This is a genomic window from Yoonia vestfoldensis (assembly GCF_002158905.1).
Classification (GTDB): Bacteria; Pseudomonadota; Alphaproteobacteria; order Rhodobacterales; family Rhodobacteraceae; genus Yoonia; species Yoonia vestfoldensis_B.
In genome coordinates, this window is record NZ_CP021431.1 from 3,464,116 (window position 1) to 3,520,830 (window position 56,715).

52 protein-coding genes and 3 pseudogenes (2 of these 55 cut by a window edge) are annotated in these 56,715 nt (G+C 57.8%); 19 read left to right on the forward strand and 36 right to left on the reverse strand.

All coding sequences use genetic code 11. The features are described 5' to 3' along the window. The 3 genes and pseudogenes from lptB to LOKVESSMR4R_RS17400 form a co-directional block, all read left to right on the forward strand. Window positions 1-261 (forward strand): annotated as a pseudogene (lptB, locus tag LOKVESSMR4R_RS17390) (LPS export ABC transporter ATP-binding protein); it begins 500 nt to the left of the window's first position. A 238-nt stretch (window positions 262-499) separates the two neighbouring features. Then, window positions 500-1,075: a ribosome hibernation-promoting factor, HPF/YfiA family gene (hpf, locus tag LOKVESSMR4R_RS17395; protein ID WP_087213516.1), complete on the forward strand. Its 576-nt coding sequence runs from the start codon at window positions 500-502 to the stop codon at window positions 1,073-1,075. A 27-nt stretch (window positions 1,076-1,102) separates the two neighbouring features. Further along, window positions 1,103-1,567 (forward strand): PTS sugar transporter subunit IIA, encoded by a 465-nt coding sequence (locus tag LOKVESSMR4R_RS17400; RefSeq protein ID WP_087211323.1) that lies wholly within the window; start codon window positions 1,103-1,105, stop codon window positions 1,565-1,567. Here LOKVESSMR4R_RS17400 and LOKVESSMR4R_RS17405 read toward each other — a convergent pair. From LOKVESSMR4R_RS17405 to cysQ, 7 genes are all read right to left on the reverse strand, one after another. Further along, entirely contained in the window at window positions 1,564-2,988 is a 1,425-nt protein-coding gene (locus LOKVESSMR4R_RS17405) for a sulfotransferase family 2 domain-containing protein (protein WP_087211326.1), read from the reverse strand. The genes LOKVESSMR4R_RS17400 and LOKVESSMR4R_RS17405 overlap by 4 nt on opposite strands. Beyond that, window positions 2,985-4,688, reverse strand: a complete 1,704-nt coding sequence (locus LOKVESSMR4R_RS17410) for a beta-1,6-N-acetylglucosaminyltransferase (protein WP_087211329.1) — start codon at window positions 4,686-4,688, stop codon at window positions 2,985-2,987. The genes LOKVESSMR4R_RS17405 and LOKVESSMR4R_RS17410 overlap by 4 nt, the downstream gene beginning before the upstream one ends. After that, complete coding sequence (locus LOKVESSMR4R_RS17415) at window positions 4,685-5,695, reverse strand: glycosyltransferase family 2 protein (RefSeq protein ID WP_204248695.1); 1,011 nt, start codon at window positions 5,693-5,695, stop codon at window positions 4,685-4,687. Before LOKVESSMR4R_RS17415 ends, LOKVESSMR4R_RS17410 begins: the two co-directional genes overlap by 4 nt. Before the next feature lie 24 nt (window positions 5,696-5,719). After that, window positions 5,720-6,754 carry a glycosyltransferase family 2 protein gene (locus tag LOKVESSMR4R_RS17420; protein WP_087211333.1) on the reverse strand — a complete coding sequence of 345 codons (1,035 nt, stop codon included), beginning with the start codon at window positions 6,752-6,754 and terminating at the stop codon, window positions 5,720-5,722. Window positions 6,755-6,771: 17 nt separating this feature from the next. Next, entirely contained in the window at window positions 6,772-7,665 is an 894-nt protein-coding gene (galU, locus tag LOKVESSMR4R_RS17425) for a UTP--glucose-1-phosphate uridylyltransferase GalU (protein ID WP_087211337.1), read from the reverse strand. Between the two features lie 91 nt (window positions 7,666-7,756). Further along, a complete protein-coding gene (locus tag LOKVESSMR4R_RS17430; protein WP_087211341.1) occupies window positions 7,757-8,557 on the reverse strand; it encodes a 3-deoxy-manno-octulosonate cytidylyltransferase in 801 nt (266 codons plus the stop codon). Continuing rightward, on the reverse strand, window positions 8,557-9,354 hold the full coding sequence (gene cysQ, locus LOKVESSMR4R_RS17435) for a 3'(2'),5'-bisphosphate nucleotidase CysQ (RefSeq protein ID WP_087211344.1): 798 nt from the start codon (window positions 9,352-9,354) through the stop codon (window positions 8,557-8,559). The genes LOKVESSMR4R_RS17430 and cysQ overlap by 1 nt, the downstream gene beginning before the upstream one ends. A 109-nt stretch (window positions 9,355-9,463) precedes the next feature. Here cysQ and LOKVESSMR4R_RS17440 point away from each other — a divergent pair, with 109 nt between their 5' ends. The 4 genes from LOKVESSMR4R_RS17440 (at window position 9,464) to radC (ending at window position 14,495) form a co-directional block, all read left to right on the forward strand. Beyond that, window positions 9,464-10,285 (forward strand): ABC transporter permease, encoded by an 822-nt coding sequence (locus tag LOKVESSMR4R_RS17440; RefSeq protein WP_087211347.1) that lies wholly within the window; start codon window positions 9,464-9,466, stop codon window positions 10,283-10,285. Window positions 10,286-10,597: 312 nt separating this feature from the next. Next, on the forward strand, window positions 10,598-12,502 hold the full coding sequence (dnaK, locus tag LOKVESSMR4R_RS17445; protein WP_087211350.1) for a molecular chaperone DnaK: 1,905 nt from the start codon (window positions 10,598-10,600) through the stop codon (window positions 12,500-12,502). 72 nt (window positions 12,503-12,574) lie between these two features. After that, window positions 12,575-13,723 carry a molecular chaperone DnaJ gene (gene dnaJ, locus LOKVESSMR4R_RS17450; RefSeq protein ID WP_087211354.1) on the forward strand — a complete coding sequence of 383 codons (1,149 nt, stop codon included), beginning with the start codon at window positions 12,575-12,577 and terminating at the stop codon, window positions 13,721-13,723. A gap of 34 nt (window positions 13,724-13,757) precedes the next feature. Beyond that, window positions 13,758-14,495 (forward strand): RadC family protein, encoded by a 738-nt coding sequence (radC, locus tag LOKVESSMR4R_RS17455; protein ID WP_087211357.1) that lies wholly within the window; start codon window positions 13,758-13,760, stop codon window positions 14,493-14,495. 251 nt (window positions 14,496-14,746) lie between these two features. Here radC and LOKVESSMR4R_RS17460 read toward each other — a convergent pair whose 3' ends face one another. The 5 genes from LOKVESSMR4R_RS17460 to LOKVESSMR4R_RS17475 form a co-directional block, all read right to left on the reverse strand. Next, a complete protein-coding gene (locus LOKVESSMR4R_RS17460; RefSeq protein ID WP_087211360.1) occupies window positions 14,747-15,169 on the reverse strand; it encodes a DUF6641 family protein in 423 nt (140 codons plus the stop codon). A 62-nt stretch (window positions 15,170-15,231) separates the two neighbouring features. Next, on the reverse strand, window positions 15,232-16,029 hold the full coding sequence (locus LOKVESSMR4R_RS20320) for a hypothetical protein (protein WP_157898267.1): 798 nt from the start codon (window positions 16,027-16,029) through the stop codon (window positions 15,232-15,234). Window positions 16,030-16,066: 37 nt separating this feature from the next. Continuing rightward, a complete protein-coding gene (locus tag LOKVESSMR4R_RS17465; protein WP_087211362.1) occupies window positions 16,067-16,258 on the reverse strand; it encodes an H-NS family nucleoid-associated regulatory protein in 192 nt (63 codons plus the stop codon). 129 nt (window positions 16,259-16,387) lie between these two features. Then, window positions 16,388-17,083 carry an AAA family ATPase gene (locus LOKVESSMR4R_RS17470; RefSeq protein ID WP_087211365.1) on the reverse strand — a complete coding sequence of 232 codons (696 nt, stop codon included), beginning with the start codon at window positions 17,081-17,083 and terminating at the stop codon, window positions 16,388-16,390. Window positions 17,084-17,149: 66 nt separating this feature from the next. Next, window positions 17,150-17,902: a hypothetical protein gene (locus LOKVESSMR4R_RS17475; RefSeq protein WP_157898268.1), complete on the reverse strand. Its 753-nt coding sequence runs from the start codon at window positions 17,900-17,902 to the stop codon at window positions 17,150-17,152. Between the two features lie 116 nt (window positions 17,903-18,018). On the opposite strand from LOKVESSMR4R_RS17475, the gene LOKVESSMR4R_RS17480 reads away from it, so the two are divergent. Next, window positions 18,019-18,843: a hypothetical protein gene (locus tag LOKVESSMR4R_RS17480; protein WP_157898269.1), complete on the forward strand. Its 825-nt coding sequence runs from the start codon at window positions 18,019-18,021 to the stop codon at window positions 18,841-18,843. A gap of 106 nt (window positions 18,844-18,949) precedes the next feature. Then, complete coding sequence (locus LOKVESSMR4R_RS17485; RefSeq protein WP_087211375.1) at window positions 18,950-20,371, forward strand: FG-GAP repeat domain-containing protein; 1,422 nt, start codon at window positions 18,950-18,952, stop codon at window positions 20,369-20,371. Between the two features lie 390 nt (window positions 20,372-20,761). On the opposite strand, the gene LOKVESSMR4R_RS17490 is transcribed toward LOKVESSMR4R_RS17485, so the two are convergent. From LOKVESSMR4R_RS17490 to tnpA, 4 genes are all read right to left on the reverse strand, one after another. Next, complete coding sequence (locus LOKVESSMR4R_RS17490; RefSeq protein WP_087211378.1) at window positions 20,762-21,061, reverse strand: DUF6626 family protein; 300 nt, start codon at window positions 21,059-21,061, stop codon at window positions 20,762-20,764. Between the two features lie 513 nt (window positions 21,062-21,574). Continuing rightward, on the reverse strand, window positions 21,575-23,065 hold the full coding sequence (gene tnpC, locus LOKVESSMR4R_RS17495; RefSeq protein WP_420645907.1) for an IS66 family transposase: 1,491 nt from the start codon (window positions 23,063-23,065) through the stop codon (window positions 21,575-21,577). Window positions 23,066-23,188: 123 nt separating this feature from the next. Further along, a complete protein-coding gene (gene tnpB / locus LOKVESSMR4R_RS17500) occupies window positions 23,189-23,542 on the reverse strand; it encodes an IS66 family insertion sequence element accessory protein TnpB (RefSeq protein WP_087206430.1) in 354 nt (117 codons plus the stop codon). Then, a complete protein-coding gene (tnpA, locus tag LOKVESSMR4R_RS17505; RefSeq protein WP_087206431.1) occupies window positions 23,539-23,970 on the reverse strand; it encodes an IS66-like element accessory protein TnpA in 432 nt (143 codons plus the stop codon). Before tnpA ends, tnpB begins: the two co-directional genes overlap by 4 nt. Window positions 23,971-24,321: 351 nt before the next feature. Here tnpA and LOKVESSMR4R_RS17515 point away from each other — a divergent pair, with 351 nt between their 5' ends. Then, the gene (locus LOKVESSMR4R_RS17515) at window positions 24,322-24,894 is read left to right on the forward strand and encodes a tyrosine-type recombinase/integrase (protein WP_087213522.1); all 573 of its coding nucleotides are present in this window, start codon (window positions 24,322-24,324) and stop codon (window positions 24,892-24,894) included. 194 nt (window positions 24,895-25,088) lie between these two features. On the opposite strand, the gene LOKVESSMR4R_RS17520 is transcribed toward LOKVESSMR4R_RS17515, so the two are convergent. Continuing rightward, complete coding sequence (locus LOKVESSMR4R_RS17520; protein ID WP_087211381.1) at window positions 25,089-26,378, reverse strand: tyrosine-type recombinase/integrase; 1,290 nt, start codon at window positions 26,376-26,378, stop codon at window positions 25,089-25,091. Window positions 26,379-26,474: 96 nt separating this feature from the next. Further along, on the reverse strand, window positions 26,475-29,165 hold the full coding sequence (gene secA / locus LOKVESSMR4R_RS17525; RefSeq protein WP_087211384.1) for a preprotein translocase subunit SecA: 2,691 nt from the start codon (window positions 29,163-29,165) through the stop codon (window positions 26,475-26,477). 194 nt (window positions 29,166-29,359) lie between these two features. Here secA and LOKVESSMR4R_RS17530 point away from each other — a divergent pair, with 194 nt between their 5' ends. Genes LOKVESSMR4R_RS17530 through LOKVESSMR4R_RS17540 form a run of 3 tightly spaced genes read left to right on the forward strand, consistent with a single transcriptional unit; the run spans window position 29,360 to window position 31,818 of the window. Next, window positions 29,360-30,202, forward strand: coding sequence for a peptidylprolyl isomerase (locus LOKVESSMR4R_RS17530; RefSeq protein ID WP_087211389.1), 843 nt, complete (start codon window positions 29,360-29,362; stop codon window positions 30,200-30,202). A gap of 6 nt (window positions 30,203-30,208) precedes the next feature. Next, on the forward strand, window positions 30,209-31,423 hold the full coding sequence (gene argJ / locus LOKVESSMR4R_RS17535) for a bifunctional glutamate N-acetyltransferase/amino-acid acetyltransferase ArgJ (protein ID WP_087211392.1): 1,215 nt from the start codon (window positions 30,209-30,211) through the stop codon (window positions 31,421-31,423). Next, a complete protein-coding gene (locus tag LOKVESSMR4R_RS17540; protein WP_087211394.1) occupies window positions 31,420-31,818 on the forward strand; it encodes a (deoxy)nucleoside triphosphate pyrophosphohydrolase in 399 nt (132 codons plus the stop codon). The genes argJ and LOKVESSMR4R_RS17540 overlap by 4 nt, the downstream gene beginning before the upstream one ends. Before the next feature lie 46 nt (window positions 31,819-31,864). Here LOKVESSMR4R_RS17540 and infB read toward each other — a convergent pair whose 3' ends face one another. From infB to LOKVESSMR4R_RS17570, 6 genes and pseudogenes are all read right to left on the reverse strand, one after another. Continuing rightward, complete coding sequence (gene infB / locus LOKVESSMR4R_RS17545; RefSeq protein WP_087211397.1) at window positions 31,865-34,357, reverse strand: translation initiation factor IF-2; 2,493 nt, start codon at window positions 34,355-34,357, stop codon at window positions 31,865-31,867. Continuing rightward, window positions 34,354-34,986: an RNA-binding protein gene (locus LOKVESSMR4R_RS17550; protein WP_087211399.1), complete on the reverse strand. Its 633-nt coding sequence runs from the start codon at window positions 34,984-34,986 to the stop codon at window positions 34,354-34,356. The genes infB and LOKVESSMR4R_RS17550 overlap by 4 nt, the downstream gene beginning before the upstream one ends. 21 nt (window positions 34,987-35,007) lie before the next feature. Then, window positions 35,008-36,612 (reverse strand): transcription termination factor NusA, encoded by a 1,605-nt coding sequence (gene nusA / locus LOKVESSMR4R_RS17555; protein ID WP_087211402.1) that lies wholly within the window; start codon window positions 36,610-36,612, stop codon window positions 35,008-35,010. Beyond that, window positions 36,612-37,190, reverse strand: coding sequence for a ribosome maturation factor RimP (gene rimP, locus LOKVESSMR4R_RS17560; RefSeq protein WP_087211406.1), 579 nt, complete (start codon window positions 37,188-37,190; stop codon window positions 36,612-36,614). The genes nusA and rimP overlap by 1 nt, the downstream gene beginning before the upstream one ends. A 181-nt stretch (window positions 37,191-37,371) precedes the next feature. Further along, window positions 37,372-38,913: an ABC transporter substrate-binding protein gene (locus LOKVESSMR4R_RS17565; protein WP_087211410.1), complete on the reverse strand. Its 1,542-nt coding sequence runs from the start codon at window positions 38,911-38,913 to the stop codon at window positions 37,372-37,374. Window positions 38,914-38,962: 49 nt separating this feature from the next. Continuing rightward, a pseudogene (locus tag LOKVESSMR4R_RS17570) lies at window positions 38,963-39,898 on the reverse strand (ABC transporter ATP-binding protein); the annotation flags it as partial. A 78-nt stretch (window positions 39,899-39,976) separates the two neighbouring features. On the opposite strand from LOKVESSMR4R_RS17570, the gene LOKVESSMR4R_RS17575 reads away from it, so the two are divergent. Then, complete coding sequence (locus LOKVESSMR4R_RS17575; protein WP_087209052.1) at window positions 39,977-41,362, forward strand: IS1182 family transposase; 1,386 nt, start codon at window positions 39,977-39,979, stop codon at window positions 41,360-41,362. A gap of 66 nt (window positions 41,363-41,428) precedes the next feature. Here LOKVESSMR4R_RS17575 and LOKVESSMR4R_RS17580 read toward each other — a convergent pair. From LOKVESSMR4R_RS17580 to pip, 4 genes and pseudogenes are all read right to left on the reverse strand, one after another. After that, a pseudogene (locus LOKVESSMR4R_RS17580) lies at window positions 41,429-42,163 on the reverse strand (ATP-binding cassette domain-containing protein); the annotation flags it as partial. Window position 42,164: 1 nt separating this feature from the next. After that, window positions 42,165-43,361, reverse strand: a complete 1,197-nt coding sequence (locus LOKVESSMR4R_RS17585; protein WP_087211413.1) for an ABC transporter permease — start codon at window positions 43,359-43,361, stop codon at window positions 42,165-42,167. After that, complete coding sequence (locus tag LOKVESSMR4R_RS17590) at window positions 43,358-44,350, reverse strand: ABC transporter permease (RefSeq protein WP_087211416.1); 993 nt, start codon at window positions 44,348-44,350, stop codon at window positions 43,358-43,360. The genes LOKVESSMR4R_RS17585 and LOKVESSMR4R_RS17590 overlap by 4 nt, the downstream gene beginning before the upstream one ends. 58 nt (window positions 44,351-44,408) lie before the next feature. Then, window positions 44,409-45,404 carry a prolyl aminopeptidase gene (gene pip, locus LOKVESSMR4R_RS17595; RefSeq protein ID WP_087211420.1) on the reverse strand — a complete coding sequence of 332 codons (996 nt, stop codon included), beginning with the start codon at window positions 45,402-45,404 and terminating at the stop codon, window positions 44,409-44,411. 19 nt (window positions 45,405-45,423) lie between these two features. On the opposite strand from pip, the gene ubiG reads away from it, so the two are divergent. Continuing rightward, window positions 45,424-46,209, forward strand: coding sequence for a bifunctional 2-polyprenyl-6-hydroxyphenol methylase/3-demethylubiquinol 3-O-methyltransferase UbiG (gene ubiG / locus LOKVESSMR4R_RS17600; protein WP_087211423.1), 786 nt, complete (start codon window positions 45,424-45,426; stop codon window positions 46,207-46,209). An 87-nt stretch (window positions 46,210-46,296) separates the two neighbouring features. Here the strand turns inward: ubiG and LOKVESSMR4R_RS17605 are convergent, their stop codons facing one another. From LOKVESSMR4R_RS17605 to LOKVESSMR4R_RS17620, 4 genes are read right to left on the reverse strand one after another with little or no spacing between them, the layout of a single operon-like run. After that, a complete protein-coding gene (locus LOKVESSMR4R_RS17605) occupies window positions 46,297-46,740 on the reverse strand; it encodes a MarR family winged helix-turn-helix transcriptional regulator (protein ID WP_087211426.1) in 444 nt (147 codons plus the stop codon). Then, window positions 46,740-47,570, reverse strand: coding sequence for a carbon-nitrogen hydrolase family protein (locus tag LOKVESSMR4R_RS17610; RefSeq protein WP_087211429.1), 831 nt, complete (start codon window positions 47,568-47,570; stop codon window positions 46,740-46,742). Before LOKVESSMR4R_RS17610 ends, LOKVESSMR4R_RS17605 begins: the two co-directional genes overlap by 1 nt. Continuing rightward, entirely contained in the window at window positions 47,567-47,824 is a 258-nt protein-coding gene (grxC, locus tag LOKVESSMR4R_RS17615) for a glutaredoxin 3 (RefSeq protein ID WP_087211432.1), read from the reverse strand. Before grxC ends, LOKVESSMR4R_RS17610 begins: the two co-directional genes overlap by 4 nt. Before the next feature lie 32 nt (window positions 47,825-47,856). Then, window positions 47,857-48,582: a ComF family protein gene (locus LOKVESSMR4R_RS17620; RefSeq protein WP_087211435.1), complete on the reverse strand. Its 726-nt coding sequence runs from the start codon at window positions 48,580-48,582 to the stop codon at window positions 47,857-47,859. 10 nt (window positions 48,583-48,592) lie between these two features. On the opposite strand from LOKVESSMR4R_RS17620, the gene LOKVESSMR4R_RS17625 reads away from it, so the two are divergent. The 4 genes from LOKVESSMR4R_RS17625 to LOKVESSMR4R_RS17640 all read left to right on the forward strand — a co-directional run bounded on the left by LOKVESSMR4R_RS17625 (window position 48,593) and on the right by LOKVESSMR4R_RS17640 (window position 51,465). Further along, window positions 48,593-49,429 (forward strand): SAM-dependent methyltransferase, encoded by an 837-nt coding sequence (locus tag LOKVESSMR4R_RS17625; RefSeq protein ID WP_087211438.1) that lies wholly within the window; start codon window positions 48,593-48,595, stop codon window positions 49,427-49,429. A gap of 52 nt (window positions 49,430-49,481) precedes the next feature. Continuing rightward, entirely contained in the window at window positions 49,482-50,570 is a 1,089-nt protein-coding gene (hemH, locus tag LOKVESSMR4R_RS17630) for a ferrochelatase (protein WP_087211441.1), read from the forward strand. Window positions 50,571-50,585: 15 nt separating this feature from the next. Then, window positions 50,586-50,861 carry a DUF6522 family protein gene (locus tag LOKVESSMR4R_RS17635; RefSeq protein WP_087211444.1) on the forward strand — a complete coding sequence of 92 codons (276 nt, stop codon included), beginning with the start codon at window positions 50,586-50,588 and terminating at the stop codon, window positions 50,859-50,861. Between the two features lie 67 nt (window positions 50,862-50,928). Next, window positions 50,929-51,465 carry a CAP domain-containing protein gene (locus tag LOKVESSMR4R_RS17640; protein ID WP_087211448.1) on the forward strand — a complete coding sequence of 179 codons (537 nt, stop codon included), beginning with the start codon at window positions 50,929-50,931 and terminating at the stop codon, window positions 51,463-51,465. A gap of 19 nt (window positions 51,466-51,484) precedes the next feature. On the opposite strand, the gene LOKVESSMR4R_RS17645 is transcribed toward LOKVESSMR4R_RS17640, so the two are convergent. The 4 genes from LOKVESSMR4R_RS17645 to LOKVESSMR4R_RS17660 form a co-directional block, all read right to left on the reverse strand. Then, window positions 51,485-51,967 carry a L,D-transpeptidase family protein gene (locus tag LOKVESSMR4R_RS17645; protein WP_087211451.1) on the reverse strand — a complete coding sequence of 161 codons (483 nt, stop codon included), beginning with the start codon at window positions 51,965-51,967 and terminating at the stop codon, window positions 51,485-51,487. Between the two features lie 110 nt (window positions 51,968-52,077). Beyond that, complete coding sequence (locus LOKVESSMR4R_RS17650; RefSeq protein WP_087211453.1) at window positions 52,078-53,280, reverse strand: class I SAM-dependent RNA methyltransferase; 1,203 nt, start codon at window positions 53,278-53,280, stop codon at window positions 52,078-52,080. After that, the gene (locus LOKVESSMR4R_RS17655; RefSeq protein ID WP_087211456.1) at window positions 53,281-55,113 is read right to left on the reverse strand and encodes an ABC transporter ATP-binding protein; all 1,833 of its coding nucleotides are present in this window, start codon (window positions 55,111-55,113) and stop codon (window positions 53,281-53,283) included. Further along, window positions 55,110-56,715, reverse strand: partial view of an ABC transporter ATP-binding protein gene (locus LOKVESSMR4R_RS17660; RefSeq protein ID WP_087211459.1) — the 3' portion only. 230 nt of this gene lie beyond the right edge of the window; only the last 1,606 of its 1,836 coding nucleotides appear in the window; its start codon lies beyond the right edge, outside the window; its stop codon occupies window positions 55,110-55,112. The genes LOKVESSMR4R_RS17655 and LOKVESSMR4R_RS17660 overlap by 4 nt, the downstream gene beginning before the upstream one ends.

Genomic DNA, 56,715 nt, shown 5'->3' on the forward strand with positions numbered 1-56,715 from the left:
AAATATGTGCTGCTGGACGAACCTTTCGCCGGGGTCGATCCGATTGCCGTGGCCGAGATCCGGCATCTTGTTGCCGATCTGAAAAACCGCGGAATCGGCGTATTGATCACCGACCACAATGTGCAGGAAACGCTGCAGATCGTGGACCGCGCCTATATCTTGCATGATGGCAAGGTCTTGATGAGCGGGACAACACAAGACGTGGTGCAGGATGAAAACGTCCGGCGCGTCTATCTGGGGAACAACTTTCGGGTGAACTGATTCTTTTGATCGCCAGCCGACAGTATCATTGACAAGAGCTTCTGTTTTGCCGCCAAATATAGGGGATGACAGGCCATTGTTCATGCCCCGCAGACGTGCTGACACAGCGGTCAGCCTGTTGGGAAACATTGTTCTTACGCAATGGTTTAACATCATCCACTGACAGCGTGCGAAGCGGTCGATGCAGGCATGGCAACGCCATGATCCGGCATCTGACCCCCAGACCCTAGGAGAAAAGATGCGGTATCAAATCAGCGGAAAACAGATCGATATTGGTGAAGCCCTGCAAACGCATGTCCGCACGGAATTGGATGCTATCCTAAGCAAATACGCCGGACGGCCCACCGAGGCCTATGTCGTCTTTTCCAAGTCTGGCCATGAACATGTCTGCGAAGCGGTCGTGCATCTGTCCACCGGGTTGACGGCGCAGGCGACTGGAAAGGCGACTGAAATCTACGCCGCCTTCGACAGCAGCGCAGAGAAAATGGACAAGCAATTGCGCCGCTATAAACGTCGCCTGAAAGACCATCATGCCGGCCGTTCGACCCCGGTTGAACTTTCGGATGCCGGGTCCTATATCATCGCTCCAAGTGACGAGTCTGAAGAAGCCAGCAACGATACCGTCAACGCGATGATCATCGCCGAGATGGAAACCAAGATTCCGTCTTTGTCCGTGGGCGAGGCTGTGATGCAGATGGAAATCGCGAATGCGCCTGTTCTGGTTTTCAGGAACGAAAAACATAGCGGCGTGAATGTCGTTTACCGAAGAGACGATGGCAACATCGGATGGATCGATCCGCGCGCGGCCGGGTGATCCAAGGCAAAACAAGAAAGACGCATCATGCAACTGAGCGAGATATTGCAATCGAACGCCGTCAAGTCGATTGCATCCTGCACCAGCAAGAAGCGGCTTTTTCACGATATCGGCGAGATGGCGGAAACCTGTTACGGGTTGAAACTATCCGCCGTGATCGACGCATTGATCGAGCGTGAAAACCTTGGCCCGACCGGTGTCGGCCATGGCGTGGCCCTGCCGCATGCGCGGCTGGCCGGTGTGGACGAGGTCAAAGGCATCTTTCTGCGCCTGGAAAAGCCGCTGAATTTTGATGCTGTGGATCGCCAGCCGGTCGATCTGGTCTTTGCATTGATCGCGCCGGAAAATGCGGGCGTTGACCATCTTAAGGCGCTGGCGCTGGTGTCGCGGACCTTTCGCAGCCCGTCGATCTGCGCCAAATTGCGCGCCAACAGCGATCCGGTGACATTGTTCACGATCCTGACCTCTGTCGGGTCCAGCCAGGCTGCCTAACGCCAGTCGGTGAACCCGAAACTGTCATAATCGCGGGCATAGGCGATGCGGGCTGCCGCCTCGATCACGGGATCATAGACCGCCATCAGCCAATCCGCATGCCGATGCGCAATCTGGCGTGGCAAGGGCGCGTCCTCCCTGCCAAGCTGCGCCGCAAGCAGCGGCAGGTCGCGCTGCATAGCCTCTTCGCGCAGGATCACATCGGGCAGCGCGACCGGCGCCATCCCTTGCAAAAGCGTCAACTGGCTGGCCCAGGCCGTATCCACCCTGACGCTGGTCTGGCCCGCCAGATTGATGGACAAGAAATGCAGAAAGGCCAGAAACCCTTTGCGATGCGCCGCTTGATCGTAATCACCGGGATGGTCAAGGTCGGGGCCATCCTCGGGGATGGGCAATTGATGGACCTTGCGCAGCGTCGCGCGCAGACGCGGATAATGCCCCTGCCCGGTGGTCAGGATATGGTCGCAGAACGCCGCATGCGCGCGCGCCACCGGATGCCGCAGCACAGTGAAGCGGCGAAACGCGGCGTGATCATTCTGCCATTGGCGCAAGGATTTTTGCGAAAAATCCGTGATCGGCGGCGCATTGTCCAAAGCGGTCAACCAGGCGGCCACCGCATCCTGCGGCCCAGAGCGCAAAGGCATGTATAGCAGCCCGGTCCGCGCCGCCGCCAGATAGGTCGGGATCGCCGGCCCTTTGCGCGGCTCGAAATTCGGGCTGCGGCCAAGGCCGAACGGGTCCATCCCGCCCAGCGCGGTTTCCATCTCGGTCATATTGCTGATCTTCTCGGCCAGCGGGGCGGGATTTTGCTTTTTCAATTTGCGGTCAAGATGCGTCAACCGCGCAGGCGACCCCAGAAAGGCCGCAAGCCCATTCAGCACCGCGATATCATGCAAATCATCATAGCCGACAAAGAACGCCGTCTGCCCACTGGTCTGCAGCCGGTGCAGCAGCAGCATCTGGAAATCCTGCATCGCGCGCAGATGGTGGGCGAATTCATCGCCATCAAAAGTCACCCGCTGGGTCCGCGCATGGGTTGCATTGGTCAGTTTCCATTGCCCGGTCGCCTGCGCGATCTTCAGGCCGACATAGGTATCCAGTGGGTTGCGCGTCAGCACGATCTTGGCGCAGCGCGGATCGGCAAGGCAGATATCCAGCACGCGGGGGTCGTGGTTATGGAAAAACCGGAACCCGCAGACACCATCCGCCGCCTTGATCGCATCCAGCAAGCCGCGCGGATCGGCTTCGCGCTGGGCCAGCGAGATGCCCAATAGGGTCTCTTGCTGGGGATAGCCGATAAAGCCGGGGTTGAACGCCTCGCCCAGACAGGACAGCCCGTCCAGCGCATTAAGGTTCGATTCAAGGAAATTCGACCCTGTCCGCATATCTGCAAGAATGATGAAATAGTCGAAACCTGTCATTTTCTGTCGATCACATAGGCTTTGCGCGGCGGCGGCCGCGTCGATTTCACAGCATCGCCGGGGGCGAATTCGCCTGCAAGATAGGGATGCATCCCCTGGTTCTTGAGATCCTGAAGAAACGCGGCAAACCCGTCCAGATCCACCATCACCGGCGGTCTGGACAAGGCCTTGGCCCGGTGCCCGACCATGTCACCGGTGATGGCTTGCAGCACATCAACCGGCGATCCAAGAAATTCCGCCAGCGTCATGATATGCCTGCGCGAGCGTGCATCCGATGACCGCAGCGCGTTGATAAAGCCGCTTTCGACCTGTTGCAGGCGCGCGGCCTCGGCCCGCACGGCGCTTGCGGATCGGCCCGACCGGAACAGCGGCACCGCCCAGGCCCCCGTGACGACCCAGACGCTGGCTTGCGGGTCCTTGGCCAACATCCATTTGATCGCCTGGCTGTCGGCGGGTCCGAACTGAAAGCATTGGTGCTGATCGCGGCCGTTCCAGACCAGGTTGGTCAGAAACATCTTGGCATTGTAATCGCGCAGACGGGCGTTCGCTGACAGACCACCGCGATAGACCGCAGCGCCACCCGCAAAATGCGCCTTGTCGGTGGCAAACAGATGGCCATGGGCGATGACCCCCGTCTGCGCCGTCAACCAACCGGCCAGATCGGGAATGATGTCATCAAAACCCTGCAAGACCGTATAGGGCACAGCCGTAAACCCGTTTTCACGATCCATAAAGGGAAACCGGCTTTGCATGTAAAGGCCACGCCGCCCAATGGTGCGCCGGTCAACGGCCTGCGCGAAAATGCGGTCAATCGTGCCGGTATGCGGTTCTTGCGCGCAATGTTCCGGCTGCGCCTCGCCCGGAAACCGGTGATAAAGCGCCTTGGCCTGCGGCCATATCTTGCGCGCGACAAAACAGCCTGACCGGGCCAAAAGCTCGGCATGGTCATCATAGAAAATATGCGGCTTGCCCTGAAAATCGAACTTGGCCAGCGTCAATGACCTGCTTTCAAGCCGCCTTGTGTGCAGGCGGGCAAGGGTCTGGTAATAGCATTCATCCGGAATCCAGACCTGCCGGAAATAGCTGTCAAAGGCGGCGCGGCGCGGATCATCCAGGATCGCGGTCAGCGTCTGGCGCGTCAGGCACCACCATTGCGACCCCAGATGCGGCGTGATCCCCGCAGGTATCCGCCGCCGCATCCGCAACAGCCGCTGCAACCGCACATAGCCGTCGAACAGGCGGCGCTGCCGTTTCCACGAAAACGGGAACCGCAGGGTGAACCTTTCGCGGTCCAGCCCGCCCACTGTCCATTTTACATCGCTGGTGGTGACGCTTTCGATGAAATCGGTCTCGGGCCTTGTCGCAAGATAGGCTTTCAACGCGGCGACCGGGCGCAGCGGCAGGCAGGCGCCAGAGGCCAGATAGACATGCTGGATATCGGGGTGCCGGTCCAGCAATTGGCGCGACGCAGCCTGCGATGCCGCAATCAGCCCCCACATCCCCCATTCGCCGCGATACCGGCGGCTGAAACTGACATCCGCCAGATCGGCAAGCGCCGCGACAAAGGCATCATGGGTTGCCTGCCCGACATTTTTGTCCACATGCACCACGACCGGACAGCCCGCCGCAGCCCAATGCCGGATCATCTGTTCGGCCCGGTCAAAGGCGGTATGCACCAGCATCACGACACCCAGCGTCATGCCCAATTCCCCTTGGACATCAGCCCCAGACCTTCAAGCTGGCGCCAGTTGATGTAGCGCTCGCTCCATTCGCACCAGAAATCGGGGTCCGCACCTTCGCGGGTTTCATAGGATTTATATTCGCGGCCACTGGCATAATGTTCGGCGCGCCGGGCCTCTTCGGCGGCGCGGGTATTGAACGTGTCGATGAATTTCGCATGCAGCAGCACGCCCGAGGTCTTTTCGCCGCCATGCTGATCATAGACAAGGTTCAGCCCACGCGGCAGCATCATATGGGTCGAGCTGACATAGGCATAGGGGCGCTGCCATTTCACAAAGGGGATCTTGTTCAGCGCAGGGGCCTGTCGCGGTTTATCGGCAAAGAACATGCGCGCGCGCGGGCCACCCTGAATCCACAGATTGCGCAGCATCGCATTGCGCGACATGACGTAATTGCCCGCATCAAACCAACAGGCGATCTGGAACGGGTCATCGCCGCGCCGGTAAGGCTGGGCGCTGATCGGGCCTTTGGGATACATATCCAACAATAGCGCCCCAAAGGACCGGACCTCTGACGCATCCAGCCAATCGGCCAGCGCGCGGATCGGGCGGCTGTCGCAGAATGGATAGACAAAGAATTCATCCACATCGACGGTCAGCGCCCAGTGACCATGCGCATATTTGCCCTGCAGATAGGTCAGCCAATCCACACCGTAGCGCGCCGCGCCATAGCCTGCCTTGGTCCGCCACAGCGACACGTCAGGCTGGGCTGCGACGAAATCGCGGCCGCCATCATCGCTGTCGTTATCGACAATCAGGAAATGATCGATGCCCAGATCGCGGTAATATTGCAGGAAATAGGGCAGCCGCTGATCCTCGTTGCGCAAGGTACAGAACAACAGCACGTCATCGGGCCTGATCTTGCCGGTGCGATCCTGCACCATTTTCAGATCGCGCGCCTTCAGCTTGGCCCGCAGCCTCCATTGCTGGCGGTACCAGCGCAGCCGGTATGATGTCAGATAGCCCAAGCGGATCCGGCCTTTATCTGCTGTTCACATGGCGTCATCTTCATCCCAATCACCTTTGGACATCAGGCCCAGCGCCACCAATTGCGCCCATCCGTCGTAACGCTGCGATTGCGGGCACCACAGATCGGGTCCCTGCGCCAGCTGCTGATGATAGCCTGTATAAAGACGAGAGTTTTCGAAATGCTGACGCCGGATGCATTCCTCTTGGGATTTGGCCATGATGTCCGGCAGAAACTTGGTATGCAGCAAGACACCCGTGACCCGCCGGTCCTGCGCGCGGTCGAAAACATGGTTCAACCGGCGTGGCAGCATCTGGTGGGTCGAGCTGACATAGACATGCCGCCAATGCCAATGCACCAAAGGCACTTTGCTCAGCGTGGGCGCACGCTCTGGCTGCGCTGCGAAAAACACCCGGTCGCGCACGCCGCCCTGTATCCAGAGGTTCTGATATATGCAGTGGATTTTTTCGCGGTAATTGCCCGCGTCGAACCATGCCAGCGTGTCCAAAGGGTCACTCTGCGGATCATGGCGTGCCTTGGCGATAGGCCCTTTGGGATACAGATCCAGCATGATCGCGCCAAAAGACGTGATCCCGCCTGCCTCTAGATGTCTGGTCAGATCGCCCAGATCGCGGCTGTCGGCATAGGGAAAGGTCAGCAATTCATCCGCATCGACCGTCAGGCACCAATGCCGGTGGCCATATTGCCACTGCAGCCAGCCCAGCCAATCCATCCCGAACCGCGCAAGCCGGTAGCTGTGCTGCGTTGACCAGAGCGAGACATCAGGCTGCGCGGCAAGATAGGCGGCGCTGCCGTCATCGCTGCCATTATCGACGATCAGGAAATGCCCGATCCCCAGCTGGCGGTAATGCTGCAAGAAATAAGGCAGGCGCGCCATTTCATTGCGGATTGTCGCAAAACACAAGATCATCTTGGGCCTGATCGCGGCTGTGCGGTTCTGCACCAATGCGATCTGGCGGCGCTTGCGCCAGATGCGCAACAGAAAGCGCCGCCGCTTCCAGCGCATCCGATAGGCCATCCACAGCGCGCCGACCGGCATGCGGGTAATCCTGCGGCCTATTGTGCGGCGCTACGCTGGGGCTGTAGATCTGCAAGAAAGGCAGACAGCTCTTCGCGCAGATCGTCGCGCGCCAGTGCAAAGGCAACCGTGGCCTGAAGAAAACCGGCCTTGGACCCGCAATCAAAGCGCTGGCCGTCAAAACGATAGCCAAACACATTGCGCCCCGCGCTGATTTCCTGCGCGATCGCATCGGTCAGCTGGATTTCCCCGCCCGCGCCGCGATCGACGCTATCGAGGCTCTGCATCACGTCGGGGGTCAGGATATACCGCCCGATCACCGCCAGATTGGATGGCGCATCCCCGGATTTGGGCTTTTCCACCATCCCCTTGACCTGAACGATCTGGCCCGTCTGATTGCCGGTATCCAATATGCCGTAAGACGATGTTTTCGCGGCCGGCACCTCCATCGTGGCGACCATGGACCCGCCGGTGTCCTGATAGGCCTCGACCATCTGCTGCAGGCAGGGTTTTTCGGCGGCGATCACGTCATCGGGCAGGATCACGGCGAAAGGTTCATTCCCGATCAGCTTGCTGGCGCAGGACACGGCATGGCCCAGCCCCAAGGGTTTATGCTGGCGGATATAGGCGATTGCCCCGCTTTCCATATAGGTGTTGCGCAGGATCTGCAGCAGCGCGGTCTTGCCGCTGTCGCGCAGGGCATTTTCCAGATCGGGGGCGTGGTCGAAATAATCCTCCAGCGCAGTTTTCCCCCGCGAGGTCACGAAAATGAAATCCTCGATCCCGGCGGCGCGCGCCTCGTCGATTGCATATTGGATCAGGGGTTGATCCACCAAAGTCATGATTTCCTTGGGAACGGATTTTGTGGCGGGCAGAAAGCGGGTGCCCAGCCCTGCAACAGGGAAAATGGCCTTGGTAATCTTACGTTTCATCTTGTTGCCTTTACTGATCCGATCACCGAGCCTCTGGCCCAGTATCGGGGCTATAATATGTCATAAATGCAACAATAGCGTGCCTGAGCGGCTAGGGCTGGCCCATTTGCTGCAACATTGTTTCTATCTTCAAAACGTCCTCGGGGTTGTTGAGTTCCCAGAATTCGCGCCCTTTTGCCGCAACTTCAACGCAGAGCATCGGGACGCCGCGTTCCAGAAAACGCAGCTGTTCCAATCCTTCGAGCTGTTCCAGCGGCCCCTGCGGCCAGCGGGCATAGGCGCGCAATGCAGCCGGGCGATAGGCATAGACGCCGACATGGTGAAACACCGGCGTCGGATCGGTCAGCCCATAGGTGCCGGGGGTGAAGGGGATCACCTCTTTCGAGAAATAGAGCGCGTTACCATCTACCCCAAAGACGGCCGTTGTGCCGCCAACCCGCCCTTCGCGGCGGTCCTGCAACAAGGCGGCCAGCATCTGCCCTTGGGTGCGCAAAACGGGTGTGGCAACATCGGCCTGCGGCTGCGCGCGCAGCCTTGCGACCAGATCGCTGATGAACCAGGCCGGTGTCAGCGGCGCATCGCCCTGCAGATTGACGACGATGTCGTAATCACCCCCCAGATTGTCCAGGGCTTCGGCACAGCGTTCGGTGCCATTGGCACAGGTGCTGGCGGTCATGACGACCTTTGCCCCGAAACCACGCGCGGCATCGGCGATCCGGTCATCATCGGTGGCAACCACGACATCATCGACGCCCTCCACCGCCATGGCGGCATCCCATGACCGGCGGATCAGGCTTTTCGCGACACCGGACGCACCGGTCAGCGTCACCAGAGGTTTGCCCGGATAACGGGTCGACGCATAGCGCGCGGGAATCACGATCAGGACAGACATCAGGCAGGTTCCAAAACCACGCCGGGGGCGGCGGCGATGAAAAAGGGGTTATCAAATCCCGGTTTCCCATAGGTTAACGGCTGGTGGTCATCAAAGCGCACCACCAGACCGCCCGCCCCGGTCAAGACGGCATGGCCTGCGGCAGTGTCCCATTCCATGGTCCGGCCCAGCCGGGGGTAAAGATCGGCCTCGCCCGTCGCGACAAGGCAGAATTTCAACGATGATCCCGCGCTGGTCATGTCGCGGATCTGATATTTCGCGATGTAATCATCGGTCGCCTGATCGCGGTGGGATTTCGAGGCCACGACCATCAAGGCCGCATTATCCGGTTCCGACACCGCGATCGGGCGCAGCTGTCCGACATGGTCCTGCGCAAAGGGGCCGGTTTCCTCGACCGACTGGCCGCTGGCATCGGTATAGAACAGCCGGTTGCGCGCCGGGGCATAGACGATGCCACGCAGGGCCACGCCATCTACGACATAGGCGATATTGACGGTGAAATCCCCGCGGCGCTGCACGAATTCCTTGGTGCCGTCCAAAGGATCCACGATCAAGAACGTGGTCGCGCGCAATTTATGGGATGCGGCCTGTTCCTCGGTCACCAGCGCGACATCGGGAAAAGCCGCACGCAAGGCGGCGCTGATGATGGCATCGGCGGCTTCGTCGGCGGCGGTGACAGGGCTGTCATCACTTTTGGCGCGCACCTCGAAATCGGCGGCGGCATAGACCTGCATGATCGCCTCGCCGGCCTCTAGCGCGGCGCTGCGCATCACATTGGTCAGCAGTTCATAATCCATCGCAAGGCCTTGTGTTGAATTGGTATCATCACTGTCTTATGGTTCGCGCTTAAGTAATCGGCAAGCTTGTCATGGGATAAGTGGTCCACGCTCCGTTTAAAGGTTTCGCATGTTTCGCGTCCGCACGACAAAGTCGCATAGCCGCACCCTCTTTGCCATGGCAGAGGTGACCTATCATTCCATCGTCCGCAACCTGCGGTCCAGCCACCGCAGCGCTGTCATCGGTCTGGCGCTGACCACGTTGCAAAGCCTTGTGATGGTCGGGGTGTTCTTGTTGATGTTCACGCTTTTGGGGGTGCGCACCGCGGCGATCCGGGGCGATTTTCTGCTGTTCATCATGTCCGGCATCTTTCTTTACATGACACATACCAAAACCGTTGCGGCCGTCGCGGGCGGGGGCAATCCGCTGGGTGCAATGATGCTGCATGCCCCGATGAACACGTTGATTTCGATTGCCGCCTCGGCCTTATCGACGCTGTATCAGCAGATATTCGCCATCACGGTGATCCTGACATTCTATCATATCGTGATCACGCCGATCACCATCCACAACCCGGTCGGCGCGCTGGGCATGGTGCTGTTGGCCTGGTTCTTCGGGATCGCGGTGGGCATGGTGTTTCTGGCGCTCAATCCGTGGATACCCGATTTTGCCGGGCTGTTGCGCTCGCTTTATATCCGGATGAACATGATCGCCTCGGGCAAGATGTTCGTGGTGAACACGCTGCCCGCCGTGACGGTCGCGCTGTTCGATTGGAACCCGTTGTTCCATATCATCGACCAATCACGCGGCCATGTCTTCTTGCATTATAACCCCCATGTCACATCAGTCAGCTATCCGATCTATGTCTCACTGGCGCTGATCATGATCGGCTTGATGGGCGAATTCTATACCCGCAGGCATGTATCACTCAGCTGGTACGCCGCGCGTTAGACCGCGGGGCGCGCGCGATCTGCCCGGCTGATCACGCTGATTCCCGCGCCGCTTGGCCGATTGTTTCCAAAGCCAGCATGCAGGCCAGTGCCAAGACGGCCGCATCCGGCCTTCGCCAGCGGTCAATCGATAGCCTAAAACTGTGGCTTTTGCACTTTTGCAGCCTCTGGGACTGTTGCAGCCCCCATATGGCACACCTATATACAGGCCAACGTCGGATCAGCGGGTTGCGCTGTCAGACGCATGAAACTGGCGCGGGTGCCGGAATGGGTTCGCGCTGCTCAAACCGCCTAAAGTAGAGGGATTTGAAAAATGGCCAAAGTGATTGGTATCGACCTTGGGACGACCAACTCCTGTATTGCGATCATGGACGGGTCAAAGCCCCGCGTGATCGAAAACGCCGAAGGCGCGCGCACGACGCCGTCGATCGTCGCGTTTACAGATGACGAACGCCTTGTCGGGCAGCCTGCGAAACGTCAGGCAGTGACCAACCCCGAAAACACGATTTTCGCCGTCAAGCGGCTGATCGGGCGCCGGTTCGACGATGGCGACCTTGCCAAAGAGAAAAAGAACATGCCGTTTACCATCGTTGACGGTGGCAATGGCGATGCGTGGGTGCAGGCGCGCGGCGAGAAATATTCGCCCAGCCAGATTTCCGCCTTCATCCTCGGCAAGATGAAAGAAACCGCTGAAAGCTATCTTGGCGAAGAAGTGACGCAAGCCGTCATCACCGTGCCCGCCTATTTCAACGACGCCCAGCGTCAGGCGACCAAGGACGCCGGCAAGATCGCCGGACTTGAGGTGCTGCGCATCATCAACGAACCCACCGCTGCGGCGCTGGCTTATGGTCTCGACAAGAAAGAAAGCAAAACCATCGCGGTCTATGACCTTGGCGGCGGTACTTTCGACGTGACCATTCTGGAAATCGACGACGGCCTGTTCGAGGTGAAATCCACCAATGGGGATACCTTCCTTGGCGGTGAAGATTTCGACATGCGGATCGTCAACTATCTGGCTGACGAATTCAAAAAGGAAAACTCGGTCGATCTGACCAAGGACAAGATGGCGCTCCAGCGGCTGAAGGAAGCCGCCGAAAAGGCCAAGATCGAACTGTCCTCGTCCTCCAGCACGGAAATCAACCAGCCGTTCATTTCCATGGGGTCGAATGGCCAGCCGCTGCATATGGTCATGAAACTGACCCGCGCCAAGCTGGAAAGCCTTGTGGGCGATCTGATCAAGGCCTCGCTGAAACCTTGCCAGGCTGCGATCAAGGATGCCGGTCTGTCCACATCCGACATCGACGAGGTTGTTCTGGTCGGCGGGATGACCCGCATGCCCAAGGTCAAGGAAGAAGTGTCCAAGTTCTTTGGCAAGGAACCGCATCAGGGTGTGAACCCCGATGAGGTCGTCGCCATGGGTGCCGCCATTCAGGCCGGTGTTCTGCAAGGTGACGTCAAGGATGTGGTCCTGCTGGACGTGACACCTTTGTCGCTGGGGATCGAAACATTGGGCGGCGTGTTCACCCGCCTGATCGACCGCAACACAACGATCCCGACGAAGAAAAGCCAGGTCTTCTCGACCGCCGAAGACAACCAGAATGCCGTGACCTTGCGGGTGTTCCAGGGTGAACGTGAAATGGCCGCCGACAACAAGATGTTGGGTCAGTTCAACCTTGAAAACATCCCACCAGCCCCGCGCGGCATGCCCCAGATCGAGGTGACCTTTGACATCGACGCCAACGGCATTGTCGAGGTTGGCGCCAAGGACAAAGGCACCGGCAAGGAACAGAAGATCACGATCCAGGCCTCTGGCGGTCTGTCGGATGATGACATCGAAGCAATGGTCAAGGACGCCGAGGCAAATGCCGAGGCCGACAAGTCCCGCCGCGAATTGGTCGAAGCGAAAAACCAGGCCGAAAGCCTGATCCATTCGACCGAAAAATCGATGGAAGAACATGCCGACAAGGTTGACCCCACCACGATCGAAGCGATCGAACTGGCGATTGCCGCGCTCAAGGACGACCTTGAGGGCGACAATGCAGGCAAGATCAAATCCGGCGTGCAAAACGTGACCGAAGCCGCGATGAAACTGGGCGAAGCCATCTACAAGGCCAGCCAGGAAGAATCCGGCGATGCCGAGCCTGATCGTCCCGGCGCGGATGACGACATTCTGGATGCGGATTTCGAAGACCTGGATGACGACAAGCGCCGCAATTGATAAGGCGGCGCAGGAAATGGACCGGCCCCACACCGGGCCGGTCTTTTTCTGTTCCCAAAGGGGAAAACGATAATGGCAAAACGTGATTATTATGATGTGTTGGGGATCGCCAAAGGGGCCGATGCCGATGCGATCAAAAAGGCCTATCGCCAAAAGGCCAAGGAATTGCACCCCGACCGCAACGCCGACAACCCCAAGGCCGAGGCCCAGTTCAAAGAAGCGAACGAAGCCTATGAAGTTCTGAAAGACGCCAATAAAAAGGCCGCCTATGACCGTTATGGCCATGCCGCCTTTGAAAATGGCATGGGGTCCAGCGCGGGTGGGCCGCGCGGTGGCGGGCAGGGCGACTTTGCCAGCGCCTTTTCCGATGTCTTCGACGACCTGTTCGGTGATTTCATGGGCGGGCGTGGCGGTGGCGGGCGACGCAGCGGCGCACAGCGCGGCAGCGATCTGCGCTATAACCTGCGCATCAATCTCGAAGACGCCTTTGCCGGTCTGCAAAAGACGATCAGCGTCACAACGGCCGTGTCATGCGGGTCCTGTTCCGGCACCGGGGCCGAGGGCGGGTCTGAACCACAGGTCTGTCCGACCTGTAACGGCATGGGCAAGGTCCGCGCGCAGCAGGGCTTTTTCACCGTCGAACGCACCTGCCCGACCTGCAGCGGCATGGGCCAGATCATCAAGGATAAATGCAAGGTCTGCCATGGGGCCGGTCGCGTCGAAAAAGAAAAGTCGCTGTCCGTGAATATCCCCGCTGGCGTCGAAACCGGCACCCGCATCCGCCTGAGCGGCGAAGGCGAGGCTGGTGTGCGCGGCGGCCCGCCCGGCGATCTCTATATCTTTATCGAGGTCAACAGCCATCCGCTATTCGAACGCGAAGGTCTGAACCTTTATTGCCGCGTGCCGGTATCGATCGCGACCGCAGCGCTTGGCGGCGAAATCGAGGTGCCGACAATCGACGGCGGCCGCAGCCGCGTCAAAGTGCCCGAAGGCTCGCAATCGGGCCGCCAGATGCGTCTGCGCGGCAAGGGGATGCCCGCGCTGCGGGGTGGCCCCAGCGGCGATATGATGATCGAGCTGGCCGTGGAAACGCCGGTCAAGCTGACAACGCGCCAACGCGAAATCCTGCGCGAATTCGACAAGCTCAGCGAAGAGAACAACCCCCAAGGGACCAGTTTCTTTGCCAGCGTCAAATCCTTCTGGGATTCGATGAAAAGTTAACCATACGGTAACCGGCGATCCGGCAGGGTGGGGCATGACCCGCTTTGCCGAATCCCGCAGCCTTTTTCCCGAAATAGACAGCCCGCCCAGGGCAAAACTGCCGTCCTATCTGCGCGATCACCGCAAACGGCTGCGCGACAGGTTCCTGGCGGGTGGCCCGGCAGCGGTGCCTGATTACGAATTGCTGGAACTGGTGCTGTTCCGCGCCATCCCGCGGCAGGATGTCAAACCGCTGGCCCGCGCGCTGATCGATCATTTCGGTGATTTCAACGGGGTTTTATCGGCCAGCGTCACCCAGATCGGCCAGGTGCCCGGTGCCGGCCCCGCCGTTGCGCTGGAACTGAAAATCGTCGAAGCCGCGGCCCACAGGCTGGCACGGGCGCGGGTGATGCAGCGCCATGTCATGTCCGGCTGGGATGCGCTGCTGACCTATTGCCACACGGTGATGGCGCATCGCGACACCGAACAATTCCGCATCCTGTTCCTGGACACCAAGAATGTTCTGATCGCGGATGAAGAACAGGCCAAGGGCACGCTGGACCATGTGCCCGTCTATCCGCGCGAGGTGGTCAAACGCGCGCTGGAACTGAACGCAGCATCCATGATCCTTGTCCACAACCACCCATCGGGCGACCCCACGCCGTCACAGGCCGATATTGCAGTGACCCGCCAGATCAGTGATGCAGCGCGCACTTTGGGGATCACGGTGCATGACCATCTGATCATCGGCAAATCCTGCGAAATCAGCTTTCGCGCGCAGGGTTTGTTCTGACAATCGCGCGTGGCGCGCGTGGCGGGCGACCCCGCCAGCGCTGTCTTGATCCTTTAAGCAAGACGCCCGTGACAATGCTTGAATTCATTTGGTGAAGGTTAAACTATTGTTATTGAACACTATTAACGCACCAAGATTATTGTGCCTAACATTTGCCTAACAGCCAAGTCATTGTTATCATTGTATTTTACTATTGGACAATCACAGTCAAATTTCTCGTTGAAAATGGCTGTGACTGAACTCTGTTCTACTCACTTTGGCAGTGGCTTTGTAATGCCAACTTGCTGTGTGAGTATCGTATCAAATTCACCACTCAGCACTGCAAGCTTTAGGTTACGAAGAGTAGGTTCAACCTCCTCTTTGCTGTTCAACGCAATAGCAGTCTTGCCCTTTCCCAACTCCAATGGCTTTGAGCCGTAGCGCACTGTGAGTTGCACACCACCATCTGTGTGCTCTGTCCACCAACAGCGCATACGCTTGGGTTGTTCTACTTTGTGTTGATTGCCGTCAATGTCCCTATTCCACACTATCTTTGTTGGACGATAGGTGCTGTCCACAGCCAAACGGATTTGTTCTTCCACTTTGAACGCAAGCTTGCTGCGTCGTCTCACAATGGGATTACTTTGCGTGTTTGATTTGAACTCTGTTAGCTTCTGTTGTTGTAGGAATGACATGATAACCTCCTTATTCTACTCACACATTGTGCTTTCGAACAAGGCAGGTTGTCAGCCGAAAATCAACTTGGTTCAACACAAACAAGAAGGCTTTGTTCCTCAGAAGCACCCAAAGTTCGTGTTGTCACGAATCCAGAACCAACATCAGAGTAGTCAAAAACTTGCGAAGTTCCACTATCTCTTTGAATAAGAACAACCAGTCCTGTTTCACTTGATACTGAAATTTCACCTTTAACTGGTACATTTATATCTAAGTCGCATGGAAAACCAAAATGTGCGTCACAATCATATTTTGCCTGTCCAATTATATTTACCCATGTGACTTGCCTTCTATCAACACCAAAGAAGGTACCAAGTACTTGGACGTCGCCTGACGCAGAAGGTGTCGAGCTAAGAGTATGAATGACTTCACTACATGTACCCCCAACAAGTGTTTCATAGTCGTAGCTGACTGTCGGTTGCAAAAAGCCAAAATAGGAAGAAGAAAGCATTTCGTCTATGATTTCAGCGTTTAGCTGCTCTGCCTGTTTAAGCTGTGCAGCCGCTTCTTCTGCTTTCCTTGCAGCCTCCGCAGCAGCTTCTACTTCCGCAAGCTTAACTGCTTCTTCCTCAAGCGCTAAACGTTCAGCTTCTGCTTCTTGCAGTGCCTGTTGTTCAGCTAAGTGTTGCTTGTATCCCTCATTTGTATCAAAGCCAGCCGCCTGCGCTGCTTTCATCTCTGCTACACTTTGAAAACCACCCTCTTCCACTTGTGCCTGCTCTTTACGACCAGCCTGATATGCAGGTAACGATAGTGAAAGAATTCCCAGTGCCATAACCCCAAAGCCAATCAAAACAATCCGCACAAGTTTTTTAACCATTTTTATTCTCCGTTCATGCTATCAATAACTACCTAACTTAGTTCTCTGTTTTTGTACGCCGCTTTCTACCTTCAGCTAAAAAACCTTTAAGCATACGTGCAGTGAAGCCATGTGCCTTGCACAGTTGACGCACAGTCTTCAAATCTTCAGTTTTCTGCTGCTTCTTTGCTTCTTCAATCTGCATTGTAATCTGCTCTTGCTGTGCAAGTAGTTCTTCAAGTTTGCTCATATCAAATTCCTCCGAATTGCATTAGTCTTTTAGCAATACTTTTCGCTGCGTCAACTACCTCAATATGAAAACAAAAAACGCCAACGCAGACTGCGTTGACGTTTGAAACAGTAGGTTGAATCTACCCCTTTATACCACTGTGAGCTTAGGCTTGCGTGGCTGAGGCTGCTGTGTTGTGCTAAGCTGTAGCACCAGCTTGTCCACTGTGCGTCCAATCTGCCGCAAGCTCAGCTCAGTTTCGTCACTAATCAAGCTGCGTTCAAAGATTGCCAATAAATCACTGTCAGTCACTGCTACGCTGTATTGATGGAGAACACGCTGCGCTACAGCCACTGCTTGTATTGGTTCAAAGCCTCGCACTCTAAACACGTCGCTTCTGTCTACAATGCTGCCATCAATGTTTGACAAGTGATTTGTTGTCATAATTACAAGCAGACGTTGTGTGTGTTCGTCCAAAAAGTCTCTCAGCACGTACTGCTTGTCTTTAAGCCTATCCACTTCGTTTATGATAACGATTGGTATTTCTTCGCATGTCCTTGCTAAGTTGAAAGTCCCACACAGCGTCTTCAGTGTGTCATCTGTCCAAGCATCGCCATTTAACTCATACACTGAAGGTGTGCTGCCTAAGCGTTCTTTGGCAATAATAGCAGCTATGGTTGATTTGCCACTGCCATATGCCCCTTCCAATATTATGTTCCCACACATCTGTGGATACTGAACATAGTCGTATAAATCTTGCCTTGTGTATTCGTCAGCGAATACTAAGTCTGAGAACGTTTGAGGTGTGCTAACTGCCCAAGCACTAGGGTTTTGTGTAATTTTCATATCTGTTCCTTTTGATTTGAGAGCAAAGGAAGGCACAGCACAGACGCTGCGCCTTCACTTGAGTGCTTAGGCTGCTTTGTCTGTCAGCGAAGACACTTGTGCGAGTTGCTGTTGTAGCTTGCGACGTTCACGCTCCACGTCTGCACGTGTCTCAGCTGCTGCTTGCTGTTCAGCGTAGTCTGCAACACTTGCGAGCACTTGTTTAACAAGCGATATATTTGCGCAGAAGCTTACGATACGCTGCTTACCGTTTGTATGCTCTACTAGGGCAAGCACATAATCGCTGCCGTCAGCTTTAGGTGCATTTGACAGCAGCTTTGCTTTGACACGTGGAAACGATTTTTCCGCTGTTTCCACACGCTGTGCTTTGACTTCCGCAGGTGTCAGTCCCTTATGCTGCTTGCGTACAGCTTCGATACCACCTTGTTTTACAAGCCATTGTGCAAAAAGAGTAGTTTGAACAGACTGTTCACGTGCATTGACAAGCACACGTGCGTAAATGTGTGCTCGCTTGCCAATGTTGCCAAACACCACACGCACAACCTTCGTCTCCAAGCGTGTGCCATCATTGAAGGTAATGCTATTTGCTGTGAGCACTTTGTTAAGTTCACGCACCATAGCAGTGCCTTGTTTGCGAATGTCAGCCACAGTCGAATAGCATTCGCCAAGCAAAGCAAAGAGTTCGTCACTTGCCTTCTTATAGCTTGTGCTGTGCCAAGTCGCTGCTTTGTTAGCGATTATAAGCATAGCGTCGTAGTGCTGCTGTGCTGTGATTACTGTTGTAGCAGATTTGATAGTAGATTTAGTTGTCTTCGTCATGTTCGCTTTCCTTTTCTGTTGCGAATTTATGTTGCGCTCATTGCCAACTTCTAAAATATAGCACATAAAAGTACGCCGAGTTCTACAACGCCAACCCTACAACACAGTGGTGTATAATGACTGATACAAGCACAGCAGACGAAGCGAATCGCTATAAGGTGGGCAGACGCTTTTTCGTCTATGCCCCACCCCTCAAAGGCGTTCGCCCAAGCAAACGAAAGCCACCCAACCCACCCTACAAAGGTGCACCTGCGTGGAAATGCTCAGTCTACTACTATTGGTGGGAGTACTTGCGGCGACACGATGGGTATCGTCAGTGCTGTATGCGAGGGGGGAAGGGCAAGTATGCCAAGCTGTACGGTGACTTTGGCAACGTCCACGCACACGACGACTTTTGGCAGTGGTGGAGCAAAGAGGCGCACAGCGAACTGTTTTGCGAACCAACAGCACGTCAAATAAGGGTTTTGGACGAAAACAGTAGGTTTGAACCTACCCTTTCAAACGACACTCTGACGCTTGAACTGCCTTTAGAAGTGCGCACAGCCTATCTCATCACTCGTATACGCAGTGTGCTGAAACAGTATGAGGCACAAGCAAAGGCTGCGAAGCGTATCAGTCGCGCCCGTTATCCCGTCGCCACCAAGCCTGTGCTCACCAGCCTACACCAACACTTGACTGTATATGACGCATACCGTGCCAACCCCAAGCTCAAGCTCTACGAACTATATGATTTGATACACGCTGACGCAGGTTTGTATGTGAGTGAAAGCGTGGAAGGCGAAACAGTCGCAGCATCAAAGAAGTTGCTTTTGCCGTATGACTACATACTGCGCACTATTAAGCAGCGGAAAGCAAACCTTGTACGTCGCCACATACGCATTGCAGAACAGTATATTGACGCTGTGGGACAGGGAAAGTTTCCACTGAGGAAGGGCAGGTAACCAGTAAAACAAACTCAATCACATCTCCACAAATGCAAACTTGACAGAACACTCAAAGGCTACAAAGCTAGATTTAAATTAAATTTGAGCATTGGTGGTTCTGAGAATGACAAATGATTTAAAATCTAACACATTGCTGTGCACAGCACCAAAATATACAACAGATTTTGTCGATGAAGTTAAGTGGCAAAAAGTCGTTCGCCAATCGCACAGTGTCACTGCTAGCAACCAATCTAGCATATCATTGAGTACGACAAGAACAGCCATGTTGCTGACTCCGTTAGCACTTGCCGCATGTGGTGGGGGTGATGGAAATAATAACATAGAAGCATCATCTTCTAGTAATCTTGTTGCCAGGTTTGAAAATTTCCAACCACAAAGCAGCGCTTCAACAAGCCCCAATTTTTTTACAGTCTATGCCTCCGATATCAATGCAGACGGACGCTCTGATTTCATTATTAGTGGAGGAAGCTTCCCACCCGCTGTATCGGACTCTTTTTCAATAGTAACTATAAAGTCAAGTGGTAGCATATATGAGATAACAAACACTGATTTTGAAACAAAATTCATCCATCCGGCTGAAATATTGACGGCTGATTTCAACGCTGATGGACTTTTAGATATTTTTGTTGCCACCTCAGGTTATGACACTTCTCCATTCATAGGTGAGCGAAATGGTATTTTTCTACAGTCGGCAAATGGTAGCTTTATTGATAGCTCAACAAATCTACCCAACGTGGCAGATAATACGCATTCCGCAACAGTCGGCGACATCAATGGAGATGGATTTGTCGATATCTATGTAGGAAATATTTTCAACAGTGGCGCTATTTTACCTTACCTCCTTCTAAACTCTGGGGATGGAAGTTTCGTCAAGTTAAGCTTGTCGCCGGAAATATTCGATTATACGACAGGTTTTGCGGGAGGGAATTCAAAAAAATATACTAGTTCTCTCTTTGCTGATGTTGATAACGACAGTGATATAGAGCTTATTTTGGGCATGGATGCGAACTCTAGCTCAATGATACTTGAATTTAACGCTACTAATAACACCTTCTCAGTCTCAAAATTGCTTCCATCGGGTTATTTTGGTGCCGATACCATAACGCTCGACATAAAAGCTGGTGACATCAACAATGACGGACGAGTAGACTTAGTATTGAGCCAAACGACAAATAACCCGTTCTATGAGGGTCGAGCACTACAAATCCTTTTACAGCAAGAAAATGGCGATTTTGTTGATATTAGCGCAAACTCAAATTTCACCATAAATAAACCTTGGATTCAAACTATCAGTTTGATAGACATCGATAAAGACGGTGATCTCGACATTGTTGGTGCTGCCAATGCGGGCGGAATATATGTTTTCCATAATGATGGATCGGGTGTATTTTCGGAAGCAAACGCTGGCAATGCGGCATTTAGTGATGCGCGAGCAAACGTTAAAGGTGCAATATCTGACGATCTTGGTACCGTCTTTGAAGTTATAGTAGATCAGCCCACGCTAGAAGTTTATCAATATGTTTGAGTGCTCGAGCGATTTGATTTTCTCACCGGCGCCAATTCGTTTCTAAACCCAGCCTCACTATGCCTGCCAGGCTCACTGTCAATACAAACGTCAAACAGCACAAAAACCGTGCGTTTCGATCTGAAACCTCACATCACAGTAACTGCGTCGTTGGACTATCAACTCAAGTGCTGTGACTTTGGCTTATTGAACGGCTGCGCTTTGCTTGGGGGGGTGTAAGACGTATCCACATGCTGTTTGGACTTTGTACGAGGCTTAGCGCTGTGCTTACGGTGCTTGCTGACACCCACTACTTCTGCGACTGTCATAGTGGAAAACTGCCAGCCTGAAACGATAAGTAGCTCACCACAATTTTTCGCGCAGCATAAAGTCTACAGTGCAATACCCATTTCATAGTGACGCCATCCAAGTCTGTTCTGCAGTGCTGTTGATGTATGCGTGACATTGTTCTGCTAAGCTTAAGAAGCGTTTGCCCAAATATTCATGTTCATGTGTAGCACACATACGCTTGCCATAGTGCTGTAGCTTGCTGGCACATACTGCAATCGTGCTGATGCTGGGTTCTGTGCCAACAAATCGTAGACTACGTAGATAACACTCGCTGCGTCCCAGCCAGTCTTTGCTAAACTCACTTTCGCTACGCACAGCACCTATGCTCTTCAATAAACCAAACACCTCGTTCAAAACCATTTCTGCTACCTTTTCTGCTTTAGTTGATAAATAACTGTAGATACAAAGCAACTACCCACTGCTTGTATTTATCTGCAGCATAGTGCTCCACAAACGGCATTGAGTAAGTATATGAAGGTATGCGTACAGAACTTGTCAGCACAGTAGCTCTTGCAGAGGCATACAACACGCAAAGCAGCAAAGGGCGTGTAATAAATTATGCTGTGGAACGGGATGAGAGATTTTCGTGTTAACACGAATATACCCCGTACTGAACACTGTTGGCGGCAATGTGCTGGCAGTGTTTTGCGTTTGGAACAACTCCACGCACATAAAGGTGACAGCCAAACCCCATCTACCAACACTGAGTTGGTTGTGCGACATTGCTGACAGAGGAACTCACAGAAAGTCCAACAGTCAAAGAGAGGCGTACTGCCTCTCTATGACTTCTAAATCTACAGAAAATCCCCAACTAATCATATACGAAGAATGATGCTGAAACTGTGTAAGCGTTCTCAGGAGAGCACTGTCGGTTCAGCTTGACGGCTTGAAGTTCCACGGGAGCAGATCATCGAGGCGGCTTTGCGGGTGGCCATTAGCGATCGCTGTGAGGGTTGCTTTGAGATAGGCGAAGGGCTCGACGTCGTTGATCTTGCAGGTCTCGATCAGTGAGGCGATGCGACCCCAAGCGATGCCACCTTCGTCATGACCGGCGAAGAGCGCGTTCTTGCGATTGAGAGCAATGGGGCGGATCAGGTTTTCGACGCGGTTGTTGTCAATCTCGACGCGGCCATCGGCCAAGAAGGTCTGCAGCCCATCCCAGTGATTATGGATGTAAGTCAGCTTTTCACCCAACCGGGATTTAGCGGAGATCTTGCGGCGTTGGGCCTGCAGCCAATCGCCGAAGGCCGCGACCAGTGGAGCACTGCGGGTCTGGCGGGCCGACAATCGCTGGCTGGGAGAGATGCCACGGATATCGGCTTCGACAGCATAGATCTCGGCGATGCGGCGCAGGCCCTCGGCGGCGATCTGTGATCCATCGCGGTCGAAGACTTCCTTCAGCTTGCGGCGCGCGTGCGCCCAGCAATGGGCCACCTGAATGGGATCGCCGCCCTTGCGGGTCGGCTTGGTCAGCCGGTTGTAGCCCTGGTATCCGTCGATCTGCAGGATGCCGTCAAAACCTATCAGGAATGTTTCGGCATTCTCGCCCGCCCGACCGGGTGCATAGAAGTAGACCACACCGGGCGGGTCCTCACCGCCCCATGGCCGGTCATCGCGGGCAAGAGCCCAGAGATAGCCGGTTTTGGTCCTTCCGCGACCCGGATCCAGCACCGGGGCGGTGGTTTCGTCCATGAACAGCTTGTCTGATCGTTTCAGGTGTTCACCCAGCCGGTCGACGACGGGCTTGAGGTGGAATGCCGCCTTACCCACCCAATCGGCCAGCACAGCGCGGTGCAGATCGAGGCCTGCCCGCGCCAGGATCTGGCTCTGGCGATACAACGGCAGATGGTCGGCATATTTGCTGACCAGCACATGGGCGAGCGTCGCTTCTGTCGGCAACCCGCCCATGATTAGGTGGCAGGGCGCCGGTGCCTGGGTCACGCCGTTTGTGCAGGTCCGGCAGGCATATTTCGGGCGCACGGTGACAATCACACGCAACTGCGCTGGCACGATATCCAGCCGCTCGCTGCGGTCTTCACCGATCTTGTGCATGACGCCACAGCCACAAGGGCAGATCAGGCTGGCGGGTTCGATAATCTCTTCGATGCGCGGCAATGTGGCCGGTAGATTGCCGATGGTCCGCTTTGGCCCGGGCCTGGTTGCCGTCTTGCTATCTGCCTTGGCGGCAAGATGTTCCTTCTGCACCTCGACCTCGGCCAACGCGATGGACAGATCCTCAAACGCCAGCTGCCGTTCATCCTCGGTCAGCTTTTCCGACCGCTTCCCATGCAGGGCATGGTTCAACTCGGCAATCAGATGCTGTTGGCGTTGGGTAATATCCTGAAGTGCGGCGATCGTTTCCATCAAGGTCGCAACCACCGCGCGCTGCGCGGCAGGGATGGTGGAAAGGTCAATGACAGGCGTATCAATCATAGCCCGAGACTACGATTAAACCCCAGTAAAATCACGCAAAAACATATGGTTGATTCATTCTGCCGCAGCAGGTGGGCGCATCTCCAGCGCCTTGACCTTACGCCAGTCCAGACCGGCAAACAGGGCCTCAAACTGGGCGTGGTTCAGCGCCATCACCCCGTCTTTGATCGCAGGCCAGGTGAAGGTCATGTCTTCCAACCGCTTGTAGGCCATCACCAATCCGGTGCCATCCCAATACAAAAGCTTCAGCCGATCCGCCCGGCGCGACCGGAACACAAACACCGTGCCGGTGAACGGATCCTTACGCAGCACCGACGACACGATTGCCGCCAGACCATCATGACCTTTCCTGAAGTCCACAGGTTGCGTCGAGACCAGAACCCGCACGCGGTTTGACGGGAACATCATGGCCGCGCCCCGATTGCCCGCACGATCTCGGCAATCCGGTCAGAACTGGTGGTGCCATCGACCCGGATTGTCACACGACCTATCGCAATCTCGATGGGTTTACAGGACAACCCGTCAGGCTTTGTGAGCTGCCCGGCGACAGCCGGCACATCCGCACCGCCGCCACCATCCGACACGACGATCGGTGCAAAACAGAAGCTGTCATCTTCAACCGCAGGCAAAACCAACCGGCCGTCACGTGCCCGACTACGCCATTCCGATAAATGGTTCGCCCGCAGCCCATACCGCGCCGCAACTTCATTCACGCTCACACCTGGCTGCAAGCTCTCAGCAACGATCCGCGCCTTTATCTCTTCCGGCCAGCGTCGCTGTCCGTTGGTCCTTATGTCCACCCCGTAATCCCGGAGAAACTCCAACGTAGTCGCCATCGCGAAACTCCTGCACTGATCTCCATCGCACATGGAATCGCAGGTCAGACAATCTGTTGGAAGGTGAGGGCCAGCGACCGCTTACGAAACTGTTGAGAACTGAAGCGAAGCGAAGTTTGAAACAGTGAAGTGATTGTGGAACTGCGAAGCAGTGACGCAACTGACAATCAAACAACATACCCAAACAGCATTAATGAACAGTTATGACTAATGTCATAGAATACATATTGTATGATATTATCGCATAACCAATTGAAATCAAACATCTTGATAGTAACTGTCCTAGTGGTTGCTCAAACCGAATATCAGACTTTAGCATCATAGAAAGTTTACCTGATATTTGAGGGCATGATGGCACAAGCAGCAACACTCAATGACGCACAAATCAAACGAGCACTGCGCTACTGTCAAAGTCGTAGGTATGTGACACGCGACAGCACGATACTGCTGTTCAGCATATACACAGGACTGCGTGCGAAGGAGTTGGCAGCGCTGTGTGTGGGCGACGTTTACAATGAGGATGGGACAGTGCGTACACAGTTCACGCTGCGTGCTGAACAAACCAAAGGTGCTCGTACACGCACTGTGTTCGTCAACGCAGCGCTGACAGCGCAACTGCTGCGCTATGCTGCGTGGCGCAACATCAAACCGTCACTGAGCACAGCAGCGCTGTTTCGCAGTCAAAAGGGCAATCACTTCTCAGCCAACACCATGTGTCAGCTGTTCCTCAATATCTACAAGGCATGTGGGCTGACTGACGCAAGCAGCCACAGTGGCAGACGCACGTTTATTACACGCTTAGCGAACAAGGGCGTGGGCGTGCGTGTGTTGGCAGCATTGGCAGGACACAGCTCAATTGCCGTCACACAGCGCTACATTGACGTAAATGACGCACAGTTGGCGAATGCTGTGGAGTTGCTTTGATTTCCAAAGGCTAATAGTCTCAATCAGACACAATAGGGAGAAACAACTATGCGTAAACTTGGAGCACTTCTTTTAATCTGCAGCACACTTGCTGTGTCAGCCTGTACACCACCAAGCACAACAACGACTGTTGAAGCAGAGCCCGTTATGAACAAGCTATAAGAACACAAAAGGGTAGGTTCAAACCTACCCTTTTATCCACCTAGCCGCGTTGCAAGTTCCTGTGCAGTCGCATGCTTGCCGTAATAGCTTTCAATAATCTGCACACTGGTGCCCATGTTGCGTGCTATATCAAACACGCTCACACGCCCATGTCGTAGCATCTGCACAGCGTAAAAGTGTCTTAGACTGTAGAGTGTGTATTTCTCACCATCTGCGTTATGTGTGAGCTTTTCACGCTCAAGCACAGCGTTAAACTGGTCTATCAGCGTGATAATCTTGTTGCCATCAGGCATTCGAAACAGCCAATCGTCGTGTTGTGCTGTTTTTCGGTTATGCTGTTTGGTGCCCTTTGCAGAGGTTGTTTCCCATTCGCTACGCCAACGAGCATTTCGTTCTAAACACCTATCCACATAGCGTTTCGCTGTAGCACGTAGAATAACATAACGCTTTCCAGTCTTGCCGTTGACATTGAATGCGTAGTTCTCGCGCCCACGTTCGTCTGTAAATTTTTCTAAGTCACTCACACGCAGGTTATTTGCTTCACCCACACGCATGCCACTGTTTGCCAATATCAGCACATAGTCCCGCAGCAGCTCGCGTGTATAGCGCCAACGAGCATTGTCCTTTTCCTCATGCATCCAGCGTCTAATGGCTTTGTACAAGCGGCTGTATTCCTTCAACGTGAACGCTGGACGTGTTTTGGTGCGCTGTGCTTTGTGCCTAAACGTGGGAACAGGCTTGTTGCCTCTGTAGCCACGTTCCTGTGCATATTTGAGAACTGTGAGTGCGAAGGTTGTTTCCCACTCAAGTGTTTTATCTGCTGGATTGAGGCTGTGGTTCTTTGGACGTTTGTCTGCTGGCATGCGTCTGTAGTAGGCACGTCGCCAATCAACGTAGTCACGCAGCACGGCGTTATCAATTTTATCAACAGGCTTCTTTCCACAGTACTCGTGCCAGAACTTGCTCACACGCACTATCTGTCGCAGCATAAAGTCACTGGTTTGTTGCTGATTGGCTTTGTTGCTGTGACGATAGGTGCCACGTGCATTCTGGCTCTCACGCAGTTTGGCATATTCGTTCAGCACTTCACTGAAACGCTTAATCTGCAGTGGCAGTTGTTCTTCTTTGCGAAACTCTAACTCGTAGTGCGCACGTACAGCCAAATCACGTGCCTTAGCCAAGTCTCGTGTCTTTAGGCTTTTGTAGATGTACTGCCGCATGCCTTTGTACAAACGCACTTGGAAGATGCCATTGCGACTGAACAACAGCACCCTTCCATCAAGCAGCTTTTCTTCAAACTCAGCCTCAGTTTTGCCTAACAAATGCCTAACAACCTATGCAAAATCGCCATTTGCATAACAATTGCATAACATTTTATGCCATGCAATTGATTATTAAGTCATTGATATTAAACAGATTTATATGCGCCCATGACAATGCTTGAACTTCTTGCCCGACCCGCAAGGGCATAGATCGTTGCGGCCCGGATTGCCCCATGTCGCGGGGTCGTTTTCGTTGAACCCGTCACGCGCATCTGCGGCTGTCGCCGTGGCAGGCGTCGCCAAGGCGGCCGCTGCTGCCGCCTGCTGCTGGCGGAATTGGGCGATCATGCGTTCCTGTTCTTCTTTCGACATCGGCCGGATCTGCGACAATTTCTTGGTGACATCGGTGCGCAGACTGTCCAGCAGTTTTTCGAATAGCTGGAAACCTTCGGTCTTGTATTCGTTCAACGGGTCGCGCTGCGCATAGCCACGCATCCCCACGACGGACCGCAGATGTTCCAGCGTCAGCAGATGTTCGCGCCATTTTTCATCGATGGTTTTCAGCAGGATCTGCTTTTCGACATTGCGCATCGTTTCGGCACCAAAGGCATCGGCCTTTTCGCCCATGTATTTATCGGCCGCTTCTTCAAGACGTTCGCGCATGACATCATCGTCCACGCCTTCCTCGGCGGCCCAATCGACGACCGGCAGGTCAAGCCCCAGATGGGCAATGACATCGGCCTGCAACGAATCCGCATCCCATTGATCAGCATAGGATTTCGGCGGCATATAGAGCGTCACCAGATCGTCGATCACCTGATCGCGCATATCCTTGACGACATCGGCCAGATCGGTCGATTCCATGATCTCGCGGCGCTGGGAAAACACGACCTTGCGCTGTTCATTCATCACATCGTCGAATTTCAGCAATTGTTTGCGGATGTCGAAATTGCGCGCCTCAACCTTGGCCTGCGCGCGTTCCAGCGATTTGTTGACCCAAGGGTGGACGATGGCTTCGCCCTCTTTCATGCCCAGACCGGACAGGACTTTTTCGAGCCGTTCCGACCCGAAAATCCGCATCAGATCATCTTCGAGCGACAAAAAGAACGTGGACCGCCCCGGGTCACCCTGACGGCCGGACCGGCCCCGCAGCTGGTTGTCGATCCGCCGACTTTCGTGGCGTTCTGTGGCCAGCACGAATAATCCGCCCGCGGCTTTGACTTTTTCCTTTTCATCGGCAACCTCGGCCTCGATCCGGGCGCGCAATGTCTCTGGGTCGGCCTGCGGATCACTGGCCATGGCTTGCAGCACGCGCATTTCGACATTGCCGCCCAGCTGGATGTCGGTGCCGCGACCAGCCATATTGGTGGCGATGGTGACGGCGTTCAGCTTGCCGGCATCGGCGACGATCTGCGCCTCTTGTTCATGCTGGCGGGCGTTGAGCACGTTAAAGGTGATCCCTTCGGCGCGCAGCAGCCCGGCCAGAAACTCTGATTTTTCGATGGATGTGGTGCCCACAAGGATCGGCTGGCCCTTGGCATGGGCTTGTTTGATCTCGGCGACGACACCGTCGAATTTTTCCTTGGCGGTGCGATAGACCTGGTCATGTTCATCGGCCCGCGCGACTGGGCGATTGGTCGGCACCTCGACCACACCGAGGTTATAGATTTCGCGGAATTCGTCAGCTTCGGTCGCGGCGGTGCCGGTCATGCCGCCCAGCTTGTCATAGAGGCGAAAGTAATTCTGAAAGGTGACAGAGGCCAGCGTCACGTTTTCGGGCTTGATCCCGACGCCTTCCTTGGCCTCGATCGCCTGATGCAGACCGTCAGACAGGCGGCGGCCGGTCATCATGCGGCCGGTAAATTCGTCGATCAGGACGACCTGGTCATCGCGGACGATGTAATCCTTTTCGCGGGTGAACAGCACATGCGCGCGCAGCGCCTGGCTGACGTGATGGACCAGAGTCGCGCTTTCAGGATCATAGAGCGTCTGGCCATCGGGCAGCAGACCAAGCGCTGACAGCTTTTCTTCAAGGAAATCATTGCCTTCCTCGGTGAATGTCGCCTGACGCGCCTTTTCATCCAGGGTGTAATGTTCGGGCAGGATATCGGGGATCACCTTGTTGATCGCGGCATACATTTCGCTGCGGTCCTGCGCGGGGCCAGAAATGATCAGCGGCGTGCGCGCCTCGTCGATCAGGATGCTGTCCACCTCGTCCACGATCGCGAAATTGTGGTAGCGCTGGTACATCTGGTCCAGCTCGGATTTCATATTGTCGCGCAGGTAATCAAAGCCCAGTTCGTTATTCGTCGCATAGGTGACATCACAGGCATAGGCCGCCTTTTTGTCGGCCTCGCCCTGGTCCGGCACCACAACACCGGTGGTCATGCCCAGCGCGCTGTAAACCTTGCTCATCCATTCGGCATCGCGGCGGGCCAGATAATCGTTCACGGTGACGATATGCACGCCTTTGCCGGTCAGCGCGTTCAGATAGGCCGGGAAGGTGGCGACAAGCGTTTTGCCTTCGCCTGTCTTCATTTCCGCGATATTGCCCTGATGCAGAAAGATCCCGCCCAGCAATTGGGTATCAAAGGCCCAGAGGCCCAGCGCGCGGCGCGCCGCCTCGCGGCAATTGGCAAAAGCTTCGGGCAAGAGCGCGTCAAGGCTTTCGCCTTTCAGGGCGCGGTCGCGGAATTCATCGGTCTTGGCCTTCAGGTCATCATCACTAAGCGTCTGGAACTGCGGTTCCAGCGCGTTGATCTTGGCGACCAACGGCCGGGCGGATTTGACTTTGCGGTCATTGGCAGAGCCAAACACCTTTTTGGCAATCGATCCGATACCCAGCATATTCACTCCACCAGCGCTGTGGCGCCTGTCTGACATCTATTGAGAGGAGGTTGCTTGTAGGCAGATCGCCAGCCACATACAAAGGGGCCAAATCTGCTCTACTTCCGGCCTCCATAAGGCACTCATGGGATGTAAGGGGCCGGATATAGAGTGTCAACGCCGGGCGGCTGCGCGGCCTATCAAGGGATCGTTTAATGCTGAAACATGTAACATTTTTGGGGGCAGCCGCCGCTTGGCTGTCTGTCACAACGGCTGCTTTCGCGCAGGAGGTCACCGCGGACTCGGTGGTTGCCAAGGTCGGTGATACCGAAATCACCATCGGCGAATTGATCATCGCGCGGTCCATGCTGCCCGCGCAATATGCGCAATTTCCCGACGAGATCCTCTTTACCGGGCTGGTCGATCAGCTGGTCCAGCAACAGCTTTTGGCGGATGCGCTGGAAACCACGCCGCCTAGCGTGACCTATACGATCCAGAACGAACAGCGGTCCCTGATGGCCGCACAGGTGATCAATGATATCACCCAAACAGCCATCACGCAGGAATTGCTGCAACAGGCCTATCAGGACCGTTTTGCCGATGCGCCCGAAATCCCCGAATTCCGCGCCGCGCATCTGCTGGTCGCAACCCAGCAAGAGGCCGATGCAGCCAAGGCGCAGCTGGACGCTGGCGAAGCTTTTGGCGATGTCGCGGCCGCGGTATCAACCGATGTGACCAGCGCCAATGGCGGCGATCTGGGCTGGTTCGGGGAAGGTGCGATGGTTGACGAATTCGAAGCGGCTGTCATGGCCCTGGACGTCGGCGAGATTTCCGACCCGTTCGAAACCCAATTCGGCTGGCATATCGTCACCTTGACCGATCAGCGGGCGCGTCCGACACCGACGCTCGAACAGGTCGCGCAGCAATTGACCGCCGAATTGCAAGAAGCCGCCGTCATGGCCTATCTGGATGAATTGTCTGCCGCCACTGTGGTGGAACGTCCCGCCGAAGGCGCGTTTGATCCCAGCGTGATCAATCAGGTCGAATTGCTGGATTGATCTGCCATGAAAATCTCGCCGCTTGCGCCTGCGCAGTTTCCTGACTTGCCCGTGATCGCGGGCGTGACTTTTGCCAGCGCTGCGGCGGGGGTCAAATACCAGAACCGGACCGATGTGATGCTGGCCATCGCCGCGCCGGGGTCTGCCGTGGCCGGGGTGTTTACCCGCTCTGCCACGCGGTCGGCCCCGGTGTTGGATTGTCAGGCAAAACTGGGTGGTGATCCGTCCGGTGCCGCCGCGATCCTGGTCAATTCGGGCAATTCCAACGCCTTTACCGGCAAGATGGGTGTGGCCAGCGTGACAGCGCTGACACAGGCTGTGGCCGATCTGACCGCCGTGCCGGTGGGGCGTGTCTTCACCGCCTCGACCGGGGTGATCGGCGAGCCGCTGCCGCATGACCGCATCATTGCGAAACTGGCCGATCTGCACAAAGGCCAGACCGAGGCCGCGATCAAGGACGCCGCCCGCGCGATCATGACCACCGACACTTTTCCCAAGGGGGCCAGTGCCAGCGTCACCGTCGGGGGCAAGACCGTGCAGATCGCCGGTATCGCCAAAGGGTCCGGCATGATCGCGCCGGATATGGCGACAATGCTGGTCTATATCTTTACCGATGCGCTGATCGGGCAGAAGGCGTTGCAAGCGCTGGTGTCGCGCCACAACGATCAGACCTTCAACTGCATCACCGTGGACAGCGATACATCGACATCCGACAGCCTGCTTGCGGTGGCGACGGGGGCATCCGGTGTGGATGTGACCGGAAATGCCGATTTTGCAGCAGCGCTGCATGGCGTGATGCTGGACCTCGCGCATCAGGTCGTGCGCGACGGCGAAGGGGCGAGCAAATTCGTGACCGTCGCCGTGACAGGTGCCGCCGATGATGCCGATGCGCGCAAGGTCGCGATGGCCATCGCCAACAGCCCGCTCGTCAAGACTGCCATCGCGGGGCAGGATGCCAATTGGGGCCGGATCGTCATGGCCGTCGGCAAATCGGGCGCGCAGGCGGACAGGGACAGGCTGTCGATCCGCTTTGGCGATATCACCGTGGCCGAAAACGGCTGGCGCGCGCCGGATTATTCCGAAGCGGCCACCAGCGCCTATATGAAAAACCCCGAGCTGGTCATCGGCGTCGATCTGGGGCTTGGATCGGGCAGCAGCACGGTCTGGACCTGCGATCTGACGCATGGCTATATCGACATCAACGCCGATTACCGGTCGTGAAGCTGGTTCTGGTTTCCGCTGTCGCGCTGATCGACACCGACGGGCGGGTGCTGTTGGCGCAGCGCCCCGAAGGCAAGGCGATGGCCGGTCTGTGGGAATTTCCGGGCGGCAAGGTCGAACAGGGCGAAACCCCCGAGGCCGCGCTGATCCGTGAATTGCACGAGGAATTGGGCATCGGCACCTGGGCCTCCTGCCTTGCGCCACTGACATTCGCGAGCCATGCCTATGCCGATTTCCACCTGCTGATGCCACTCTTTGCCTGCCGCAAATGGGACGGCACGCCGCAATCGCGTGAAGGGCAAGCGCTGAAATGGGTGCGGCCCAATGATCTGCGGGATTATCCGATGCCAGCGGCGGATATTCCGCTGATCCCGATCCTGCGGGACTGGCTATAAAAAAGGCGGCCCAAGGGGCCGCCTTTTTCTATTGTGGCAGAACCCTTTACAGGTTCCGTTCGACCGATTCCCGCTCGAAAATCTCGATCACATCGCCGGGGCGGATATCATCGTAGTTTTCAAACGCCATGCCGCATTCCTGGCCCGACTGCACCTCGGCCACTTCGTCCTTGAAGCGTTTGAGCGTCTTGAGCGTGCCTTCGTGGATCACGACATCGTCGCGCAGCAGGCGCACACCGGCAGAGCGGCGCGCCACACCTTCGGTGACCAGACAGCCCGCGACCTTGCCGACGTTGGACACTTTGAACACGTCCTTGATCGTCGCATAGCCGATGAACTTTTCGCGGATTTCAGCAGACAACAGGCCAGAGGCGGCTTTCTTCACGTCATCCACAAGATCGTAGATCACCGAATAATAGCGGATTTCCACGCCCTTCTGGTTGGCGGAATTGCGCGCGGTCGCATTGGCACGGACGTTGAAGCCAAAGACCGGCGCGCCAGATGCCTCGGCCAGGCCAATATCGGTTTCGGTGATCGCACCGACACCCGAATGCAGCACGCGCACGCGGACTTCGTCATTGCCGATCTTTTCCATCGCCTGCACGATCGCCTCGGCAGAGCCCTGCACGTCGGCCTTGACCACGATGGGCAATTCGCTGACGTTCTGGTTCGCCTTGGCATTGGCCATCAGCTGTTCCAGCGTGGTGGCCGCACCGGCAGCGGCGCGTTTTTCCTTGGCCGCTTTTTCGCGATATTCGGCGATTTCACGCGCCTGCGCATCGGTTTCGACGACGTTCAGCACATCGCCCGCCTCTGGCGTGCCGTTCAGGCCCAATACCTCGACCGGGACGGCGGGGCCGGCTTCGGCCACGCGTTCGCCCTTGTCGTTGATCAAGGCACGGACCTTGCCATATTGTTCCCCGACGACAAAGATATCGCCCTGACGCAAAGTGCCGTTCTGGATCAGAACCGTGGCAACAGGGCCACGACCCACATCAAGCTGCGCCTCGATCACGGCACCAACGGCGGCGCGGTCGGGGTTGGCCTTGAGTTCAAGGATTTCCGCCTGCAAAGCGATGGATTCCAGCAGGTTATCCAGACCTTTGCCGGTCAGCGCCGATACCTCGACATCCTGCACATCGCCGGACATCTTTTCGACGACGACTTCGTGCATCAACAGATCCGTGCGGACCTTGTCGGGGTTGGCGGATGGTTTGTCGATCTTGTTGATCGCCACGATCATCGGCACCTTGGCCGCTTTGGCGTGGTTGATCGCCTCGATTGTCTGCGGCATCACGGCGTCATCAGCGGCAACCACCAGCACGACAATATCCGTCACCTGCGCCCCGCGCGACCGCATCGAGGTAAAGGCCGCATGGCCCGGCGTATCAAGGAAGGTCAGCAGCGAGCCGGAATCGGTTTTCACCTGATAGGCCCCGATATGCTGGGTGATCCCGCCCGCCTCTCCGGCGACGACCTTGGCATTGCGGATCGCATCCAGCAACGAGGTCTTGCCGTGGTCGACATGGCCCATGATCGTGACGATCGGAGGGCGCGAGACCAGATCCTTGGGATCGTCGAGCACCTGTTTGATCACGTCTTCAACGTCAGCATCGGATACGCGCACAACGGTATGGCCGAATTCTTCGATGATCAATTCGGCGGTATCGGCGTCAATCGACTGGTTCTGCGTTGCCATGATGCCGTTCTGCATCAAGGCCTTGACCACATCGGCAACGCGTTCGGCCATCCGGTTGGCCAATTCCGACACGGTGATCGCGGGTGGCAGCGCCACGTCGCGGAACACCTTTTCACGCTCGGCCGATCCGCCCATCGCCTTGGCGCGGGCGCGGTCCTGTTTGCGTTTCATCGCGGCCATCGACCGCTGGCGGCCACCTTCGCGGCCGGTCAGCGCATCATTCAGCGTCAGTTTACCGGCACGGCGGCCATCATCTTCGCGGCCGGGCTTGGCCTTGGCGGCCTTTTCGCGGGCATCGCGTTCGCGGTCAACCTTGCGCGGACCAGCAGCCGAAGGGCGGTCAACGGCGTTTTCGCCGGGCAGCGCGCTGGCATCGGCACCCGCAGGGGTGGCATCGGCCTTGACCTTGGCGGCGGCGCGTTCTGATTTGCGCTTTTCTTCTTCGGCCTTGGCCTTGGCGCGTTCTTCGCGTTCGCGGTCCTCGGCCTCTTTGGCTTCCATTTCGGCGCGGCGCGCCTCGCGCTCGGCGGCGCGTTCTTTTTCTTCGGCTTCGCGCTTGGCGGCTTCGTCACTTTCACGCGCGCGGGCCATGGCCAGCGCCTTCATGCGGCGTTCAAGTTCGACATCCGAAATGCCCGCAGGCCGCTTGGACGGGTCGCCGCCCATCTGCACACCGGTCGATCCAGCGGGCTTGGCCGCGCCGGGTTTGGGCACCACAACGCGTTTGCGTTTGGTTTCCACCACGACGTTCTTGGTCCGCCCATGGCTGAAACTTTGCTTCACGTTGCTTGGACGTGACCCACCAAGGCCGAGTGGCTTTTTTCCGTCGTTATCGCTCATCTAGCTTCTTTATCCTTCCCGGAGGCCATATCGCCACCGTTCCCTTCGCGTAATCCGCGCAGCTTTGTGGCTTCCTCTACAACACGATCGCTGAGTCCACCAGTCGCAAGCGCGCCATGTATCACACTTTGACGTCCGAAAGCCAAACCCAATTCGGCTGACGTCAGGCAACCGAAGTATCGCGCACCTTCGGGTGTCCAGAGTTTGGTCTTGCCCCGCTCTGATCCGTCAGAGGCTTGCACCAGCACGCGGACGCGTTCGCCGCCAGCCAGCCAGCCCTTGACCTTTTCAAACCCGCAGACAGCACGGCCAGCCTTGCGCGTCAAGGCGATCAGATCGACAGTGCGGCGCGCGATCTGGCGTTCCACCTCGTCTACCAGATTATCCGGCACGGTCACGGCCTGTTTGGCAGAGCGGGAAAACTGACCCTTGCGGGCCTGTTCCAGAATGGCGCGGTCGGCGGTGACATAGATGCCACGTCCGGGCAATTTGCCCAAGATATCGGGCACAACCTGATTGTCAGGCCCAATGACGAACCGGATCAGCCCAGCCTTTGGCTGGACCTCTCCGGTGACGATGCATTTGCGTTCTGCATCGCTGTTGTCATCTTTATGCCCGCCACGCGTCATACACTTACTCCGAAGGCCCGATCAGGCCTCCTCTTCCTCGGTTTCGTCAGTGTCGTCTTTGTTCAACTCGTCCGGATCAACCCAGCCCAGCATGACGCGTGCGGTCATGACCATGGTCTGCGCTTCTTCCAGCGACACATCGAACGGTTCCAGCACGCCTTCGTCCTTGACGCGTTCGCCGTTGACGGTGGTCCAGCCACCGGCCAGTTCCCAATCCGCACAGGTGGCGAAATCTTCCAGCGTCTTGACGCCATCCTTGCCCAAGGCTTCCAGCATCTGGGGTGTCAGGCCTTCGAAATCAATCAGGCTTTGCTCGACTCCGGTCGCGATCGCCGCATCCATCGCCTTTTTCGCCTGCGCCTCCAGGTAATCGCGGGCACGGGCCTGCAATTCGCCTGCGGTGCCTTCATCGACGCCTTCGATCACCAGCAATTCGTCCTGTTCGACATAGGCGACCTCTTCGAGGTTGGTAAAGCCTTCGGCGACCAGCAGCTGGGCAAAGAATTCGTCCAGATCCAGCGTATCCATGAACAGCTTGGTGCGCAGTTCGAATTCGGCCTGACGGCGCTTGGATTCTTCTTCTTCGGTCAGGATGTCGATATCAAGACCGGTCAACTGGCTGGCCAGACGCACGTTCTGACCACGGCGACCAATCGCCAGCGACAGCTGTTCATCGGGCACGACGACTTCGATCTTGCCGGCTTCTTCGTCCAGAACGACCTTGGTCACCTCGGCAGGCTGCAAAGCATTCACAAGGAAGGTCGGCATATCTTCATTCCATGGAATGATGTCGATCTTTTCGCCCTGCAATTCGTTGACCACGGCCTGCACACGGCTGCCGCGCATACCCACACAAGCACCGACCGGATCAATCGAGCTGTCATAGCTGATCACCGCGATCTTGGCGCGCGATCCGGGGTCACGGGCGACGGCCTTGATCTCGATCACGCCCTCGTAGATTTCGGGGACTTCCATCTTGAACAGCTCGGCCATGAATTCAGGCGCTGTGCGCGACAGGAAAATCTGCGGCCCGCGCTGTTCGCGGCGCACCTCTTTGATATAGCAGCGGATACGGTCGTTGGGGCGATAGGCCTCGCGGCCGATCTTTTCGTTGCGGCGCAGCACAGCCTCGCCCGAGCCGACATCGACGATGACGTTGCCGTATTCCTCGCGCTTGACCAGCGCGTTGATGATCGTGCCGGCGCGATCCTTGAATTCTTCATATTGCTTGTCACGCTCGGCTTCGCGGACCTTTTGCAGGATCACCTGCTTGGCCGATTGCGCGGCGATCCGGCCCAATTCAACGGGGGGGACTTCTTCGCTGAATTCATCGCCGACCTTGGGGTCGGTCATGTAATCCTTGGCCTGTGCGACGGTGAATTCGGCCTGATAGTTTTCGACCGCATCATCCTCGACCACGGTGCGCACGCGGGTGAATGTCGCGCGGCCTGTCTTGCGGTCGATGGACACGCGAATGTCCATTTCCGCGCCGTAACGCGACTTGGCCGCACGGGCGAGCGATTCTTCCATCGCTTCGACCACTAGACCGGGTTCGATGTTCTTTTCGCGGGCCACGGCCTCTGCGGTTTGCAAAAGCTCCAGCTGGTTTGCGGACGTATAGGCCATCAGGTGTTCTCCTCGCCATCAATGATGGTTTCAATTTCGTCAAATTGGGTTTCGTCGATCTGGCCCGCATCCTTGCGCCCGCGCAATACGTCACGGATCAGATCATCGGTCAGCACAAGCTTGGCGTCGGATAGCCACGCAAATTTCAAGCCGATGGTGCCTTCGTCGATGGTGATCAGCACCTCGTCATCGCCATTGATCCCGGCCAATTCGCCCTTGAACCGGCGGCGGCCGTCGATCAATTCCTCGGTCTCGACCTTGGCTTCAAAGCCCTGCCATTGGTCAAAATCCTTAAGCCGCGTCAGCGGGCGGTCGATGCCGGGGCTGGAAACTTCGAGCGTATAGACATCGACGATCGGGTCCTCGACATCCAGCACGGCGCTGATGGCGGTCGAAATCTGCGCGCATTCATCCACCTCGATGGTGCCATCGGGGCGTTGCACCATGATTTGCAGGGTGCTTTCCTTGCCGGTCATCAACCGGACGCGCACGACCTCGAACCCCATGTCCTCGACGACGGGGGTGATGATCTCTGCGATCCGGCGGTCGATGGCCGCCTTGGCGATCAGGTCATTCATGGGTCAGTCCCAAGCATAAAAAAACGGGCGCGCGGCCCGTTGATGTTTCCCGGTGGAACCTTGGGGGTGGAAGCCAAGACGCCGCTATTGGGGATGATATAGGCCGTGTCGCGCGGGACTGCAAGGGCAATGCAAAACGCCCCGCCGATCAGGGCGGGGCGTTTCATAAGGTGCAGGCGATTTACGCCAGCGACCAGCGTTCCAGCATGCGGTTGTTGTCCATCTGCGCGGTGTTGCCGACTGTATCGGGGGTCACGACGCGGTTGCTGACAGCCTGCACGAAATTGGCGAACATCGGGATGATCACGCCGCCATCGTCACGCAGGATCTGCTGCATTTCGTAATATTGTTCCCGCCGCTTGTCGGTATCCAGCTCGGCCCGTGCGGAATAGAGCAATTCCTGGAACCGTGCATTATCCCATTGGCTGTCGTTCCACGGAACACCTGCCTCATAGGCGGATGAGAACATCCAGTCTTCGGTGGACCGGCCCGTCCAGTAAGACGCCGAGAACGGTTTCACCAGCCAGACATTCGACCAATAGCCGTCCGCAGGTTCCTGGATCACATTGATGTTGATCCCGGCAGGGGCGGCGGATGCCTGATAAAGCTGGGCCGCATCAACCGCACCTTCAAAGGCCGCGTTCGAGGCCGACAGGTCGATGTTCAGATTATCAAGCCCGGCCTGTTGCAGGTAATATTTGGCGCGGTCTGGATCGTATTCCAGCTGTTCCATCTCGGCATGGTAATACTGGTTTGCGGGGCCGATCGGGCTGTCGTTGCCGACCTTGCCGTGACCCAGCAGGATCTTGTCGACCATTTCCTGACGGTCCACACCGTATTTCAACGCGCGGCGCACGTTCACATCGTTGAAAGGTGCGGACTGGGTCAGCATCGGGAAAGTGTAATGCTGGTTCCCGGTTACTTCCTGGATGCGGACATTCGGATTGGCGCGCAACAGCGGTTCCAGACGGAAATCGATCCGGTTCACGGCGTCGATCTGGCCGGTCAGCAGCGCGTTCATCCGCGCGGTGTTATCGTTGATCGCGATCAATTCGACCTCGTCAAAGAAACCGGCGCTGTCACCCTTGTAATGGTCGGCATAGCGACGCCCGACGAAACGCACGCCCGGATCGAAGGACACGACTTCGTAAAGACCCGTGCCGATCCCTTGGGCGATGGCCTCTTCGATCTGGCCTGCGGGATACATCAGCAGGTGATAATCCGACAACAGATAGGGGAAGTCGGCATTGCCTGCTTCCAGCGTGAACTGCACCTGATGGTCGGTGATCTTGCGCATCTCGGTGATCGCGGCGACCAGCGGTTGAGCGGCGGATTTCGAGCCTTCGGCAACATGCAGTTGCAGCGATTCGATCACATCATCGGCGCCAAAGGGCTTGCCATTGTGGAAGGTCACACCCTGACGCAGGTTGAAGGTCCAGACCTTGGCATCGGGGCTGGCTTCCCAGCTTGTCGCAAGCTCGCCTTGCAGCGACCCGTCGGCGGCCACTTCGGTCAGCGCGTCGAAAACACCGCCCAAAGCTGCCGAGATCATGAACACGTCTGAATGTGTCCGACCGTCCCAACTGTCCGATGTGTTTGCGCCGCTCAGGCCAGCGGTGAACTTGCCACCCCGGCTTTGCGCGCGCAGCGGCATGCCCGAAAGCCCAAGCACGCCTGCGGCGACGCCCGTTTTCAGCAATCCGCGTCTGCTAATTCCAGTCATTTTTCTTTCTCCCTGTTGCGCAGTATCGGCCTCTTGGACCACGATTCGATCAAAGTTTAGTAACGGCTGCATCACCGATATTATCAACTCCCCGTTCGGCCAGCAGATTGCTCAGCCAATCAGGGTCCATTTCCGGCACCGACGACAGCAAAAGGTCGGTGTAGGCGTGATGCGGCGGGCGGAACATCTCGGCCTTGGGGCCTTGTTCGACGACATGGCCATCTTTCATCACGACAACTTCGTCCGCGATGGCCCGCACCGTCGCCAGATCGTGCGTGATAAACATATAGGACAGGGACAGCTCGTCCTGCAACCGTGCCAAAAGCCGCAGGATCCCTTCGGCGACCAGCTGGTCCAATGCGGATGTCACCTCGTCACAGATGATAAAGCGCGGCTCGGCGGCCAGCGCCCGCGCGATCCCGATGCGTTGTTTCTGCCCGCCCGACAATTCCGAGGGCAGGCGATTGTAATATTCCGCCGGGTCCAGCTCGATCTGTTCCAGCAGGGCGCAGACGCGCTGACGTTTGGCCTTGCCGGTCAGATCAAGGTAGAATTGCACGGGCCGCGCGATGATCTGGCCGATGCTCATACGCGGGTTCAGCGCGGTATCGGCCATCTGATAGATCATCTGGATCTGGCGCAGCTGGTCCTTGCTGCGCTTGCGGTAATGGGCGGGCAGGGGCGCGCCATCAAACAATATCTGCCCCGATGTCGGCGGCAAAAGCCCGGTGATGCACCGTGCGGCGGTCGATTTGCCCGAACCGCTTTCGCCGACGACGGCAACGGTGCGGCCTGCGTGGATATCGAAACTGACATCATGCAGCACCGGCACCTTGCCATAGGCGGCATCGACCTTTTGCATGCTGACAAGGGGGATGGCACCCGTCTGCACGGCGGGTTTCGCAGGCCGTTCAAAGCTGCGCACCGCCCAGAGCGATTTGGTATAGTCCTGCGTCGGCGCATCCAGCATGGTGCGGGTATCGGCGTATTTTGTTGAAAAACTCTTCCTTGATCGAGAGCTGAACTACTGATTCAATTCCTGTAATTGAGGGGAGGATCGGCGATGATGGGACCGAGGCAGGAAGCGCAACCGGCGCTGTTTTACGAGTTTTCGCTCGAGGATCACATTCCCACGGATCACCTGCTGCGATCCATCGACCGCTTCGTCGACCTGAGCAGCATCCGTGCCCATCTGGCGGAGTTCTATAGTCATACGGGCCGCCCGTCGGTCGATCCCGAACTGCTGATCCGGATGCTGCTGGTCGGATACTGTTTCGGCATCCGTTCAGAGCGGCGGCTCTGCGAAGAGGTCCATCTGAACATCGCGTATCGCTGGTTTTGTCGCCTCGATCTGATCGATCGTGTCCCGGATCACTCGACGTTTTCCAAGAACCGGCATGGGCGTTTTCGCGACAGCGAACTTCTGCGCCACCTGTTCGAGACGACTGTCGCGCGTTGCATCGCCGAAGGTCTGGTCAGCGGCCAGCGCATGGCGGTTGATGCCAGCCTGATTGAAGCGGATGCCAACAAGCAGAACTCCACGCCGAAGGAAGACTGGCACGCGGCAAGCATAGACCCGGCGGATGCGCCCCGCGCCGTCCGCGAGTATCTCGACACACTGGACAAGGCAGCCTTTGGCGCAGCAAGCGAGGTGCAGCCCAAGTTTACCTCGCATTCTGATCCCGCCAGTCAGTGGACAGCAGCCCGCAAAGGCCCTGCTTTCTTTAGCTATTCCGACAACTATCTCATCGACACGGATCACGGTGTCATCTTGGATGTGGAACCCACCCGCTCCATCCGGCAAGCCGAGGTTGGATCGACAAAAACCATGCTGACGCGGGTGAAAGACAAGTTTGGCCTGGTTCCTGACTGGATGATCGCCGACACTGCCTATGGCTCAGGCCCAATGCTCGGCTGGCTCGTGGATCGCAAGATCGATCCCTACATCCCTGTGATCGACAAGGCCGGACGCCCCGATGGGACCTGGACACGCACAGATTTCGACTGGGATGCGCAGAACGACCAATACATCTGCCCCGAGGGGCACGGGCTCAAGCAGTTCCGCCGTAATTATTCCGACCCGAACCGAGGCCCGACGGGCAAGGGCACCGCGAAGTATCGTGCGCTGAAGCTGACCTGTCAGGTTTGCCCATCCAAGCCGAAGTGCTGCCCTAATGCCGACGCCAGATCGATCACCCGTGAAGAACACGAAGATGCCCGTCAAGTTGCCAGAGATCTGGCCAAAACGGATGAATACGCGATTGCGATGAAGCTCAGGAAGAAGGTTGAGATGCTCTTTGCCCACCTCAAACGTATTCTCGGCCTGAGCCGGCTTCGATTACGTGGTCCATGCGGTGCAAATGACGAATTCCTCCTCGCCGCAACCGCCCAAAACCTTCGCAAACTCGCCAAGATATTTCCTGCACCGCAGCAAATACGCAAAGCCTGATAGAAAAGGCGCTCGCGCCGGATTTGGAACAGCTATTTCTGCGCTCGCAAACGTTAGTTTTTCCACAGAATCGGCGGTCTCGACCTCTTCGCCGCGCAGCAGCACCTTGATCCGGTCCGCCATCTGGGCGACGACCGCCAGATCATGGGTGATATAGATCGCAGCGGTGTTATATTGCGCAACAATGTCACGGATCGCCGATAGCACCTCGATCTGGGTGGTGACATCCAGCGCGGTGGTCGGTTCGTCAAAGATGATCAGATCGGGGCGACAGGACATTGCCATCGCGGTCATCGCGCGCTGCAATTGCCCGCCAGAGACCTGATGCGGATAGCGAAAGCCGATTTCCTCTGGGTTGGGCAGACGCAGCTTGCGATAAAGCGCGATGCCATCCTCGGCGCTGTCCTTGCGCCCGGCGATACCGTGCTGCACCGGTGCCTCGACATGTTGGTCGATCAGGCGGTGGGCGGGGTTGAAACTGGCCGCTGCCGATTGCGCGACATAGGCGATGCGCTTGCCCAGCAGGTCACGCTTGACCGCAGCCGAGGCTGTCAGCAGGTCGATCCCGTCGAATTCCACGCTGCCGCCGCTGATCCGCACACCGTCACGGGTATAGCCCATCGCGGCCAGCCCCAGCGTGGATTTGCCTGCGCCGGATTCCCCGATCAGCCCCAGCACCTGCCCGCGTTGCAGGGTCAGGTTCACGCCCTTGATGATGGGCAGCCATGTCTCATCGCTGCGACCGTCGATCCGGATATCGCGGATCTTGACCAGAGGCGTGGTGTCAGGGGCTTGGGTCATGTCAGTCCTTCAACCCCGAGGATTTGTGCAGCATCCAATCCACCACGAAATTCACCGCCACCGCCAAAAGCGCAATCGCACCGGCCGCCAGCAGCGGCGGGGTTGCCACCATCGGCGCGAATTGCGCAAAATTCACGAAACCGCCCAGATCGCGCACCATGGTGCCCCAATCGGCAAGTGGCGGCTGGATCCCCACGCCAAGAAACGACAGCGACGCGATGGTCAGGAACACGAAACAGAACCGCAGCCCGAATTCGGCCAGCAAAGGGGCGGTGGCATTGGGCAGAATTTCGCGGAACATCAGGTATCCCATGCCTTCGCCGCGCAGCTTGGCCGCCTCGATGTAATCCATCACCACGATATTCTGCCCGACCGCCCGCGCCAGCCGGTAAACGCGGGTGCTGTCGATCACCGCGATGATCAGGATCATGAAATAGGTCTGCGGGATGCCCAGACGCGGCGCCCAGACGCTGGCGATGGTCATCAGCAACAGCGCAAAGATCAGCGACGGGATCGCCATCAGCACATCGACGATCCGCGACAGCAATTGATCCAGCCAGCCCCCCAGCGTCGCCGCCAGAAAGCCCATGCTGCCGCCCAAAAGGAACGCGATCACCGTGGTGACAAAGGCGATGCCCACCGTATTCTGCGCGCCATAGATCAGACGGCTCAGGATATCGCGGCCGATCTGGTCGGTGCCCAGCGGGAAATCGGGGTTGCCGCCCAGCGCGATATCGCCCCCCGGCATGATATTGGCCGGCACGCCCCGAATGATCTCGGCCTGCCCATATGGCGCAAGGAAAGACGCGAAAACCGCGACAAAGACATAGATCAGGATCATCATGATCCCGAAAGCCGCCGTCAGCGGCATGGACCGGAACAGGCGTTTGGTCTGTGGCGTACCGATGCTGCGCCCCAGCGCACGAAACAGCCAGGCGGCAATGGCAAAGATGATAAAGCCTTCGACCGCGATACGCAGGAAAAAGAACTTGTTGGCGACCGCCGGATCAGGGCTGCGCCCTTGCATATAGGCCCAGACCAGCCAGACCAGCGCCGCCACCGCAAGGATATAGCCATAAGCCACGCCAAAGGTCATGTCGCGGAAATAGGGGGCGCGGCCCGTTGCTGCTTGCCCCGCAAAGCGGAACCCCCAGGCCAAGGCCGCAAACCCCAGCAATGCCGCAGCGAACCAGATCATTTGGGATGCCTCAGCCGCGGGTTGGACAGGATCGACATGATATCGGCTGTCAGGTTCAGCAGGATATAGGCCGCCGCAAAGATCAGGCAGCAGGCCTGCACCACGGGGATATCGCGGAATTTCACGCTATCCACGAACAGCTGCCCGATGCCGGGATAGACGAAAACGACCTCGACCACGACAACGCCAGTGATCAGATAGGCCAGGTTGATCGCCACGACATTGATGATCGGCGCCAGCGCATTGGGCAGCGCATGACGCACGATCACGCGCAAGGGCGACAAGCCTTTCAGCCGCGCCATCTCGATATAGGGTGACGATAGCAGGTTGATGATCGCCGCCCGCGTCATCCGCATCATATGGGCCGTCACCACCAGCGTCAGCGTCAGCGCAGGCAGCAGCGTCTTTTCCAGCCTTTCGCTGAAGGACATATCCGCAAAGATGTTGGACACGGCAGGCAGGATCGGGTTCAGCACCGCCAAGAACAGGATCAGCACATAGGCCAGAAAAAACTCGGGGCTGGAAATTGATGACAGGGTGAAGATGTTGGTGGCACGATCAAAGACCGAATTGCGGTAAAGAGCAGCCAGCACGCCCAGCACGATGGCGAAAGGCACGGCGATGGCGGCACTGACGGCGGCCAGGAACATCGTATTGGCGAAACGCGGGCCGATCTGTTGCGCAACGCTGCCTGCACCTGAATCAGAGCCGGTGAAATTGGCAAAGCTCGCCTGCGCGAAACTCGACCCGAAATCGCCCTGCAAAGCACCGCCAAGCCAGCTGAAATACCGCGTCACCATCGGCTGGTCCAAGCCCAGGTCGCGGCGGATCGCGGCGACGGATTCGGGTGTCGCGCCCTGGCCCAGGATGGATTGCGCAAAGTCACCGGGCAAAAGGTTCACTGCGACAAAGATCAGAACCGACACAACCAGAAGCGTCAAAAGTCCAAGTGCCAGCCGTTGTAGAATGATTGTCAGGACATTGCCCAAACCAATAGTTCCCCATTTACTAAGTGGGACTTTAGCGGCTGCACAGCGTCTGTAAAGATCAAAGCCCCAGGTTGACCCGCTGCGTCCCCAGCATATCCATGCTGCGCACAAGTTCCGCGCTGATGCCCGGTTCGGACAGCGCATGCCCCGCACGGCCGATCATGACCAGCCGCGCCTTGGGCCAGGCTTGCGCCAATTTATAGGCCGAAACGGGCGGACAGATCATGTCATAGCGTCCCTGCACGATGATGCCGGGAATGCCTGCGATCTTTGCCATTTGCGCGGGATGCAGAATTTGCTGATCCGCCGACAGAAAACCGGCATTGTGAAAATAATGATTTTCCAGCCGGGCAAAGGCGCGGGCGTAATCGGCAGGGCTTTCGCCGGTCAGCCCGTCGCTATCCATCGCGGCCAGCGCGTTTTCCCATGACGCCCAGGCGCGGGCATAGCGGGTTTCCAGCGGCAGATCGCCGGAAAACAACCTGCGGTGATAGGCAGCGATCAGATCGCCATGTTCATCCTCGGGGATCATGCCGGCAAAGCGCGCCCAAAGATCGGGCCAGAATTTGCCCGCGCCACCGCCATAGAACCAATCCAGCTCTGGCTGGGTCATCAAGAAGACACCCCGCAGGGTCAGCGCGGCCACCCGGTCCGGATGCGCCTGGGCATAGATCAAGGCCAGCGTCGCCCCCCATGATCCGCCAAAAACGATCCAGCGATCAATGCCCAGGGCCTGCCGGATCTGTTCGATATCGGCGACAAGGTGCCACGTCGTATTCGCGGTCACGCTGGCATGCGGGCGCGATTTGCCACAGCCGCGCTGATCAAACAGCACGATGCGAAAAATCGCCGGGTCAAAGTAACGGCGCATCGCGGGGCTACAGCCGCCACCCGGCCCGCCATGCAGCACGACAACCGCAATACCGTCCGGATTGCCGCATTGTTCAACATAAAGCCGGTGCCCGTCGCCGACATCCAGCACCCGCTGATCAAAAGGATCGACGGGGGGATAAAGGTGGGCACCCTGGCGCTTTTGTCCTACGACTTTGTCCATAGCCACCCTATATCGCGGAATGAAACAAGAAACCATGACCGCCGTAATCACCGGAGCCAAGAAAATGTCCGCAACCAACACCGTTGACCCCTCCGAGATCGCCAAATTCGAGGCGATGGCCGCCGAATGGTGGGATCTGAACGGCAAGTTCAAGCCGCTGCATATGATGAATCCGGTGAGGCTCGATTACATCACCCGCCAGATCGCGGCGGAATTCGGCCGTGATCTGCAAGGGCCTGCGCCTTTCGCGGGGCTGCGGTTGCTGGATATCGGTTGCGGCGGCGGGTTGCTTTGTGAACCGATGGCCCGGCTGGGGGCTGTGGTCGTGGGGGCCGATGCGGCCGAGCGCAATATCCCCGTGGCCCAGGTCCATGCCGCGCAATCGGGGCTGGAGATCGATTATCGCCACACCACCGCCGAAGCGCTGGCCGAGGCCGGCGAAGAATTCGACGTCGTGCTGAACATGGAAGTGGTGGAACATGTGGCAGACCCGCTTGGCTATCTGACGGCCTGCCAGCAATTGCTGAAACCGGGCGGTTTGCACATCTGTTCGACCATCAACCGCAACCCCAAATCATTCGCCATGGCGATTGTGGGCGCGGAATGGGTGATGCGCTGGCTGCCCAAGGGCACGCATGAATGGACGAAATTCATCACGCCCGATGAATTATTCGCGCTGCTGGAACAGGCCGGGCTGACTCCGGTGGACCGCAAGGGATTCGTGTTCAATCCGCTGCGGTTCACCTGGGCGATCAGTGATCGTGACCTGTCGGTAAATTATGTGACTGCCGCGACCAAGGGCTGAGGTGGGTTCCAAAGAACTTTTATGCCTCCGGCGGGGATCACGTCAAATCGCGCTTGCGCGAATTGACGCGCTCGGAAGATGGGCGGCCTAGTCGATCTGACCGAGTTTGAGCCGCATTTCGCGCAGGACAGGCAGGGCGATGCGGACCTTTTCCTCGCCCACCTTGGCGACCGCTTCGGCGATAACAGGCGCGATGGCGGCGATGGCCGCGTCGCGGGCGGACAGGCCCGAGGGGCTGATGGATACCATCTTGCGGCGGGCATCGTCCCAATCGGGGCGGATATGCACCCAGCCGGCCCATTCCAGTTTGTGCAGCGTATTGGTCATGGCGCCGCGCGTCAGGTGAAAGGTCTTGGCCAATTGCGCGGGCGAGCGTTCGGCACCGCTATGCGCAAGATGGTTCAGCACCGAAAAATGCGACAATTCCATGCCCTTGGGCAGCACCTTGGCCACGGAGGCGCGCGCCAGCTGATCCACGGCAAGGATTTCGCTGAACAAGGAAACGGCAAGGCTGGTGGCATTGTCGGGCATCAGGGACCTTTGAAAGAGCGATCATGGGTCAGCGCCGGAATGCGCTGGCGCGACCTTGCCACTTTCGCGAGGTCAAGATCAACAATGGCGATGCCGGTTTTGGCGCCCATATCGACCAAAACCTCGCCCCAGGGGGAAATCGCCATGCTGTGGCCATGGGTCTGGCGCGGCTTGCCCCGGCTGATCGGATGGTCGCCCGTCTGCGCGGCGGCAAGCACATAGCAGCCGGTTTCGATGGCGCGGGCGCGCAGCAAAGGTTCCCAATGCGCCGCCCCGGTGACGGGCGAAAAGGCCGCAGGCACCAGCAGGATATCGGCCCCGGCCTGGGCCAGCGCGCGGTGCAAAGAGGGGAAACGGATATCATAGCAGATCGTCAGGCCAAGCGTGCCGAACGAGGTCTGGGCCAGCACGGCCTTGTCGCCGGGCCGGTAACCAGCTGATTCGCGAAAGGTTTCGGTGGCCGAGACATCCACGTCGAACATATGGATCTTGTCATAGCGGGCCATGATCGCACCTGTCGGGTCGATCAGGAATGACCGGTTCGCAAAACGACCATCTGCATCGCCCGTCTTAAGCGCCAGCGATCCGATCGACAGCCAGATGCCCAGATCCCGTGCCGTGGCGCGCAAGCCCGCAAGGGTGATGTCATCCTCTTCATGTTGCAGCACGTCGCGCTGATGTGCCCGGTCCTGCGAGACGCAATTCGTGACCTCGGGTGTCAGCACGAAACCCGCGCCCTGCGCCGCCGCCTGTGTGATCAGGTCACGCGTGGCGGCCAGATTGGCGACAGGATCATCGCCCGCGCAAAGCTGGACCAGCCCCGCCTTCATGCCGACAAAAGCGCGTCGAGCTTGCCTTGCCGGTCCAATGTCATCAGATCATCGCAGCCGCCCAGATGCTGATCCCCGATGAAGATCTGCGGCACGGTGCTGCTGCCTTTGGCGCGCTGGATCATCTCGGCGCGTTTTTCGGGCTGGGCGGTGATATTCACCTCGGTGAAACTGACGCCTTTGGCGCTAAGAACCCGCTTGGCCATATGGCAGTAACCGCAGGTGGGTTTTGTATAGATCTCGACGTGTCGCATGACAGGTCTCCTTTGGCTGTGTCATGCGTGATTTAGGCATCCTTGACGACGCGTGCCAGTGTTATCGTCGAAACCCCTGCGGCACCGCCGTGCAAAAGCGCCTCTGTGCAGGCCGCCAATGTCGCGCCAGAGGTCATCACATCATCGACCAACAGCACATGTTTGCCCGCGATCTGCGCCTGTTGTCTCGGGTGCACGGTGATCTGGCCGGACAGCGCGGCAAAACGGGCATCGCGGCTATGTCCTTCCAAAGGGGCGGTCTTGCGCGGGCGCAGGAGCGCATCGACACAGACAGGCCGTTGCAGGTCGCGCGCGATGACCTGCGCCAGCAAGGCGGCCTGGTTATAGCGCCGCCGCACCAACCGCAGCCGGTGCAGCGGGACCGGCACGACGATTGTGTCGGGATGGATCAAGGCCCGCGCCAGCCGCGCCATCCACAGGCCCGCTGGCTGCGCCAGGTCGGTGCGGTCGCCATGTTTCAGCCCCAGCACCAGCTTGCGCCCGATCCCGGTATAGATCAGCGCCGCACGTCCCCGGTCCCAAGGCCGCGCGATGACCATGCAATCGTCGCATTGCAGCCGCTGGCCATCGCTCTCACCGGGCAGGGGCGTGCCGCAGCTGTCGCAGATCGTGCCGTCGATGAACCGGGTTTCACGCCAGCAGCTGCCGCAAAGCCCGTTTTCAGCCTGTGTCTGAGTCTCGCATGCGACGCATTGCGCCGGATAGATCGCCCTGATCACGCTTTGCATCCGCATCATTGCACCCTACATGGGCGACATGACCATGCCGCCGCCTCTTGTTGACCGGACTGCCCTGACGCGGCATCGCGCCCGCGCGCTGCCGGATCATCTGTTCCTGCATCAGATCATCGCAGATGAAATTCAGGAAAGACTGATCGAGGTTAACAGATCGTTTAGATCAATCGCCATCGTGACCGGTTTCCCCGATTTCTGGCGCGCGCGCTATCCGCAGGCGGTGATCGTGGCCGATGATGACCTTTTGGCGCTGACCCCCGGCGCGCATGATCTGGTGCTGCATGTGATGGCGCTGCATTGGGCCAATGATCCGGTCGGGCAATTGGTGCAATGCCGCCATGCCTTGCAGCCAGACGGGTTGCTGCTGGCGGCCTGTCTTGGCGGGCAGACCCTGCATGAACTGCGCATCGCCCTGGCCGAGGCGGAAACCGCTGTCACCGGCGGGCTGTCGCCACGCGTGGCCCCGATGGGCGAGATCCGCGATCTGGGCGCCTTGCTGCAACGTGCCGGGCTGGCGCTGCCGGTGGCGGATGGGGCCAAAACGACGGTCAGCTATGCCAATATGTTCCATCTGATGCATGATTTGCGCAAGATGGGTGAAACCAATGCCCTGACCCAGCGTCTGCGGTCAATGACACGGCGCAAGGTGCTGACGCAGGCCGCCAGTATCTATGCGCAGCATTACCGCAATCCCGCCAACCGCGTGGATGCCACGTTTGAAATCATCATGCTGACCGGCTGGGCCCCCGCAGACAGCCAGCCCCAGCCCCTGCGCCCCGGCAGTGCAAAAAGCCGCTTGGCCGATGCTTTGGGGGCAAAAGAAATACAGCTCGACAGGTCCAAGGATTGATTTGGAACGTAAGATATTTAAAAGCCGCTCAAATGACGATAACCAAAGGGTCATGACCATGTTCGATGCACAATCACCCGCAGAGACGGAACGCCCTGCGACCTGTCCTGTTCATGCAAACAAGGATCACCCCGCGATCAAACCCGCGCGGGTCGGGATTCTTGTTGCGAATCTTGGCACGCCGGATGCGACGGATTACTGGTCGATGCGCCGCTATCTGAACGAATTTCTGTCCGACAAGCGGGTCATCGATTATTCCGCATGGCTCTGGCAGCCGCTGCTGCAACTGGTGATCCTGACCAAACGGCCGTTTTCCTCGGGGGCGGCCTATAAATCCATCTGGAACGAAGAGGCGAACGAAAGCCCCTTGATGACGATCACCAAGGCGCAGACAGCCGCGATCCGCAAACAGATGGTGGACCGCTACGGCGATGATGTGCGCGTTGATTTCTGCATGCGCTATGGCAATCCGTCGACCAAGTCCAAAGTGCGCGAAATGGTCGAGGCAGGCTGCACCAAGATCCTGTTCTTCCCGCTTTACCCGCATTACGCGGGGGCCACATCGGCCACGGCGAATGACCAGTTCTTCCGCGCGCTGATGGATGAAAAATGGCAGCCCATCGCGCGGGTCGTTGAACCCTATTTCGAGGAACCGGCCTATATCGAGGCTTTGGCCCAATCCATCGAAAAGGCCTATGCCGAGATCGAGATCAAGCCCGAGATGCTGATCTGTTCCTATCACGGTGTGCCGGAACGGTATCTGCGCGAAGGCGATCCCTATCATTGCCAGTGCCAGAAAACCACGCGCCTGCTGAAAGAACGGCTTGGCTGGGACAATACCCAGATCAAGACGACCTTCCAGTCGCGGTTCGGCCCAGAGGAATGGCTGAAACCCTATACCGTCAAAGAGGTCGCGCGCCTGGCCGAAGAAGACGGCCTGCGCCATATCGCTGTCTGCGCGCCCGCCTTTTCCGCCGATTGCATCGAAACGCTTGAAGAGATCAATGAAGAGATCAAGGAAAGCTTTGAAGAGGCCGGCGGCGAACATTTCACCTATATTCCCTGCCTGAACGATGATGCCGCGCATATCGACGCGCTCTGCGGCGTGATCGACAAGAACCTCAAGGGCTGGCTGGGCTGACAGAAAGGACGCAAGGTGAAGATACGCAGGACAGAAAACGGTTTCACCGTCGATGCTGCGGATCTTGGCCCCTTGCTGGGCATCGCGGCTGCCGAGGTGCCCGGCAAGATGCGCTCGGGCGAGATCACCGGCCAATCAGAAACCGGTGTGGATGCGGATGAAGGCAGGATCAGGCTGACCTTTTGGTATGCCGGGCAAAGGCTGCGCCTGGTCTGCGACACGGAAGGCACCGTCTTGACCAGCAGCCGCGCACCGGCGCGCCGCAATCCGCCGCAGCCTGGCCCGGCGTGACGAACTTTGTTTGTAGTCGGGGTCCAATGCAGCTAAACGACGTTGACCCGCAACAAAGAGTATCCAGATGGACAGACGCACGATGCTTTTCGGCCTTGTCGGAACAAGTCTTTCCGCTTGTGCAACGACGAACCGGCCATTGGGCCCTGACGGGCTGCCTCTGCCGACCGCCTATATCATTGCACCCGGCCAAGAAGCGACGGTCAAGTTCCGCATGCTCGACAGCGTCAATGCGCTGCGTCAGGCGGGACGGCTTGCGCCGGTCGCGCTTGACCCGCAATTGAATGCGGCGGCAGCGACACATGCGCGCGACATGTCGATCCAGAACCGGCCCTGGCTGTTCGGTGCCGATGGGTCCAGCCCCGTGCTGCGCGCGCGCCGTGCCGGTTTCCAAGGCCGGTTCCTGGGCGAGACGATCTCGGAATCCTACGAATCCGAAATTGCGACCCTGACCGCCTGGATGAATGACGAACGCACACGCGCAGTGATCATGGACCCCGAGGCGCGGTTGATGGGCTTTTCCTGGTTCCAGGAACCGGCCAGCAAATTGTGGTGGGTGCTGAATATGGGCGCGGCCCCCGGTTTGGCTGGCGGGTTATCCTGACAGGGTCAGGCCCCGCCCGTCAGGCATAGATGAAAATCTTGGTGCCCAGCCGGACCATGGAATAGACCTCGTCCATTTCGGTATTGCTGACAGCGATGCAGCCCCAGGTCCAATCCGGTATCCCGACCCAAGGCGACGGCGTGCCGTGGATGAAGATATCCCCGCCCGGATGGACACCCATCGCGCGGGCGCGCGCCACATCATCGGCATTGGGATAAGAGATACCGATCGACAGGTGAAACCGGCTGTTGGGGTTCTGCCGGTTGATCAGATAGGCCCCTTCGGGCGTGCGCCCGTCGCCTTCTTGCTGCTTGTGCTCGCGCGGGTTGAACCCAAGCGCGACATCATATTGCCGCAACAGGCTGTTGTGATGCAGCAGCTGCATCTTGCGCTGTTCCTTGAACACCTGAATCCGCGTGACATCGGGACCGAAATAGGTCGGGATATCCGGCTCTGTCACAGCAGAACAGCCTGCGACGCCTGCTGCGGCGCCGATCATCATTGAACGTCTTGAAATCATGTCACTGCCCAAATACGCGGTCTATCATGCCGCTTTTGGCCATGCTTATGGTAAAAATTTCGCGCGACCTAGCGGCATTGATGTCGCAGGGGTCATTTTCGTGTGAACGGTGACACGATTTCCACATGCGGCGACCAGCGGAACTGGTCCACCACCTGCACCCAAGGCATGGCGAAACCGGCATCGACCAGGACCTTGGCGTCGCGGGCGAATGTCACCGGATTGCAGGAAACCATGGCGATGGTCTTGATGTCGGATCTTGCCAGCGCCGCGATCTGCGCCTCGGCCCCCGCGCGGGGCGGGTCGATGACGGCAGCATCATATTTGCCAAGCTCGTCGGGTTCCAGCGGACGGCGGAACAGGTCGCGGGCCTCTGTGGTGACCTTGCGCAGGCTGCGGCCCGCACGCCAGCCACGGTCGAGCGCGGTCAGCATGGCAGAATCAGATTCCACCGCATGAGCCTCGGCCCGGGTAGCCAGCGGCAGGGTAAAGGTGCCGCAGCCCGCAAACAGGTCGACGATGCGCGCGGCACCTTGCGTGATCTCATCCACCGCGGCCAGCAGCGCAGCCTCGCCCTGCTTGGTCGCTTGCAAAAACGCACCGGGGGGCGGTGTGACCTTGGTGCCGCCGAAATCCTGATGCGGCGGGTTGATCGTGACCACGGGTTCGTCGTTCCAGACCAGCCGCGACAGGCCATGCGCATTGGCCAAAGCGGCCAAGGTCACGCGCAGATCGGGCGTCAGGTCCTTGTCGGTGCCGACCAGCACATCCGCGCCCAGCGCTGTTTCGGTGACGGTCAGATCAACCTCGCCCTTGCGGGATGCGGCCAGCAGGGTCAATTCCTGCAAGGCGGGCATGGCCGCCAGCAGCGCAGGCGTGACCAGCTGACAATCCGGCACATCGATCAAGACATGCGAGGCCTTGCCGTGAAAGCCCACCAGCGCACCCTTTTTGGTGCGGCGTCCCGCGAATTTGGCCCTGCGCCGCGATTGCACGGGCGAGGTGGCAACAGCACGAAACGCAGGATGCAGACCATGGGCCGCCAGCGCACGCGCGACGATATCCTGTTTCCAGCTGGCCACGAAATCATCGCTGGCATGTTGCATCGCACAGCCACCACAGGTCTTGAAATGACGGCAAGGGGCGGCGACCCGGTCAACCGAAGGCGTGACGATCCGCATGGTCCCGTCCTGGGCCACGTCGATTTCCTCGCCCGGCAGCACGCGCGCGATCAGCGACCGGCCATCCGAGGCGCGGCCAAGCCCCAAATGGGTCAGGCTTTCGATTGTCAGCATTTATTCCGCAGCATCCTGCACATTGATGAACCCACCCGACTGCCGGTTCCAATAGCGGGCATAAAGCCCGTCCTTGGCCAATAGATCGGCATGGGTGCCTTGTTCCACAATGCGCCCGCCGTCAAGCACGACGATCCGGTCCATCACCGCCAAAGTGGACAGCCGGTGCGCGATGGCGATGACGGTTTTGCCGTCCATGATGATATCAAGCGATTCTTGAATAGCGGCCTCGACCTCTGAATCCAGCGCGCTGGTCGCCTCGTCCAGCACAAGGATCGGCGCGTCTTTGAGGATCGCACGGGCGATGGCGATGCGCTGGCGCTGGCCGCCCGACAGTTTCACGCCGCGTTCGCCCAAATGGGAATCATACCCTTTGCGCCCTTTGAAATCGCGCAAGCCTTGGATGAAGTCATGCGCCTCGGCCTTGATCGCCGCTGCCTCGACCTCTTGCTGCGTGGCCTCGGGTTTGCCGTAACGGATATTATCGCGGGCAGACCGGTTGAACATCGCGGTTTCCTGCGTGACCATCGCGATCTGGCGGCGCAAGCTTTCCTGCGTCACGTCGCGGATGTCATGACCGTCGATCAGCACTTGGCCCTGTTCGGTGTCGTAAAGCCGCAACAGCAAAGCCACCAGCGTGGATTTGCCCGCACCCGAGGCGCCGACGATCCCCAGCTTTTCACCGGATGCAATCGACAGGCTGACATGGTCCAAACCCCCCGGCCCGCCCCCATAGCTGAAGGTCACATCGCGCAATTCAATCGCGCCGCCCTTGGGCTGCAATGCAACGGCGCTTGGCGCATCAACCAGCTGATGGGCAGGCGACAGGGTCTGCATCGCATCCTCGATCTCGCCGACATTGGCGTAGATACCCATCAGCGTAAAACTGACCCAGCCGGTCATCTGCGCCAGACGCAGCGAAATGGCACCGGCAGCGGCGATATCCCCCGCCGTGGCCGCACCCACCGACCAGAAATAAAGCGTCGTGCCCACCAGCAGCACGGGCAACAGCCCGCCCAGCCCCATCAGCCAAAACCGGAAGGATGTGGACAGCCAGCCGAAATGCACGGCCGATCCCCAATAGGTTTCCATCGCATCGGTGGCGGCGCGATCCTCGAATGCGTCATGGGCGAACAGCTTGACCGTCTTGATATTGGTGATCGTATCGACGACCTGCCCCGTCACCATCGCCCGTTTGGCCGCGCGCGCCTGCGACCGGATGCGGATGCGCGGCATGTAAAAGGTGATCAGCCAGACATAGGCCAGCACCCAAAGCGCCAGCACACCCGCCGTGCGGTAATCAATCGTCAGCAGCAACACGACCGACCCAACCAGCGAGGCCAGCGCATAGGCAACCGTCTGGATCATATCGACCACGAAATCCGTCGTCGCCCGCGCGCCCTGCATCTGTTTCTGCGCGATCCGCCCCGCGAAATCATTGTCAAAAAACGTGACCGACTGGCCCAGCGAATGCCGGTGCAGCCGCGACAGCACAAGATTGTTCAGCGCAGGCCCCAGCACGACGCCCTGAAACATCCCCGACAGGCCCAGAATGATCGGCCGCAAGATCACGAAAAACGCGCCGACACCGACCAGCAACCACAGATTCGTGCTGAAATAGGATTGCGCCTGACTGCCAACGGCAGCGTCGATCACCCAGCCCAGCATCAGCGCCGTGGCAACCTCCAGCAGGCCCGCCAGCGCAGAGACGAAAGCGCCCAAGCCGATCACAGGCAAGGCCCCGCCCAGACACCAGCGCAAAAACGCCATCAGCGTCTGTGGCGGTGATCCTTCGGCGCGTTCAAAAGGGTCGATCCAGCGTTCCGGTTTCACGATGAATCCTGCCCCAGAAACCCGCCCGATTGGCGCGCCCAGAACCGCGCATATTGGCCGCCCTGCGCCAGTAACGCGTCATGCGTGCCATCCTCGATGATGCGGCCTTGGTCCATGACGATGATCCTGTCCATCTGCGCGATTGTCGAAAGCCGGTGCGCGATCGCGATCACCGTCTTGCCCGCCATCATCCCGTAAAGCGTCTGCTGGATGGCGGCCTCTACCTCGCTATCTAGCGCACTGGTCGCTTCGTCCAACAGCAAGATCGGTGCATCCTTCAACATCACGCGTGCAAGCGCGATCCGCTGGCGCTGGCCACCCGACAGCTTGACACCGCGTTCGCCCACGCGCGCGGCATAGCCTTGGTTGCCCTCGCTATCCTGCAGACGCAGGATGAAATCATGCGCCTCGGCCTGACGGGCAGCGGCGATCATCTGATCCTCGGTGGCACCCGGATTGCCATAAAGGATGTTTTCGCGCACCGAGCGATGCAAGAGCGAGGAATCCTGCTGCACCATGCCAATGGCGCGGCGCAGGCTGTCTTGCTTGACCTTGGCGATGTCCTGTCCGTCGATGGCGATGCTGCCTTGTTCGATGTCATAGAACCGCAACAGCAGTTTGACCAAGGTGGATTTGCCCGCGCCCGACTGGCCCACAAGCCCGACCTTTTCACCCGGCGCGATCTGCAGATTGATCCGGTCCAGCCCGCCTTTGTCGCGGCCATAATGATGCGACAGATCACTGATCGTGACGGCCCCACCCGTCACCTGCAATTCATTGCAGGTCCGGTCCAGCAGTGTGACGGGCTGCGCGATGGTCTGCATCCCTTCGGCCACCACGCCAAGTTCGCGGAAAAAGTTGCTGATCGCCCACATGATCCAGCCCGACATCGCATTCAGCCGCAGGGTCAGCGATGTCGCCACCGCAACCACACCCAACGTGGCCGTGCCACCCCCCCACAACCAGATCGCCCAGCCAACGACACCCACGATCAACACGCCGTTCAGCACCATCAGCACCACATCCATCAATGTATAAAGCCGCATTTCATGCTGGAACGTCCGGCGCGCGTTTTCGATCGCGTCCTTGGCATAGGCGATCTCGGTGTCGTGATGCGCGAACATCTTGACCGAATGGATATTGGTATAGCTGTCTACGACACGCCCCGTGACCACGCTGCGCGCGTTCGACGATGCCTCGGATGCGGGGCCGATCCGGCGCACGACCCAGCGCAGCAGGAACAGATAGGGGATCAGCCAGACCAGCAAAGGCAGGATCAGCCGCATATCGGCATCGCCCAACAGGATGATCGCCCCGATGATATAGGCAATGGCAAAGGTGATCGCGTCAAACAGCTGGAACACCACCTCGCCCGCGGCGGGCGGGGTCTGCATGATGCGGTTGGCGATGCGGCCGGCGAAATCATCCTCGAACCAGCCGACAGACTGGCGCAGCACATGGCGATGCGCCCGCCAGCGGACCAAAGTGCCAAAATTGGGCAGGATCGTGTTGTTCAGCAGCATGACCTGCAACACATGCACCGCAGGGCGCAAGGTCAGGATGAACAGCGCCACAAGGATCAGTTCGGCCCCGCTTTGCGCC

Coding starts and splice junctions, on each gene's coding strand:
- pip (WP_087211420.1), bottom strand. CDS start 45,404: ATGGACAAAGTCGTAGGACAAAAGCGCCAGGGTGCCCACCTTTATCCC.
- LOKVESSMR4R_RS17405 (WP_087211326.1), bottom strand. CDS start 2,988: ATGACAGGTTTCGACTATTTCATCATTCTTGCAGATATGCGGACAGGG.
- LOKVESSMR4R_RS20320 (WP_157898267.1), bottom strand. CDS start 16,029: ATGGTTAAAAAACTTGTGCGGATTGTTTTGATTGGCTTTGGGGTTATG.
- LOKVESSMR4R_RS17515 (WP_087213522.1), top strand. CDS start 24,322: ATGGCACAAGCAGCAACACTCAATGACGCACAAATCAAACGAGCACTG.
- radC (WP_087211357.1), top strand. CDS start 13,758: ATGACCCGCTTTGCCGAATCCCGCAGCCTTTTTCCCGAAATAGACAGC.
- LOKVESSMR4R_RS17650 (WP_087211453.1), bottom strand. CDS start 53,280: ATGCTGACAATCGAAAGCCTGACCCATTTGGGGCTTGGCCGCGCCTCG.
- LOKVESSMR4R_RS17460 (WP_087211360.1), bottom strand. CDS start 15,169: ATGTCATTCCTACAACAACAGAAGCTAACAGAGTTCAAATCAAACACG.
- grxC (WP_087211432.1), bottom strand. CDS start 47,824: ATGCGACACGTCGAGATCTATACAAAACCCACCTGCGGTTACTGCCAT.
- LOKVESSMR4R_RS17475 (WP_157898268.1), bottom strand. CDS start 17,902: ATGACGAAGACAACTAAATCTACTATCAAATCTGCTACAACAGTAATC.
- infB (WP_087211397.1), bottom strand. CDS start 34,357: ATGAGCGATAACGACGGAAAAAAGCCACTCGGCCTTGGTGGGTCACGT.
- LOKVESSMR4R_RS17470 (WP_087211365.1), bottom strand. CDS start 17,083: ATGAAAATTACACAAAACCCTAGTGCTTGGGCAGTTAGCACACCTCAA.
- nusA (WP_087211402.1), bottom strand. CDS start 36,612: ATGGCCTATACGTCCGCAAACCAGCTGGAGCTTTTGCAAACCGCAGAG.
- ubiG (WP_087211423.1), top strand. CDS start 45,424: ATGAAACAAGAAACCATGACCGCCGTAATCACCGGAGCCAAGAAAATG.
- LOKVESSMR4R_RS17420 (WP_087211333.1), bottom strand. CDS start 6,754: ATGCCGGTCGGCGCGCTGTGGATGGCCTATCGGATGCGCTGGAAGCGG.
- LOKVESSMR4R_RS17440 (WP_087211347.1), top strand. CDS start 9,464: ATGTTTCGCGTCCGCACGACAAAGTCGCATAGCCGCACCCTCTTTGCC.
- dnaK (WP_087211350.1), top strand. CDS start 10,598: ATGGCCAAAGTGATTGGTATCGACCTTGGGACGACCAACTCCTGTATT.
- LOKVESSMR4R_RS17465 (WP_087211362.1), bottom strand. CDS start 16,258: ATGAGCAAACTTGAAGAACTACTTGCACAGCAAGAGCAGATTACAATG.
- LOKVESSMR4R_RS17565 (WP_087211410.1), bottom strand. CDS start 38,913: ATGACTGGAATTAGCAGACGCGGATTGCTGAAAACGGGCGTCGCCGCA.
- tnpB (WP_087206430.1), bottom strand. CDS start 23,542: ATGATGTTCCCGTCAAACCGCGTGCGGGTTCTGGTCTCGACGCAACCT.
- LOKVESSMR4R_RS17410 (WP_087211329.1), bottom strand. CDS start 4,688: ATGACGCTGGGTGTCGTGATGCTGGTGCATACCGCCTTTGACCGGGCC.
- argJ (WP_087211392.1), top strand. CDS start 30,209: ATGAAAATCTCGCCGCTTGCGCCTGCGCAGTTTCCTGACTTGCCCGTG.
- cysQ (WP_087211344.1), bottom strand. CDS start 9,354: ATGGATTATGAACTGCTGACCAATGTGATGCGCAGCGCCGCGCTAGAG.
- hemH (WP_087211441.1), top strand. CDS start 49,482: ATGACCATGTTCGATGCACAATCACCCGCAGAGACGGAACGCCCTGCG.
- LOKVESSMR4R_RS17620 (WP_087211435.1), bottom strand. CDS start 48,582: ATGATGCGGATGCAAAGCGTGATCAGGGCGATCTATCCGGCGCAATGC.
- LOKVESSMR4R_RS17430 (WP_087211341.1), bottom strand. CDS start 8,557: ATGTCTGTCCTGATCGTGATTCCCGCGCGCTATGCGTCGACCCGTTAT.
- LOKVESSMR4R_RS17640 (WP_087211448.1), top strand. CDS start 50,929: ATGGACAGACGCACGATGCTTTTCGGCCTTGTCGGAACAAGTCTTTCC.
- LOKVESSMR4R_RS17575 (WP_087209052.1), top strand. CDS start 39,977: ATGATGGGACCGAGGCAGGAAGCGCAACCGGCGCTGTTTTACGAGTTT.
- LOKVESSMR4R_RS17490 (WP_087211378.1), bottom strand. CDS start 21,061: ATGGTTTTGAACGAGGTGTTTGGTTTATTGAAGAGCATAGGTGCTGTG.
- LOKVESSMR4R_RS17530 (WP_087211389.1), top strand. CDS start 29,360: ATGCTGAAACATGTAACATTTTTGGGGGCAGCCGCCGCTTGGCTGTCT.
- secA (WP_087211384.1), bottom strand. CDS start 29,165: ATGCTGGGTATCGGATCGATTGCCAAAAAGGTGTTTGGCTCTGCCAAT.
- LOKVESSMR4R_RS17625 (WP_087211438.1), top strand. CDS start 48,593: ATGGGCGACATGACCATGCCGCCGCCTCTTGTTGACCGGACTGCCCTG.
- LOKVESSMR4R_RS17605 (WP_087211426.1), bottom strand. CDS start 46,740: ATGCCCGACAATGCCACCAGCCTTGCCGTTTCCTTGTTCAGCGAAATC.
- LOKVESSMR4R_RS17400 (WP_087211323.1), top strand. CDS start 1,103: ATGCAACTGAGCGAGATATTGCAATCGAACGCCGTCAAGTCGATTGCA.
- LOKVESSMR4R_RS17485 (WP_087211375.1), top strand. CDS start 18,950: ATGACAAATGATTTAAAATCTAACACATTGCTGTGCACAGCACCAAAA.
- dnaJ (WP_087211354.1), top strand. CDS start 12,575: ATGGCAAAACGTGATTATTATGATGTGTTGGGGATCGCCAAAGGGGCC.
- galU (WP_087211337.1), bottom strand. CDS start 7,665: ATGAAACGTAAGATTACCAAGGCCATTTTCCCTGTTGCAGGGCTGGGC.
- LOKVESSMR4R_RS17550 (WP_087211399.1), bottom strand. CDS start 34,986: ATGACGCGTGGCGGGCATAAAGATGACAACAGCGATGCAGAACGCAAA.
- LOKVESSMR4R_RS17480 (WP_157898269.1), top strand. CDS start 18,019: ATGACTGATACAAGCACAGCAGACGAAGCGAATCGCTATAAGGTGGGC.
- tnpA (WP_087206431.1), bottom strand. CDS start 23,970: ATGGCGACTACGTTGGAGTTTCTCCGGGATTACGGGGTGGACATAAGG.
- rimP (WP_087211406.1), bottom strand. CDS start 37,190: ATGAATGACCTGATCGCCAAGGCGGCCATCGACCGCCGGATCGCAGAG.
- tnpC (WP_420645907.1), bottom strand. CDS start 23,065: ATGGAAACGATCGCCGCACTTCAGGATATTACCCAACGCCAACAGCAT.
- LOKVESSMR4R_RS17645 (WP_087211451.1), bottom strand. CDS start 51,967: ATGATGATCGGCGCCGCAGCAGGCGTCGCAGGCTGTTCTGCTGTGACA.
- hpf (WP_087213516.1), top strand. CDS start 500: ATGCGGTATCAAATCAGCGGAAAACAGATCGATATTGGTGAAGCCCTG.
- LOKVESSMR4R_RS17610 (WP_087211429.1), bottom strand. CDS start 47,570: ATGAAGGCGGGGCTGGTCCAGCTTTGCGCGGGCGATGATCCTGTCGCC.
- LOKVESSMR4R_RS17585 (WP_087211413.1), bottom strand. CDS start 43,361: ATGATCTGGTTCGCTGCGGCATTGCTGGGGTTTGCGGCCTTGGCCTGG.